We start from the raw sequence: 57,671 nt of genomic DNA on the forward strand, positions 1-57,671 counted from the left end.
GGGCGTGTTGTCGCCGCCCGGGCGGGGGGGGTGTGCTCTTTATGGTGTGGGGGGGGGGGGGCTCGCGGGGGGGGGGGGGGCGCGCCCGCCGGCGCCGCCCCCCCCCCCCCACGACCCACGGGGTCAGAGCCAGCCGGAGCGGACCAGCGCCTGCTGCTGCCCCTCGGCGGGGGCGGGCGGTTCACCCTCCGGCGGGTTGCCGAGCTCACCCGCCCGCACCCTTTCGAGCAGCCTGCGGGTCGCGTCCACGATCTCGGGCGCGGCCCTGCGCAGTTCCGCCGCGTCGAGCGGACCGGCGGTGTCGGTGGGGAACCCGCCCGTACGCAGCAGGCCGTCCAGATCGGCCAGCCGCTCCCCCAGCCACCCCAGCGGGTCGGCGGAGAGCTCGCGGACGAACACCCGGTCACCCGGGTCCCATCCGGTGAACACCGGGTGGTGGTGCGTGCGGTCGAAACTGCCCGGCTTCCCGTCGACCGACTCCAGGAAGTCGGCCCGCCAGACCGGCCGGCCGACCGCGATCGGGTAGGCCGCGTAGATCGAGTCCACGAGCTGACCCTGCTCGACCGTGCGCAGCTCCAGGCGGACCCCGTGCTCGGGGCTCTCCTGCCCCTTGATCGGTTCGGGATCGACGAAGTACAGATCCCCCACCACGACGCCCACCCTGTCGAAGGCGAACAAGTACAGCATCCACGTCTCCTCTCGCGTCACCATCGGACCGGCGCGGGGCGTATCGCCCGGCAAGGTCCCCGAGTACCCGTACCCGTACTGCCGCCTCCAGCCGAGCAGTCGCCGTCGCCGTACCGGCGCCCCTAACCCGGTGGCCGGTGCGGGCCGTCACGGGCCGCGGCCGTCGCGGGGGTTCCGCGCAGACCGAACCACAGCAGGACGGCCACCGCGGAGGTCAGCAACGCCGGGGAGAAGCGCAGCAGGTGCTCGGGCAGTGCCACCGACCAGCCCAGCAGCAGGGAGGACAGCGCCGCACCGCCCAGGATGAAGGCGCGCATCACCGCGTTGACACGCCCGGCGAGTTCCTCCGGGATGGCGCGGAAGCGGTACTCGTTGGTGGTGACGTTCATCCCGCCCTCGCCCGCCATCAGGGCGCAGAAGCCGAGCACCACCACCGCCGGCCACGGGGCCAGCAGCGCCGCGCAGGACACCGCGCAGACGGTGAACCATCGGCCGATGCGGCGCTCCCGGGGTGCGGCGGTCCAGATCCGGCCGCCGAGCCACGCACCGAGCGCGCTGCCCCCGGCTCCCGCGGCCAGCACCGCGCCCGCCCAGCCGCTGGACCAGCCCCAGGTGCGGCTCGCGAGCACCAGGAGGACGGTCGGGACCGCGCCCGCACCGAGGTTGTAGACCGAGAGCACCAGCGTGAGCCGCGGGACGCCCCGGATCCGCAGGAAACTGCGGAAGCCCTCCAACTGCAGGTGCAGGAAGCCGCGTTCGACGGACGGCTTCGCGCCGCGGGGCAGCGCGAGCGCGACCAGCGCCGTCACCAGGAAGGTCGCCGCGTCGATCCACAGCGCCCAGTACCCGCCGACCGCCGCCAGCACCCCGCCGGCGATCGCGGGTCCGGCGCAGCGGGCCAGTTGCGTGGTCGCCCCGTACCTGCTGTAGGCCTCGGTCATCCGGTCGGCCGGCGCGAGCGCCGGCAGCAGGCCGAAGTCACTGGTCAGGTTGGACGCCACGGTGGCGCACCCGGCCACGAGCAGGACGACCAGGACGAGCCCGACCTGGTGCGCCGTCAACAGCAGCGGCGTCAGGGCGATCAGGACGCCCTGGACGATCTCGGCGACCATGAAGACCCGGCGCCGCTCGTAGCCGTCGATCAGGGTGCCGACGAGCGGTGACGCGACGAACGGCAGGTACTGCACGCCGAGGCTCAGGGTTGCCAGGACGGGTGAGCCCGTACCAGCCAGGATCGTCCACGGCATCGCGAGTTGCAGGAAGGTGTCTCCCAGTTCGGACACCGACGCCGCGGAGGTCAACAGCCAGAACCTGCGCCAGGACGTCTCCTCCGAACGCGGTCGCTCCGGTGCCGGGGCCGTGGCCGGGGCCGTCTCGGCCCTCTCCGGGCCCGTGGTGCTCATCCGCTCTCTCCGTTCGTCACCGTCCGGCACGTCGCGCCCCGGGGTCCCGTCCGGGGCGCCGCCCCGCGCGGGTGGGTGCGCCCGCCGTCGGATGCACCCACCGGCAGGTCAGTCCACGTGCTGGGCGATGGTGCGGGCGCAATGGAGGGACTCGGTGTGGGTGGTGTCGACCTCGACGTCGTAGACGACGCCCTTGTGCACGACCTCGGCCTGCCCGGCCGCCATCCCCGGCACCCGGTCGCCCCGGGCCGTCTCACGGGCGGCGGCGATCTCCGGATCGCAGTGCACGCCGACCCAGAGCACCTCCAGACCGTCGAGGTGCGCGCGCAGGCGCTCCTGGTCGGTCCGACCACCGAGGAACACGTCGTCGATGATGATCCGGGCGCCGGCCCGGGCCATCGCGGCCACGCCCGTGGTCCAGGCGGTCTCGACCTCGCGCCAGCCGGCGCCGAGGACGACCTCGCCCTGTTGCCCGAACGCGACGCCGGAACCCGAGTCGGTCAACGACGGGGGCAGCCGGTCGATCAGGTCGTCCACGCCGAGGTTGATCCAGGGCCGGGGCAGGATCGCCTTGAGACAGCGGGAGATTCCGGACTTCCCGGAGCTGGATCCACCGTTCAACACAATCACTTGAGTACTCACGTGACGAACTCGCCTTTCAGGGTTGTGCGTTTCATCGTCGGACGGACCGGTCCGCCGGGTCGGCGGCCTCGGTCGACACGGGTCACAGTGTCAGGATCCGACCGGGGTCGGCCGTCAACTCACGGAGGATGTCCAGGTATTCGGCCAGGAACCGTTCCGCGGTCGGTTGTTTCAGGACATCGGTGCTGTACGGGAGCACCACCAGCAGTTCGTCCTCGACCTCGTTGACCTCGATGGTCAGGTCGGCCTTCGCGGTCCCGTTGTCCACGAGCCACGGCACGGCATGGGTTCCGGCGAGCCGGGCCTGCGGGCGCAGCGGTCCCTGGTAGGCCAGGACCACCTGGACCAGGGGTTGGCCCGAGGCGCCGGCTCTGGCGCCGAGGGCCCGCACCACGTCGTTGAACGGGACGTGCTGGTGCTCCAGCGCCTCCTGGACCTGGTCGTCGAGGTCTTCCAGCAGCCGCAGCGGGGTCCGGTCGTCGAGGGCCACCCGCACCGCCACGGTGTTGGTGAAGAAGCCGACGACCTCCTCGGACTCCTGGTTCGGGCGGCCGGCGATGGGCGACCCGATGAGCACGTCCCGCTGCCCGGTGTGCCTCGCCACCAGGACGGCAAGGGCGAGCAGGCAGACGGCGTACGGTGTGCTGCCCGAACGGCCGGCCAACTCCTCGACGGCGCGCCGTAGTTCGGCGCCGGTGCGCCGGATCGGCCGCGCGCCGAGGTAACCGAAGGCGGGCGGTCGCGGCACGTCGGCGGGCAGCCGGACCTCGGTCGGCGCTCCGGCGAGCAGGTCGCGCCAGTGTTGCAACCCCGCGGTGAGCGCGGGGTGCCCGGCGGTGGCCCGCTGCCACCTCGCGTGGTCGCGTGGCCGCAGCGCCGTGTCCGGCGGCGCGGGCGGGGCGCCGCCCTCCAGGCGCGCGGCGTAGCAGCGTGCCAGGTCCTGGTCCAGCACGTCCTGCGACAGGCCGTCGGCCACGGTGTGGTGGGTGACGAGGACCAGCACCCCTTCGTCGGGCGCGGTACGGAACAGGATCGCCCGGAGCAGCGGCGCCCGGCCCAGGTCGAAGGGCTCGGCACCCCGGGCGGCGGCGCGCCGGGCCGCCTCCGCCAGGGGATCGGCCGCCCCGGTCAGGTCCTCCTCGACGAGTTCGACGTGCACCCTCGGCGCGATGTCGACGCGCAGGTCGGCGCCGTCCAGGTGCAGGCTGCTGCGGAAGGCCTCGTGGCGGTCCGCCAGGTCCTGCACGGCCTGCCGCAGGGCGGGCAGGTCGAGTCGGCCCTTCAGGTGGAGGGCCGAGGTCTCGTTGTAGGCGACGGACGCCGCCGGCCTCAGCCGGGCCTGCGTCCAGACCCGCCGCTGGTGCAGCGAGGCCGGGTGGGAGGGTCCCGCGTCCGTTCGGGTGAGCGGCGGCAGCGCAGACCGCGGCGGGGCGTCGGCGGACAACAGCGCGGCCGTCCCGGCCAGCGTGCGGGTGCTCAGCACCTCGCGCACGGTCAGGGGGACGCCGAGCTGTTCGCGGATCCGGTTCTGCACGCGGATCGCCTGCAGGGAGGTGCCGCCCAGGGCGCGGAAGCCGTCGCTCCTGCCCACCTGGACCACGCCCAGCACGTCCTCCCAGATCCGGGCGAGGTCCGCCTCCGGTCCGGCGTGCGGCGATGTGAACGGGGCCCGGCCGCCGGCCACCGGCAGGGGGTGCGTGCGCAGTGCGGCCAGGTCGACCTTGCCGTGCTGGTTGAGCGGGAGGGTGTCCAGCCGAACGACGAACGACGGGACCATGGGCGGGGGAAGCTCCCGGTTCAGCCGCTCGGGGAGGTCCGCCTCGATCCCGGGAGGGCCGACGACGAAGGCGACGAGCCGGGCGTCCGGTCCGTCCCCCTGGACGACCACCGCGCACGACCGCAGGCCCGGATGGGTCGCCAGTACGGCCTCGACCTCGCCGCGCTCCACCCGGTGTCCGCGGACGTTCAACTGCCCGTCCACCCGGCCGAGGAAGTCCAGGTTGCCGTCGGGCAGGAGCCGCACGCGGTCACCGGTGCGGTAGAGCCGGGCACCGGGGCGGTCGCTGAAGGGGTCGGGCGGGAACTGTCGCTCCGTCAGGTCCGGCAGCCCCCAGTAGCCACGGGCCAGCCCCTGTCCGCCGACGTAGAGTTCACCGGGTTCACCCTCCGGTACCGGCCGCATCCGCTCGTCGAGGACGTGCAGCTCCCGGCCGGGCAGGGCCCTGCCGATCGGGGGTGCCTCGCCGGGGCGGCGCTCGTCCGAGGCGCTGGCCGCGACGGTCACCTCGGTGGGGCCGTAGAGGTTGATCAGCCGCCGGCCGCTGCCCCAGCGTTCGGCCGTCTGCGGCTGGCAGCGCTCGCCGATGTAGGCCAGGGTGTGCAGGTCGGGCAGGGGCGGTTCCTCGACCAGTTCGGCGAGCAGGGCCGGTGGCAGCATCGCCCCCGTGACCCGCGCCTCGTGCAGGAACTTCACCAGGTCGGGCCCGCCGGTCTCGACCGTGGTGGGCGGGACGACGACGGTGCCGCCGGCCGCGAGCACCGCGTAGATGTCGAGCGCCTGGGTCTCCCAGGTCAGCGGGTAGAACTGCAGGAACCGGGTGCCGGGCCCCAGCCGCAGGTAGGGGGTGATCATTCCCATGAACCAGGAGACGGAACCGTGCTCCGCCATGACGCCCTTGGGGCGGCCGGTGGTACCCGAGGTGTAGGTGAGGAAGGCGAGGCGATCCGGGTCTCCGGCAGGTAACTCCGGTTCCCTGCTGACCGGTTCGGGTTCACCCTGCTCGTGCGATGCCGGTGGGCGGGCCAGGTCCTCGGCGGTGAGCAGCGGGATGCCGCTCGACGGCACCGCGGTGCACGTCGCCCGGCTGGCCACCGCCAGCCGGGGGCGGACGTCGTCGAGGATCCAGCGCAGTCGGGCCTCGGGGTGGGCGGGATCCAGGGCCACGTAGCTGCCGCCGGCCTTCAGGATGCCCAGCAGCAGCACCACCATGGCGACCGAGCGCTCCAGGCACACCGCGACGAAGACGCCCGGCTCGACGCCCTGCGCACGCAGCCGTCGTGCCGCGGCGTCGGACCGGCTCTCCAGCTCGGCGAAGTCGAGGTGATCGGTGCCGTCCTCGACGGCCGGGAGCCCGGGGTTCGCCGCGGCTCGTTCGGTGATCAGGCCGTGAATGGTTCGGCGGCTCATGTGCGAGATTCCACGATGGGTTCTTTCCTCTGCAATGTGCACTGACTGCACCACGGATCGCGAGACGTCGGACGGTTGGGAAGAACTGCCGGAGCGATGCATGACCGACCCATTGCCGACGGAATGCGCTGCAATCGGACATTCGGGCCGGGAGCCCGCGTCGGTACGGATTCCACGACACCGCGACAGGTGCACGCACGACGCGGATATCAGCCCGCGCGACACGGCGCGGGCGGCCGAAGGCCGAATCCGCGCGCCTTCGTCGGACCGGCAGGGGTCACACCGAAACGGGACACGGAAGGTCGCGACAGGAACGGGAGACAGCGGACGGTCCGGGTGAATTCGTGCCGGCCTTCACGGAATACCCTCCATCGACGCCATTCATGGCCATGCCCACGGCCTACCGGACGGAGTGTAGATTGGGTCCGTGCGCATGGCAAGCATTGGCCGGCAGTGCTCTCAGGTCTCCCAAGTCCCTTGCGCCACGCAGTGATTGTCTGCTTTGATGCTGAGCAGGGAGCAGGCCCCCTGATGCATGGGAGTCATTGTGCACGGCAGTTGTCGAGCTTGACTCGGATTGCGCCGCCAACACTCACGTCGTTGCGCGCCCCGGCATCCCGGTAGTGCCCTTCCCGCAAGCCGCCGCCTCGTCCGGCCGCGGCCGATTCCAGCCGTCCTGAGCTGCGGAAACCCCTTCACGCCACCCCGCGACGAGTGCCGTCCGGATTCGGCGCGCGTCGTGGGATTCCCGTCGGGCCGGCGCATACCGCCCCAGCCGCGCTGAATTCGGACGGCCACACCTCGGGTGCAGTTGTGACGCCAAAGGAGGAGCCTGGTGTATCAGGTACGAGAACAGCTGTTACCTCAGGACACATTACCGTTACCGCACGACACATTAGGAGGAGAGAGCGCCGGCGACGGCCCCGGCTCGCTCCGTGACGTGACGGTCACCCTGACCGACACGGAAAGGGACGCGGCCCACGAGGAATTCGCCGCGAGCGCCCGCTCGATGAAGTCCCGGGAACTGGACGACGAGGAGCTGCTCACCGCGGCCGAACTCGCCGGAAACATCCTGCCGAACCGGATGCTCCAGGCACTGCGCCGGTTCCGCCGACACGGCAACGAAGCGGGCGTCGTCCTCCTGCGGAACATGCCGACCGACATCACCGTTCCCCCCACTCCGGTCGACGGGTTCATCCCGCACTGGGCCGGCATCCCGGTGACGACCTTCACCCAGCTCGCGGTGGCGTCGATCGTGGGCGATGTCATCGCCTATGCCGACGAGAAGGCCGGCAGGATAGTCCAGGACGTCGTCCCGGTGGCGGGCGCCGAGGCGCGCCAGGAGAATTCGGGAACCGTCTATCTCGAACTCCACACCGAGGACGGATTCCACCCGTACAAACCGGACTTCATCACCCTGGTGTGCCTGCGGCCGGACGTCGAGGGCAGGGCCCGTACCGTCGTCGGGGCCGCGGCCCGGGCCCTGCCGCTGCTCTCGGAGCAGACCACGGCGCTGCTGCGCGAACCGCTCTTCCGCCTCCGGGTGAGCAGCTCGTTCGGGGACGGCGGCGCGGACTTGCGGACCGACCCGCTGCCGGTCCTGTCGGGCTCACCCACCGCCCCCGAACTCCTCGCCGACTTCCACGCCATGGAGCCCCTGGGGGACGACGCCCGAGCGGCCCTGGACCAGCTGAAGTCCGCCTTCCTGGCCACCCTGCGGGGCGCCGTCCTGGACGTCGGCGACATCCTCGTCGTTGACAACCGCACGGCCATCCACGGGCGCTCGCCGTTCGCCGCCCGCTTCGACGGGACGGACCGCTGGCTCAGACGCTGTTTCGCCGTCCTCGACATCCGCCGCTCGCAGGCCGCCCGCGCCCCGGGTTCGCGGGTCTGCGCCCCGCTGGCGACCATCGGGCTCTCCGCCGCTCCGGCCGGCTTCACCCCCACCACTCGAATCGAGGACCCGTCGTGCACCGGTTCATCACCAGCCTGGAGGAGCTCGCCGAGCACCCGCCGCGCCATCTGATCCTGCTCTACTCCGGCGGGGTCGACGGTACGTACCTGCTCCAGCGGCTCCAGGAACTGGGCACCACCGTAACCGCGTTGAACGTACGGATCGGTGACCCGGAGCCCTCGGCCACGGCCGCCGCGCAGGCCCGTCTATTCGGTGCGCGGTTCGTCGACGTGGACGTGACGGACCGGTTCTTCGCCGAGTTCGCCCCCGCAGCGGTGCACGCGGACGCCCTGTACCAGGAGCAGTTCCCGGTCGGTTCCACGCTCACCCGACCGCTGATGGCGCAGACCGCGGTGCGCGTGGCCCGCGAGCACGGCGCCGACGTGATCGGCCACACCGCCACCTACATGCAGAACAGCGCGATCCGGCTCAGCGGCTCCATCGCCGCGCTCGACCCCGGGATCGGCATCGCCGCGCCGTTCCTGGGCTCCGACCTGCCGCGGGAGGCGAAGCTCGCCGCCCTGCGCGACGTCGGCGTCTCGTTCCCCGAGGGCATCCACAGCATCGACGCCAATCCCTGGGCGCGCGTCATCGAGTGCGGGTCGCTGGAGAGCCCGGAGAACCGCCTGGACGAGAGCGTCTTCCGGTGGACCCGGAGTGTGGACGAGGCACCCGACGACCCGGTGGAGATCGCCCTCACCTTCGAGGGCGGCCTGCCGGTCGCCCTCGACGACGAGCCCACCGCCTTCGGCGACCTCGTGAACCGGTTGAACGAGCTCGCCGGAGCGCACGGCGTCGGCCGGTCCTCGGGTCTGGAGGACACGCCGTTCGGCGTGAAGAACCACGAGGTCCGCGAGGCTCCCGCCGCCACCGTCGTCACCAAGGCGCACCAGGTCCTGGCGAACGCGGTGTACACGGCCCACGAGCACGCCGTGCGCGGCGGCATCGCCCGGGAGTGGACCGGCACCGTGGTCCAGGGCGGGTGGTTCAGCCTGCTCGGGGAGAGCCTGGCGAAAGCCCTGGCCGACCTGGACCAACCGCTCACGGGAACGGTGCGACTGCGGCTGCACAAGGGCACCCTCACCGTGCTGAGCGTGGCCTCGCCGAACGGGCTCTACTACACGCGGCTCGGCAAGGCCTTCCACGAGTCGATGCACGAGTACTCCTACACACCGTGGCTGACCCTGGCCACCCTCCCCAGTCGACTGCGGCGATTCGGAGACCCGGAATGAGCGACGGCAAGCGGGACCTGGTAGACCTCTCGCACGTGGTGCGCGAGGGCATGACCACCTACCCCGGACTGCCCGGGCCGGTGATCGAGGACCACCTGTCACGGGTGGACTCCCGGGGCAGGTACGCCCCGGGCACGGAGTTCCAGATCGGGCGCATCACCCTGGTGGCGAACACCGGGACGTACGTGGACGTCCCGTTCCACCGCTTCGACGGTGGAGCCGACCTCTCCGAGGTGCCGCTGGCCCGGTTCGTCGACCTGGAGGGACTGGCGATCTCCGTCCCCGCCGGCAGCCCGCGGAGCATCGGCCCGGAGGCCTTCGAGGGCCTCGAGGTGACCGACCGGGCCGTCCTCGTGCACACCGGCTGGGACCGGCACTGGGGCACCGATGCGTACGGCGACGCCGAGCACCCGTTCCTGTCCGCGGCAGCCGTCGACTGGCTGGTGGAGCGCCGTCCCGCGGTGGTGGGCATCGACTCGGTCAACATCGACGACCTCGCCGACCTGACGCGTCCCGCCCACACGGGCCTCCTCCGCGCCGGCATCCCCGTGGTCGAGCACCTGAGCGGCCTCGACCGGGTGGTGGGCCGCGAGTTCAGGTTCCACGCCGCTCCGCTCGCCGTCGCCGGGATGGGCACCTTCTCGGTGCGGGCGTACGCACTCGTCGACGGACAGGACTGACCGGCACACCGCGAGCGCAGCAATTCACCCCTTCTACGGAGGTCGTGGACATGGAGAAGTACCACCTGGACGCCCAGGCCAACGATGAGATCGACGCCCTCGTACGGGAGTTGACCCGCGAGGTGACGAGCGTGCACGACGCGGACTTCCACCGGAGGGCCGCGGTGAGCGCACACGAGCTTCCCAGAGAGCTCCGTGCGGCGCTCGTCGAGTTCCGGCTGACCGAGCCGTCCGGGGGGTTCCTGCTGTCCGGGATCCGGGTCAGCGACGATCTCGGCCCCACTCCCGCGCACTGGCACCAGCCCGAGGGGGAGGTGTCGGGGGCGCTCCGGGAGGAGATCGTCTTCGCCCTGGTCGCCCAGCTCCTCGGCGACCCGTTCGGCTACGCGACCCTGCACAACGGGCTGCTGATGCACAACATCGTGCCCATCAAGGGCCACGAGAAGGAGCAGATCTCCTCCGGGTCGGCCGAACTGCTGGAGTGGCACACCGAGGAGGCCTTCCACGCCCACCGCTCCGACTACACCGCGCTGATGTGCCTGCGCAATCCCCACGAGGGCCCCACCACGTACGCCGAGATCGCCGATCTCGACATCGACGACGCGGACCGGGAGATCCTCCGGCAGCCGTTGTTCGCCACCCGGCCGAGCGGATCGCACTCCGCCGAACGCAACGCCTACACCGACCTCCTGCCGGCCGACCGGCACGCCCGCGCCCGGAAGGCCTTCGACGGCATCGAGGAGCTCCACCGCGAGCCGGTGGTGCAGAGCGTGCTGTCCGGTGACCTCGCCGAGCCCTACCTGTGCCTGGACCCCGACTGCATGACGCCCCTCACCGAGGAGGCCGCCGGCGCGCTGGAGCGGCTGTGCGGCGAGGTCAACCGGACGATCCAGGACGTCGCCCTGACCCCCGGCGACATCCTGTTCCTCGACAACAGCAAGGCCATCCACGGACGGAAGGCCTTTCAGGCGCACTTCGACGGCGGGGACCGCTGGCTCAAGCGCATGAACATCACCCGGGACCTGCGCCGGTCACGCTCCCGTCGGCTCTCGGCCGACGGCCGGGTCGTCTACTAGGGCCCGTCCGGCGGATCTTGGCGGATCGGCGCGCGGGGTCGGGCGCCCGTCTGGGCGTGCGCCCGGATCGTCCTCGTACTGGACGTACTTGAATGATTCGGGCGTGCGTCCAGACGGGGGCACCTCCCGGCCGAAGGCTGGGGGAGGATGATCCGGCGTCGCGCGCCCGGCAAGATCCGCCGGACAGGCCCTAGGGCCCGCTCACGAACTGGTCCGGTCCACCGCGTTCAGCAAGTCGAAAGAGGGTTTCTTCGTGAAAGTGCCTGCCTTCGTCACCCAACTCCTCGGGCGGCGCGGCGACCTGGTGGCGCTGGAGTCGGGAACGCAGAGCTGGTCGTATGCGGAACTCGACGAGGCCACCCGGGAGCGCGCGGCGCACCTGCGCCGGCTCTGCCCGGACGGCGGCCGGGTGGTCCTGGTGGGGGAACACACCGCCGAGGCCGTGATCTGGGCGCTGGCGGTGCTGCGCTCGGGGCTCGTCCACACCCCGCTCAATCCCACGCTGCCGGTGGAACGCCTGCGGGAGGCGATCCGCGTCGCGGCTCCCGCGCTCGTCCTCTGCTGCACGCCGGAAGCGCGCGACGCGCTCCGGGCGGACGGTCGGGAGCACGCTCCGGCCGTCCGGGTGCTCGGCGCCGAGGAGATCGCGCCCGCGGCGGGGGCGGCGGGTGGCGCCACCGAGGCCACACCCTCCTCGGAGGTGGCGTACTCGATCTTCACCTCGGGCTCCACCGGCCTGCCCAAGCTCGTGAACGTGGGCCATGCCGGTGTCGAGAACCTCTGCCGGGCCCAGACCCGGCTGTTCGGGGTGAAGCCGGGCAGCCGGGTCCTGCAGTTCTCCTCGCTCTCCTTCGACGCCGCGATCGCCGAGATCCTGGTGGCCCTGTACGCCGGCGCGCGACTGGTGGTGCCGCCCCGCGAAGGGGGCTCGTGGCTCAGCGCGGTCGGGCGCCACCTGCAGGACCACGGCTGCGACGTCATCACGCTGCCCCCCTCGGTCTACGCTCGCCTGGACGACGAGGCCCGCAAGGCGATCGGCACCGTCGTCTTCGCCGGCGAGGCGCTGTACGAGGGGGAGTTCCGCGCCGCCGCCCGCTACAGCCGGGTGCTGAACGCCTACGGCCCCACCGAGGGCACGGTGTGCTTCAGCGTCGCGGAGCTCTCGCACTTCTCCACCTCGGTGGGCCGGCCGATCGACGGCTACACGGCCCGGGTGTACGACCCCGCGCGCGGCTACGCCGCCTCGGGGCGCGGTGAACTCGTCCTCGTCGGCCCCGGAGTGGCCCTCGGCTACGAGGGCTCGAACGCGCCGTCCCCCGACGGCGCGGGCCCGTTCACCACCGTCGACGGGTCGCCGGCCTACCACACCGGCGACGAGGTCGAGTTCCGCGGCGGCGAGGTGTTCTACCTGGGCAGGCTCGACGAGCAGATCAAACGGCTCGGCCACCGGATCGGCCTAGGCGAGCTGGCCGGCAGGATCGCCGGTCTCCTGGACGCCTCGGCCGTGCTCCTGGAGGACGGCACGTCGCTGGTCCTCGCGCACACCGCCGCCGCACGCCACGAGGGCGAGCTGAAGGCCCGGTTGCGCCGGCTGCTGCCGCCCTGGGAGGTGCCGGACGTGCTGTTCGCACTCCCCGAACTGCCGCTCACGGACAACGGCAAGACGGACCGGGCGGCCGCCCTGGCCCTCGTGCGCCGAGCGGCCGGCCGCGCGGAGACCGGTGCCCACGGGCACGCCGCGGGGGCGCTCGCCGAGGACGACGGCGCGATCGTCCACGCGGTCGTGGCCGGCGTCCTGGGCGCCGAGATCGAGCCCGCCACCTCGGTCTTCGACGCGGGAGGGGACTCGCTCGCACTCGTGCGCATCCAGGTCGAACTGAGCTCGATCTACGGCAAGGACACCGTCCAGTCCGTCTTCGACCTGCTCAACTACGACTTCACCGTCACCGACTTCATCGCGGGCCTGCGCGCCAGGTCCGGGGCCGAGGACGGCGCGGAGCCGGCCGCGACACCCGCGCACGACCCCGTCCCGGGCGTGTTCGCCGCCGTCGCAGCGGAGCTGGCCGAACTGCCGGCAGTACTCGACGCCCTTCGCCCGGCGCCCTCGGGCGGCCGGGAGGCGCGCCGCGGTGTCACCCTCACCGGTGCGGGCGGCTTCATCGGCGGGCACGTCCTGGACCGCCTGCTGGGCGGGGGGCGCCGCCTCACCGTCCTCACCACGAGCGACCCGAAGGAGCTGGTGTCCCGGCACGGTGCACGCTTCGGGCGCTCCGCCGCCGACTACGCGGACATCGAGTTCCTCGGCTACGGGGACGCCGACCGGCTCGGCCGGGGCGCCGGCGGCGGCGCGGGCGAACGCTGGGGCCCGGTCGTGCACTGCGGCTTCGAGGTCAACCACCTCCTGCCGCTGGAGCGTCAGTTGAACGGCAGCATCGCCTCCACCCGTACCCTGGTGCGCGCGGCGGCCGCGCTGGACTCACCGCGGTTCGTGTTCCTGTCCGCCGCCTCCGTCGGCGCCCGGTTCGTCCCGTTCACCGAGGCCGCCCTCGCCGCGGTCGCAGACCCGTACTCGCAGGCGAAGTTCGTCGCCGAGGGGTACCTCGGGGCGCTGGGAGGCGAGCGCTCCCGGGTCGACCTGGTACGCGCCGGGCTGGTCTACGGGCACACCGACGGGGACCGCGCCTTCCTCGAACGGGACGTGTTCGCCCAACTCCTGCGGCTGTCCCTGCGCCACGGGTCGCTCCCCCGACTGGAGGGCCTCGTGCCGGTCTGCCATGTCGCGGACGTCGTCACCACGCTGCTCACGGCGGCCGACTCGCAGGGCCCGGCGGAGGCCGCCGTGCTCGTGCAGCGCACCTACGGCATCGAGGAGTTGCGCACCGAACTGGGCTTCGCGCCGCACCAGGTGGTGGACCCGCAGGAGTGGCTGGCGGCCGTGACGGCGGCCGGCACCGCGGAGCTCCCCCTGCTGGCGGCGCTCCGCCAGTGGCTCGGCCCGGCGGGCTGGAGCGAGCAGGTCCGCAGCACGGACCGACCGATCGTCCGGGAACTTCGGCAGAACCACCTTGGGAGCTGACATGGCCTCACCACCGCTTCTCTCGCTGAGGCGCAACGTCATCGCGGAGCCCGCCGTGGCCGGCTGGTACGCCTGGTCCTACCTGCTGCCGCCCTTCACCCTGGCGAAGTACCTGAAGGGCCACTACCGGAACATCGTCGAGTCCTACCTGGCCCAGCCCGAGGCCCACCGCACGGCGCTCGAACAGGCCCGGTTCCAGGGAGGGCCGTTCGTGCACGGGCGCGAGGGCTCCTACGAGCGGATCCGCGGCTGGTACGAGTCGACCGCCGAGCAGTACGCCCCGCTCTACGAACTCGCCGACGCCATCGACGAGTTGGAGCAGAAGATCCTGCCGGGGCTGGACGGCGCCTCGATGGAGCCGGTGTACCGGGAGCTGCCCGAACCGCTCGCGGGCCGCGTGGAGCTGTTCTACAACCGCGACAACCGGACCCCGGACTACCGCTTCATCGAGCCACTGTTCTACGCCTCCCCGTACTTCGACCCGGGCCTGCAGCAGGTCCGCTTCTCCACGATCGACCGGGACGCCAGGGAGTTCGCCCTGACGACACCGGTGCTCGAGTACACGCCCGAACAGGTGCTGGTGACCGTTCCGCTGGCCTCGCCGCTGCTCGACCGGGTGTTCGCCGGCGGCCTCGGCCCGCAGGAGCTGGACCGGCTCACCGCGGACCTCGGCCTCACCGGGGAGCGCGCGGAGACCTTCAAGGACTTCTTCGAGCCGACCCCCGAACCGGCGGCGACCGCCCCGCAGCACGCACCGGACACCGTCGAGTACGTCGGCCACGCCTGCGTGTTCGTGCGCCACCGCGGCACCACGTTCCTGGTCGACCCGGTGGTCAGCTACAGCGGCTACTCGCACGAGAGCGACGGCCGGTTCACCCTCGACGACCTGCCCGAGCGGATCGACCACGTACTGATCACCCACAACCACCAGGACCACATGCTCCTGGAGACGCTGCTCAGGATCCGGCACCGGGTGGGCCGGGTCGTCGTCGCGAAGTCCACCGGCTCCAGCCTCGTCGACCCGGGCCTGACCCGGATCCTCGCCGCGCTGGGCTTCCGGGACGTCGTGGAGCTCGACGACCTCGACACCCTGGAGACGCCCGGCGGCACCATCACCGCCCTGCCCTTCCTCGGCGAGCACGGCGACATCCGGATCCGGACCAAGTGCGGCTGGCTGCTGGACCTGGACGGCACCCGCATCCTGTTCGCCGCCGACTCCACCAACATCTCCCCGCAGCTGTACGCGCAGGTCGCAGCCACGATCGGACAGGTGGACACGGTGTTCATCGGGATGGAGAGCGTGGGCGCCCCGGTCAGTTGGCTCTACGGACCGCTCTTCCCGGAGCGCCTGGAGCGCAGGCTCGACGCGGGCCGCCGCCTCAAGGGCAGCAACTTCGAGCAGGCCGCGGCGATCGTCGACACCCTCCGGGCCCGCACGGTGTACGTGTACGCGATGGGCCAGGAACCCTGGCTGGGCGCGGTGATGTGCGTCGAGTACGACGAGCGGCACCCGGCGATGATCGACAGCGACAAGCTGGTGGCCTACGTGCGGGAACGCGGGGGAACGTCCAAGCGGCTCTACCTCCAGGAGTCGATGGCGGTCCGCCCGTGAGCCCTGCTCCGCCCCGCCCGGCGCACCGCGGACAGCACGTCGTCCACGTCGGCTTCCACGCCTCCGACGCCCACGCCGTCGACTTCGACGCCGACCGCGTGACCGCCGTCATGCCGCGCGCGAGCGCCGGCCGACTCCCCGAGGCACTCGCCGCGCGCTTCGCGCGGATCGCGCTGCTCGACCTCCCGGACACGGACGACCTGGACACCTACGACCACGCCTTCGAGCGCATCCGCGACCTCGTCGACACGCTCGCCGGTGAGTTCGGCCCGCCCGCCGCGGTCGTCGGGATGTACGAACACACCACGCTGCCGGCGGCCCGGCTGCGCGAGCACTTCGGACTCCGGGGCACGACGGTACGTACGGCGCTGCTGTGCCGGGACAAGGTACCGATGAAGGAGGCGGTGGCCGCCGCCGGCGTCCCCGTACCGCGCTTCCTGCCCGTCGGCCCCGGGACGGGACGGACCGAACTGGAGGACTTCGCCGCCCTTGCCCGCGGCCGGATCGTGCTCAAACCGCGCAGCCAGGCCGCCAGCAGAGGCGTGCGCGTCCTGGACGACGCCGCCGCCCTCCTGGAGCTCGCCGCGGCGGACGGCCTGGAGGCCGGCTACGAGGCCGAGGAGTTCATCACGGGCTCCATCTACCACGTCGACGCCGTCGTCCGGGACGGCGCCATGCGCTGGTTCTGCGCCTCGCGCTACCTGGACAGCTGCTTCGACTTCCAGTACGGGAACGCCCCGTTGGCCGCCGTCACCGCGGACGACCCGGCCCTGGTGGCGCGCATCCGCGCCTTCACCGCGTCCGTGCTGAAGCCCCTGGGGCTGCGGGACAGCGTGATCCACCTCGAACTGTTCCACACGCCCGACGACGAGCTGGTCTTCCTGGAGATCGGCAACCGTTTCGGCGGCGCGGGCGTCCCCTGGCACCAGCGCACCGCGTTCGGCGTCGACCTCGTCCGGGAGGCGGTGCTCGCCTGCCTGGGAAGGCCCTCCGAGGTGCGCACTCCCACGTCCCTGCTGGACCACCGGGGCTCCTCCGGCTGGCTGTACGTACCGCTGACCGTGCAGGAGCCCCACGTGGTCAGCCGGATCACCGGGCTCGACGAACTCCCCGATTCGGTACTGGACAGCCGGACCCCCGCCGTCGGCGAGGTGCTGGAGCCGAGCGGGGACGTCTGGCCCAACGCCGGCCGGTTCCTGGTCGGCGGCCGGACCTCGGCCGAGGTCGAGCGGGACATGACGCGGATCGTCGCCACCTACGCGCTCGCCACGACACCCATCGCACCCGCCGCATCCGCCGCATCCGCCGCACCAACGAACTGACGAACTGACGGGCGCCCGCCGTTCGCCCCCCGCCCGTTCAAGCACCCGCCCGTTCAAGCCAACGAAGGGCAACTTCGCCATGCCGCTCCTTGACAGCATCCTCGACACCATCGGCCGCACACCCATCGTCCGGCTGAACCGGATCGCGCCCGACCACGTCACGATCTACGCGAAGGTCGAGTCCTTCAACCCCAGTGGCTCCGTGAAGGACCGCCTCGCGATCTCGGTCGTGCTGGACGCCGAGGCGCGGGGGGAGCTCAAACCCGGTGACACCATCGTGGAGTGCACCTCGGGCAACGTGGGCGTCGCGCTGGCGATGGTCGCGGCGGCACGCGGCTACCAGTTCGTGGCGGTGATGGGCGACGACTTCTCGGTGGAGCGCCGCAAGCTCATCCGGGCCTACGGCGGCAAGGTCATCCTCTTCCCCGCCGTCTACGAGGGCAGCGCCGGCGGACGGGCCCGGGCGGACGAACTGGCCGAGAAGTACGGCTGGTTCCGCTCCCACCAGTTCGACAACCCCGCCAACCCCGCCTACCACCGGGAGACCACCGCCTCCGAGATCCTCGGCGACTTCGCCGGCAAGCGGCTGGACTACTTCGTCTCGGGCTTCGGCACCAGCGGGACCCTCACCGGCGTCGGCCAGATGCTGAAGCGCGCCCGGCCCGAGGTCCGCGTGGTGGCCTTCGAGCCGGACCGGGCCGCCGTGCTGGCCGGCCAGGAGTGGAAGCACCACCAGATCCAGGGACTGGCGCCCAACTTCGTCCCCGGCGTGCTCGACCGGAGCGTGATCGACGACCTGTTGACCGTGGACGAGGTCGTGGCACGCGACACGGCCCGCCGGCTCGCCGCCGAGGAGGGGATCTTCACCGGGATCTCGGCCGGAGCCACCATGGCGACCACCCTGCGCGTCGCGGAGAGCGCCCCCGAGGGCTCGGTCCTGCTCGCCATGCTGCCGGACACCGGCGAGCGCTACCTGTCCACCTTCCTGTTCGACGGAATGAACGAGGGCTCGGACGACGAATGGCTCGCCTCGCTGGACGAGGGCCACGGCGCCGCCCGGACCTGAGGGGGATCAGCCGCATGAGGGAATTCATCCCCCCCGCCACTCGCTTCGTCGACCTGCCCGACGGATTCCCGCTGAGGCGGGGCGGCGCACTCCACGGCGCGCGCATCGGCTACGAGGCCTACGGACCGCTGGACTCCGCGCACGACGTGATCCTGATCCTGACCGGCCTCTCGGCCGACGCCCACCCCGCCTCGCACCCGGACGACCCGCGCCCGGGGTGGTGGGAGGCCATGCTGGGGCCGGGCAGGCCCATCGACACGGACCGCTGGTCCGTGATCTGCGTCAACTCGCTGGGGAGTTGCAAGGGTTCGACCGGCCCGGCCTCCGTCGACCCGAGCACGGGCGAGCCCTACCGGCTGGACTTCCCCGACCTGACCGTCGAGGACATCGCGGACGCCGCCGCGTACACGGTGCGCGCCCTGGGCGTCGAACGCCTCGCCTGCGTGCTGGGCGTCTCCATGGGAGGAATGAGCTCGCTCGCCCTGCTCGCTCGCCACCCCGGGATCGCGCGGAGCCACATCAACATCTCGGGCGCGGTGCACTCGCTTCCGTTCTCCATCGCCATCCGCTCGCTGCAGCGCGAGGCGATCCGGCACGACCCGCTCTGGAACCGGGGCGGGTACCAGGAGGACCGGTTCCCGCTGCACGGCATGCTCGCCGCACGAAAACTGGGCCTGGCCGCGTACCGGTCGGCCCGGGAATGGGAGGAACGCTTCGGCCGGGCCCGACTGAACGCGCAGCACCGCCCGGCGGCGGAGCCGTTCGGCATGGAATTCGAAGTGGAGAACTACCTCGAACTCCGGGCCCGCCGGTTCGTGCACGAATTCGATCCCAACAGCTATCTCTACCTCAGCCACTCCATCGACCAGTTCGACCTCGGCGAATGCTGCGGGAGCACCCCGGACGCCGCCCTGTCCGCGATGCGGCTCGACAGTGCGCTGGTGATGGGGGTGGAGACGGACATCCTGTTCCCGCTGAGGCAACAGCGGCAGATCGCCGAGGGGCTGAGCGCCGGCGGCACCGACGTGCACTTCACCGCCCTGGAGTCGGTGCAGGGGCACGACGCCTTCCTCGTCGACACCGACCGCTTCGGCCCACCGATCGCCAAGTTCCTTTCATCGGGATGCAACCAGCCGGCGTGGTCCAGCGCCTTGAATCCCGGCTGACCGGAACGGGCGGCGCAGGACTATGCGCTCGTCGACACCGGCCTCGACGTGGGAACGCACCGCCGCGGAAGATCGGGGGCCGGTGCCGCCCGGGCGCCGCGTCCTGGTCGGGGCGTCGGCGCCCGGGCGGGCGGGGGCGTCAGCCGTGGCGCATGTCGTCCGGGTCCTCGGGCAGGGGCGGCGCGCCCTCTCCGGTCATCCGGGCCTGGGGCCGTTCGCGCAGCGGCGCGTCACCGCCGCCGGCCGGGGTGGCGGCCGTCCCCCTGGCGGTCCCACCGGCCGCGGTGGCACTGGAGGAAGCGGACGGGTCGTCGCCCGGCGCCAGTCGGCCGCGCCAACTGCCGCTCTCACGGCCCTGCTCCTCGATGAAGCCCTTGAACCGCTTCAGATCGCCCTTGACCTGCCGGTCCACGAAACCGAGCATGTCACCGGCCTTCTCGGCCATTCCGTGGGGCTCGAAGTCCATCACCAGGCGCACCCTGGTGTGGGAGTCGTCGAGACGCTGGAACGTCACGATTCCCATCTGCTGCACGTCGCCGCCCACCGTGCGCCAGGAAATCCGCTCGTCCGGGAGCTGATCGACGATCTCGGTGTCGAACTCACGGCGGGCACCGGCGACCCTCGTCGTCCAGTGGCTGTGCCGTTCGTCCGTCTGGCGCACCTCCTCCACGCCGTCCATGAAACGCGGGAAGTCCTCGAACTGCGTCCACTGGTTGTAGGCGCTGTGCAGCGGGACGTCCACGTCGATGGACTCCGTCACCTTGCTCACGACAGTCTCCTTCGGGGTCGATAAGCCGGACATTTGGTACCAGGCACGCGTCTGCCCTCGAATCGGTCACCCAATCCGCCGGCGGCGCACTCGCCTCCAGGTCGCCGGTCGGCCGTCCGTCGGGGCGCACGCGGCCCGGCGGGGGACTCGCCGTCGGTCTCGTGATCGCGCGGCGGTGAGCGCCCCGCCGTGGATCGTGCAACCCACCCCGATGAGCCGGGACCGGACGACGAGGACAGCTCCGACCGTCCCGTAGGAGACGGCGTCGGACACCGGCAGCGGCGCGAGGACCAGCCGGGAGAAGTGCCGCAGCCCGGCGAGCGCGGCGACGGTGGCCACCGCTCCCGGGTCGGCCGCCGGGGACGGACCCCGGAGTTCACCGTCGGTGTCCAGGGCCACGGCGGGCGGCGGGCGCGAGCAGCAGAGGACGTCACCGAGCGCGTCGAGTCGGAACTGCCTGATGACCTGGTCGCCGGCGACATCGAAGCCGCCGGGTGGATCGCCGAGTTCCTGTCAGCGGGCTGCGACCGGGTTCCGCACCCACCCGGGCGACACCCCAGTGCGGGCCGCGGAGCGGGTGAGCGCCGGAACTGGGGTCTCTCCCCGGTGCGAACCCACAAGCGCGGGTGATGTCCTGCAGTCGCCGCAGCCCGCAGCGCCCGCAATCCACCCGGAAGGCCAGACCCATGACACCGGAACTCCTCCCCACCGGTACCGCGAACCGCCGCGCGTTCCTCAGGACCGCGACCGCCGCGCTGGCGGTCCCCACCGCGGCCGCCCTCGTCGGCGGCGCACTGTCCGGCACGGCGCACGCCGCCGAGTCCACGGACCTCCCCGACTTCGCCCCCGTCCCGACCGCCGCGACCGGCCCCGCACTCAACGAGCAGGGCTACTTCGTCGGCCGCATCAAGGGCAACCTGTACTGGGTGACCGACTCCTACTACCAGGCCATGTTCCTGAGCACCCGGGAGGGCGTCGTGCTCGTCGACGCGCCGCCGACCATCGGGCACAACCTGCTGCGGGCCATCGCCGACGTCACCCGGGCCAACGGCCGGCCGTCGAAGGTCACCCACCTCGTCCACACCCACAGCCACGCCGACCACATCGGCTCCGCCAACCTCTTCGGCCGGAACGTCGTCCGCATCGCGCACAGCGAGACCCGACGGCTGCTCCTGCTGGACGCCGACCCCAACCGGCCGGTCCCGACCGTCACCTTCGAGGACCGCTTCGACCTGCACGTCGGCGGCGAACGCCTGGAACTGGCCCACCACGGCCCCAACCACTCCCCCGACAACATCTTCGTCTACGCGCCCGACCACGCGACGCTGATGGTCGTCGACGTCCTCTACCCCGGCTGGGTGCCGTTCAGGAACCTCGCCGTCTCGCAGGACATCCCGGCCTGGGTGAAGGCCCAGGACATCGCGATGAGCTACCCGTGGACGACCCTGGTCGGCGGGCACCTGGGCCGGCTCGGGGTGCGCGCCGACGGCGACGTGCAGCGGCAGTACATCGCCGACCTCACCGCCGGCGTCAAGGCCGCGATGAACCTCGACCCGACGCCGTTCTTCCAGAAGTACGGCCCGGCCGGCAACTCCTGGGCGATCTTCAAGACCTACCTGGACGCCGTCGCCCGGCAGGCGGCCGATCCGGTGATCGCCAAGTACACCGGCGTGCTGGCCGCGGCGGACGTCTTCACCCTCGACAACGCGGCCACGATGCTCGAGTCACTGCGGATCGACGCCGGCCTGCTGGGCCCCTTCGGCACCCGCCCGTAGCCGGGCCGCGGGGACGGGGGCGGGCCGCGGGGACGGGGCGGGCCCGCTCGCGGTGCGTCACCCCGTCCTCCCCTCGTCGTGCAGCAGCGCCGCGAGCTGCCGCCGGGAGGTGATGCCGAGCCTCCGGAAGACCTTGTTCAGGTGGTACTCGACGGTGGACGTGGTCACGAAGAGCCGCGCGGCTATCTCGGTGTTGGTCGCGCCGGCGGCGGCCAGCCCCGCCACCTGCCGCTCCTGCGGCGTGAGGTCGTGGTCGGCCCGGTCGGTCCGCCCGCGGGCACGCTCGCCGGTGGCCGCCAGTTCGACCCGGGCGCGTTCGGCGAATCCGGCCGCTCCCATACCGGTGAACATCTCGTGGGCCCTCCGGAGCTGTACCCGCGCGTCGACGCGACGCCTGCGGCGCCGGAGCCACTCCCCGTAGAGCAGGTGCGTCCGCGCCAGCTCGGTACCGACGTCGGTGTCCTCCAGGTACTTCACGGCCTGCTCGTAGAGGTCCTCGGCCCGCTCGTCCGGGGCCGTCAGCGCGCTGCTGCGGGCCGCCACGCCCCGGGCCCACGGGGTGCCGCTCAGCTCGGCGCGTTCGGTCAGGCGGGCGAGGGCCTCCGCAGCCGTGGCGAGGTCGCCGACCCGGACCGCTGCCTCGATCACGTTGGGGAGCAGTCGACTGCCCTGCCCCGGGACGTCGCTCCGGTAGCCCGGGAGAGCCCGGTCGAGGGCCTCCCGGTAGCGGCCGGCCCCGAGCTCCAGGACGGTCAGCGCGTAGTGCGCGTGGCCGGCCACGACCGCGAAGCCGAGCTGCTCCCCCCACACCCTGACCGAGAGGTCCACCCCGATCCGCAGCTCCTCCTCGCGTCCCTGCCAGGCCAGCAGCTCCACGCGGTGCGAAGGCCCCTGGGGGACGTGCCCGAGTGCCCGGCCGATCTCCTCCGACTCGTCGTAGCAGGCCTCGGCGGCGGCGAACCGGCCGGCCCAGACCTCGGCGGCGGCAAGGCCGTTGACCACCACGCTGAGTGCGTGCAGCGCACCCTGCGCGCGGCTGGCGGCCGCCATCCGCTCCAGCACGGCCCGGTACCCCCGGTCGTCCCAGAGGTCCTCGGTGGCGGCGTAGGACATCAGCGCGATCGGCAAGCCGGTCTCGACGAGCTCGCCGGTCCGCAGGGCGTCGACCGCGGCCCGCAGCTTCGGCACCGCCGCCCGGTACCCCTCGGCGACGCGGGTGCAGTAGGCGTCGGCCACCACGTCCGGGAGCGTCGGCGGCACTGCGGTGTCCCAGGGCATGTCGAGCGCCGTACGCGCGAGGCCGTCCAGGGTCAGGCCGGCGATGTGCTCCCGGGCCAGCATCCCGGCGGCCAACGCTTCGAACACCATGTCCCGGGCCAGTCGCTCGTCGAACGCCACGACGTCCGCCGCGGCGGCCATCAGCATCGCCGGCACCGTCCGGGCCCGGCCCTGGAGCCATTCGATCGCCGCGCGCAGCCGTTGGACGGTGGCTCGGGTCGTCGGCGTGCCGGGACCGGACTCCGCCTGGTCGAGCGCGGTCCGGGCCATGGCCGCATCACCGATGACGACGTGGGCCTGGGCGGCGACGCAATAGCGCCGGGCGCGGTCCGACGGATCGGGGGACAGCTCGGCGGCGCGGGCCAGGAAGCCTGCCTGGGCCGCGTAGCCGCCCCGTCCGCGCGCGCGTTCCGAGGCCTGCTCCAGCTCCAGCGCGACCTCCTCGTCGAGGCCGACCGTCGCCTCCGCCAGGTGCCAGGCGCGCCGGTCGGGAGACCTGTCCGGGTCGGTCGACCCGGCGAGCGCCCGGTGCACCCGGCGCCGCTGGACGGGGTCGGCGCCGGCGTGGACGGCCGAGCGGATCAGCGGATGGCGGAACGCCGGATGACGGTCCCCCAGCAGCACCCCGCCCGCCACCGCGGGATCCAGTGCGTGGGTCGACAGACCGAGACCTGCCGCCGCCCGCCAGAGCACGGCCGGGTCGTCGGTGGGAGCGAGCGAGGCCACCAGCAGCAGCGTCTGCGTCTCCGGCGGCATGGCCCGGACCTGGCGCAGGAAGTGGGACTCCAGCCGCGGGCCGACCGGCAGCGGCGCGAGCGAGAGGGCACCGACCGGCAGCTCCCCGGCGAGTTCGATCAGGGCGAGCGGGTTCCCGGCGGTCTCGGCGACGATCCGGGCGAAGGCCTGACGTCCGAGTCGCCCGACCGGGGTGTCCGCCAGCAGCCGGAAGGCGTCCGGGTCCGACAGACCGGTCAGGTGCAGGGTGGGCAGTCCGTCGAGGGGCGAGGCGCCGGTGCGTCCGTCCCGGGCGCAGATCACCAGGCCGACGCCGTCCGCGTGCACGCGACGGCCGACGAAGGCCAGCACCTCCAGGGACTCGCGGTCCAGCCACTGGGCGTCGTCGACCAGGCAGATCAGCGGCCTGCTGCGGGCGGCCTCCGACAACAGGGTGAGGGTGGCCAGACCGGTGAGGAAGCGGTCCGCGGGCGGACCGGTGCGCAGGCCGAAGGCCGAGCCCAGTACGTCGCGCTGCGGCCCGGGCAGCTGCTCCAGCCGGTCGAGGAAGGGCAGCAGCAGCCGGTGCAGCGCGGCGAACCCGAGCTGTGCCTCGGCCTCCACACCGGTGACCTCCGTCGTCTGCAGGTCACGGGAGGCGTCGGCCGCGTGGGCGAGGAGCCGGGACTTGCCGATCCCGGCCTCGCCGACCAGCACCACCGCTCCGCTGAGCCCCTCGCGGACCGCCTCGACCAGCTCGTCCAGGGCCCGGCGTTCGTCGGTCCTGCCCAACAACGGCTGCGGTGTGGCGGGTCGCTGCGGTCGGTCGGAGCCGTGGTGGGGGGAGAATCGCATGGCGCTCATGGAGCCGACGGTACGGAGTACGGGATCGGCGTCGCGAGCGTCAGATGACGGTGCTGCGGAACCTTGAACGGCCCTGCCCGCCAAGGGCGGGAAGCCGGCCGCGTACGGGGTCGGCCGGGTCCGGAAGCCGGCCGGGTCACGGGGTCGGCCGGGTCAGTAGGGTCGCGAGGTCATGGGGGCGGCCGCAGTGCCGCGCCGAGCTCGGACCGCGAGGTGATCACCAACTTGGGGAAGATCCGGTGCAGATGGGAGCTCACCGTGCGGTGCGACAGGTAGAGCTTCTGGCCGATCTCCCGGTTCGTCAGACCTTCGGCGGCCATCTGGGCGATCTGCAGTTCCTGCGGGGTGAGGCGGTCCCGGGCGTCGGGACCGCGGCGCCCGCTCGACTCGCCGGAGGCGCGCAGCTCCTGGCGCGCCCGGTCGCTCCAGGGCCGGGTGCCGAGGGCGTCGAAGGTCTCCCGGGCGGCGCGCAGGTGCCCTCGCGAGTCGGCGGCCCGCCGCTGCCGTCGCAGCCACTCCCCGTAGGCCAGCTGGGTCCGCGCCCTGATGAACGGCCAGCTCGCGAGATCCGCGCCCAGGGCCGTCAGGAAGAGCTCCTCGGCCTCGGTGTCCTCGGCGAGCAGCGCGCGGGCGAAGCGCAGACCGGCGTGCAGCGCGGGCGACGGGGTCCGCAGTGCCGCGGCCTCCATCTCGCGCATGACGTCCCGGATCTCCTCACCCCGGCCGCAGTGCACGGCGGCGTCCACGAGGTCTCCCACCGCGTAGCAGCGCAGGGCGAGTTCGTAGCAGGGGTCGACGGGATCGTGCAGCCGCCGCAGGTGGGTGTAGGCCTCCCCGAACTGCCCGCCGCCCAGCGCCGCCATCCCCCGTGCGAGCTGCGACCTGGCCAGCACCGGGCGGGCGGCGATGGCCAGGCCGACCCGCTCCGCCTCCTCGGTCAGGTCCCGGACCCGGTCCAGGTCGCCCCGCAGGGCGCCGATCACGGCCTCGATCGACCGGATCAAGGCGTACAGGTACGGCTGCGTCGTCTCGTGGCCCAGCCGGCAGGACTCCTCCGCCGCGGGGATCGCCGCACTCAGGTCGCCCAGTTGGGCCGCGCTCCACGCGGTGGCGCCGAGGCAGCGGGCCAGGAGCCCGAGGCGGCCCTGGACCCGCAGCCCGGTGACCGCGGCCGTGGAGAACCTCCGGGCCAGGTCGAACGAGCCCACCATCAGCGCGCCGGTGCCCAACAGGCGGTCCGTGCGGGCGTCGTGGCCCTGGGACGGGAGCAGCCGGCTCAGGCGTTCGATCACCACCGCGCCCCGGTCGACGGGGGCCGCGTAGGCGAGGATCGCCAGCAGCCACGGGTCGTGGTCGTCGAGCGCCAGGCCTTCGGCGACGGTGACGACGTACAGCCGGGTCTGCGCCCCCGGCTCGCTCCAGAAGCAGCGTTGGGCCGCGCTCCACAGGATGCGTACCGCGAGCTCCCGGTCGCCGGCCGCGGCGACCCGCTCGGCGAGCCCGGCCAGATCCCGGGTGTCGGTGCTCTGGCTGTGCAGGCCCTCGTCGAAGCTGCTCCGCAGCCACACCACCCGGGCCCGTTGCTGCGCGGAGAGGTCCAACCGCGCCGCCTCGTCCAGGAGCTGGGTCACCACCTGGCGGGATCCGAGCTCGACCGCGAGGTGGGCGGCCCGCAGCAGTCGGTCGGCCCGCAGCGCCGGGTCCTCGCTGAGCCGGGCGGCGTGGTCCAGCGCGGCCACGGCGGACCCGATGGCGCCCCGGCGCTCGGCCCGCACCGCGGCGGCCTGGAGTTCGGAGGCGACGGTCTCGTCCGGCAGTGACGTGGCGGCGGCCCGGTGCCAGACGCGGCGGTCCTCCTGGCCGGTCATCGTGTCGGCCAACGCCCGGTGCGCGGCGACGCGTTCGGGCAGGGACATGCTCTGATGGATCGCCGAGCGCATCAGGGGGTGCCGGAACCGCAGTTCGCCCCGGTCGACGTGGATCAGCCCCGCGGCGACCGCCGGCCCCAGATCCGCGGTGCCGGCCCGCTCGCCGGTGACGGACTCCGCCGCACCGGCCGTCTCGGCGAGCGAGACGCTGTCGTTGAGCGCGGCGACCTGGAGCAGGGCCCGGGTCGGCGCCGGGAGGTCGGACAGTCGGGCGGTGAACGCCCGCTCCAGGCGCACGGTGAGCGGCAGCCAGGACGGCAGCGCCGGCCCGCTCTCGGCCGACTCCTCCGACGCACGCGGCAGTTCGGTCAGCGCGAGCGGGTTGCCCGCGGCCTCCGCGAGCAGGCGTGCGCGCAACGCGGGCTCCAGGTCGGGCGCGTGGACGCGCAGGAGGGCGTCGGCCGCGGCGTCGGTCAGCGGTGACAGCGTCAGCTCCGGCAGCTCCGCTTCGTCCAGCCAGGAGGACGCCCCGTCGCGGGCCGCGGCCAGGAGCACGATCGGCTCGGACTCCAACCGCCGGGCCACGAAGCCGAGGACGTGGGACGTGGACGGGTCCAACCAGTGCGAGTCCTCGGCGACCAGCAGGACCGGTGCGCGTTCGGCGGCCTCGGCGACCAGGTTCAGCACGGCCAGGGCGACGAGGAACGTGTCCGGTGCGGCCGAATCCGCGCCGCTGAGCGCCGTTTCCAGGGCTTCCTGCTGCTGAGGCGGAATCAGCTCGACGGCGGTGCGGATCGGGTACAGCAGTTGCTGGAGCCCGGCATAGGGCAGGTGCGTCTCGCACTCCACGCCCGTGGTGGTCAGCACCCGCATGCCCGCCGCCGACGCGCGTGCGACGGCGTGCGCCACCAGTGCGGACTTCCCGATCCCGGCCGCACCCCGCACCGCCAGGGCGCCGCCGCGCTGCTGGACCCGGGCGATGAGTGCGTTCAGGCGCCTGGTCTCCGCCGCTCGCCCGAGCAGTACCACGGCACTCCCTCGGGGCGGCTTCGGCGCGAACGGCGACATGTCGAGTTGATCATAGTCGGAGAGCCCGCGGCACGGCTGCGCCCCGCCTGACGATCCCGGCCGCACCCCAGCCCGTCGCACCCCGTCACGGGCAGGGACTGGGGTCTCTCCCCGGTTCGAACGCCCCCGGCACCGTGGTGTGCTGGCCCGACACCGGACATCCGGCCGGACCGACCGCACCGAGAGGTCGCCATGACGACACCGATCCCCGTCCCCGTCATCTTCATCCACGGCCTGTGGCTGCACGCCACGTCGTGGACCCCCTGGCTCGACCTGTTCCGGCAGGAGGGCTACGCCCCGTCCGCACCGGGCTGGCCCGGCGACCCCGACACCGTCGAGGAGGCCCGCGCCAACCCGGAGAGCATCGCCGACCACGGCATCGACGACGTGGTGGACCACTACGCGGCGATCATCCGGGAGTTGCCGGTCCCCCCGATCCTGATCGGGCACTCCTTCGGCGGCATGATCGCGCAGAAGCTCCTCGGCCGGAACCTGGCCGCCGCCGCCGTCGCGATCGACGCCGCCCAGATCAAGGGCGTGCTCCCGCTGCCGCTCTCCGCACTGCGCGCGACCCTGCCGGTGTTCAAGAACCCCGGCAACAAGCACCGGGCGGTGTCCCTCACGGCCGCCCAGTTCCGCTTCGCGTTCGGCAACGCCGTCTCCGAGGCGGAGTCGGCGGAGCTGTTCGAGCGGTGGGCGATCCCCGCACCCGGCAAGCCGCTGTTCGAGGCCGCCGCCGCCAACTTCAACCCGCACTCGCCGGCCAAGGTCGACACCGCCAACGGGTCGCGCGGGCCGCTGCTGCTGATGACCGGCGGCAAGGACCACACGGTGCCGGAGGCCGTCGTGCGGGCCACTCTCAAGCAGTACCGGCACTCCGACGCCCGCACCGACATCACCGACTTCCCCGACCGCGGGCACTCGCTGACGATCGACGGCGGCTGGCGCGAGGTCGCCGGCACCGCACTGGACTGGTTGCGGCGGAACTCCCTCTGAACCGCACCCGACCCACAGCACCGACGCGTCGAAGGGCCCTGACATGGATCTGCACCTGAACGGCAGGACGGCGGTCGTCACCGGCGCGAGCCGCGGGATCGGACTGGCCGTCACCCGCGCACTCGTGCGCGAGGGGGCCCGGGTCGTGGCCGGTGCGCGGGAGATCACCCCCGAACTGCTGGCCCTGGCCGCCGAGGGCGAGGTCCTCCCGGTCGCGGTCGACCTGACCGCACCGGGCGGCCCGGCCGAGCTGGTCGCCGCGGCGGCCTTCGCTTACGGCGGCCTGGACATCCTGGTGAACAACGTGGGAGCCGTCCGGCCCAGGGTCGAGGGCTTCGTCGCGGTGACCGACGAGGACTGGGCCGCGACCCTGGCCGTCAACCTGCTGGCCCCCGTGCGCGTCACCCGGGCGGCGCTGCCGTACCTGCTGGAGCGGGGCGCGGGGAGCATCGTCACCGTCAGCTCCGTCAACGCCTTCCTGCCCGACCCGCTCGTCATCGACTACGGCGCGGCCAAGGCCGCGCTGTCGAACTTCTCCAAGTCCCTGTCCAAGCAGGTGGGCCCGCAGGGCGTCCGGGTGAACACCATCAGCCCGGGCCCGGTCGCCACGGGCCTCTGGCTGGCCGACGGCGGGGTCGCCGCGACGGTCGCCGCCGCCACCGGCGGCTCGGCCCGCGACGTGGCCGAACAGGCCGCCGGGGCGGCCGTCACCGGGCGGTTCACCCGCCCCGAGGAGGTCGCCGACCTCGTCCTCGTCCTGGCCGGTGACCGGGCCGCGAACATCACCGGGGCCGACTTCGTCATCGACGGCGGCCTCGTCAGCACCCTGTAGCCGTACCACCCTCCCGCCATCTGGAGCACCTGTGAAGCACGTGAAGCACCGTCATGCCATCTTCCGCCCGGGGTTCCTGGTGCCGGTGGCGATCGCCGCCGCGTTCGGCCTCGGCACCACCGCCGTCTCCGCCGCGGCCGAGCCCGGGGCGGCCGACGCCCGGTCGGCCGCCCGGCTGGTGCCGGCCGGTTTCAGCGAGCACAAGGTCGCCGGCATCGACTACGTGATCGGCGGCCACGGCCCGACCCTCGTCCTGCTGCACGGGTACCCGCAGACCTGGTACGAGTGGCACGGCATCCTCCCGGCGCTCGCCGAGCACTACACCGTCATCGCGCCCAGCCTGCCCGGGGCGGGCCGGAGCGACGCCCCGGCCGGCGGCTACGACAAGAAGACCATGGCCGCCGCCATCCACACCCTGCTCGGGCGGATCGGGTACGACCGGGACGTCCGGCTGGTCGGCCACGACATCGGCTCGATGGTCGCCTACGCCTACGCCGCCGCCCACCCAGGCGACGTGACGAGGCTCGTCCTCAGCGAGGCCCCGATCCCGGACCAGAGCCTCTACACGTTCCCGTCCCTGACCGCCAGCGGCCCGGCCGCCTGGAACTTCGGCTTCTTCTCCCTGGCCAACGGCCTTCCCGAAGGGGTCGTGGCCGGCCGCGAACAGGCGTGGGTGGGGGGATTCATCGACAGCCTCGAAGTGCGGAAGGGCGCCGTCACCCCCGAGGACGTCGCCGTCTTCGCCGGCGCCCTGAAGGACCCGGCCCACCTCGCGGCGAGCTTCAAGTGGTTCCGCGCCTTCCCCCAGGACGTCGAGGACAACGCCGTCAACCAGCGGACGAAGCTCACCATGCCGGTCCTGGCGATCGGCGCCTCGGGCAGTCTCGGCCACGTGGTGCCCGACCAGACCCGCCGGTACGCGACGAACGTCACGTGCGTCGTCGTCCCCGACTCCGGTCACTGGATCTACGAGGAGCGCCCGACGGAGCTGACCGGGATCCTGCTCGACTTCCTCGGATCGAAGCCGATCGAGCCCTGCCCGGACGACACCCTCCCCGCGGCACCGCCGACCCCCTGACCGGGGCGGGTCGTCCGCCACCTGCGCTCCGGGCCTCACCGCGGGCCCCGTCGCACGGCCTCGGCACGACCCGCTCCCGGGGCGTTCGGTCCTGTTCGCCCCGGATTCCCGCAGACCTACCTACCAAGAGAAGGGCTCCGACATGCTCGACATCCCGTCAGCCCCGGTACGCAGCACCCGCTGGTTCCGCAAGCGCGTGGTGATCCCGGCAGCACTGGCCGTCGCCGCCGTAGCCGTCCCGGTGGTCTCGTCGGCCTCGGCCCAGGCCTCGCCGGCGGCCGTCGCGGCGGCGGACCGGCACTCGGCCAAGCCCACCGTGGTCCTGGTCCACGGCGCCTTCGCCGACTCCTCCGGCTGGAGCCCGGTCATCGCCCGGCTGCGGCACGACGGCTACCCGGTCATCGCCGCGGCGAACCCGCTGCGGGGGCTGGACTCCGACTCGGCCTACGTCTCCAGCCTGCTGGCCGCCGTCCCCGGGCCGGTGGTCCTGGTGGGCCACTCATACGGCGGTGAGGTCATCACCAACGCAGCCGTCGGGCACGAGAACGTCAAGGCCCTGGTCTACGTCGCGGCCTTCGCCCCCGCCGAGGGCGAGAGCGGTCTGGCACTGACCGGCCTGAACCCCGGCAGCCGGCTCGGCGCGGCGCTCGTCGTCCGGCCCTACGCGGTCGCCGGAGGCGGGGGTGCGGACGGCTACGTCGACCCGGCGCAGTTCCGCGCCGTCATGGCGGCCGACCTGCGGGCCGCCGACACGGAGTTGCTGGCGGCCGAACAGCGCCCGGTGGATCTGGCCGCCCTCCAGGCACCGAGCGGCGTCCCGGCCTGGAGGACGATCCCGTCCTGGTACCTGGTCGCCGGAGCCGACCAGGCGATCCCCGCCGCGACCGAGAAGTTCATGGCGGAGCGGGCCGGCGCCCGCACCGTCGTGGTCGAGGACGCGTCCCACCTGGTCATGCTCTCCCACCCCGGCCAGGTCGAGAACCTGATCGTCCAGGCCGCCAGGGCGACCGGGTGACCGGATGACCGGGTGACCGGCTGCGGCGACCGGTGACCCGGGGGCCTTCGGGATCCACTCACCGGAAGGCGTCCCGAGGGGTCCGGTCACCCGTCAGGTGACCGGACCCCTCGGCCTGGACCGGAGCGATCGGCGGGCGGCCAGCCTGGCCGCCCGCCGCAGCACCGCTTCATCAGGGGCGTACTCCCGGGCCAGGCTCGGCCGTTCGGGCCGTGCTCGGCAGTAGGTGCAGTCCGGGTCGGGGCAGACGCCTTCGAGCCACTGGTCGCACACCGCGCACAGTGCCGCGTCGAACCGTTCGCAGTAGTCCCGCCCGGTGCCGCAGCGCAGGCAGGATCCGGACGCCGGCCGGACGGCGGAGGGGCGCCTACGGGGCATCTCCCGGTACGGGGTTCAGCATCTCCGCAGCCACCACGGCCAGGACGGATCCGCGTAGGAGTCCACGACCGTGCGGGAGAGGTAGCGCTCGTCGAGCGGATCCACCCGCCGCCGGAGCTCCCGCGCCGCGCCGGAAGGGAGCCCGCCCAGGGCCCGCTCCAGCAGCTCCCGTGGATGCGCCTCCGTGGGACAGCACGCCTCGACCCCGCAGCCACGGGCCTGCGGAGCCGCCGGCCCACGGGCCGGCCCGCGCGCGGTGCCGACCCATCGCGCCATCGCGTCGGCGACGGCTCCGGGCCACAACTGCGAGTCCTCGAACGCGGCGATCCCGCGCTGCGTGCGCGCCGAGACCCCGGGAACGATCGTCCTGCCCTGCTCCGGGCGGACCCTGCGCGACAGCCTGGCGCGCACCTGCCCCGGCGCTCTACGCGCCATGGGCCTTTCGTCGGTTCGTCATGGACGACATCCTCCCAGAGGGAGGCCGTTGCGATCAACGCCCCGCCGCGTCCGCGGACGGTGCCGGCCCGACGCCGGTCCACGCGGTGGTCAGTCGGGGCCGCTCCAGTCGAACGGGAAATGCTTGCTGGACTTGCCGCTGCGGTTCCAGCTGAAGCCGAAGGCGTCGGCGTGGTCGGTGGTGGCGCGGCCCCAGGTGGCGATCCGGCCCGGTCCGACCTCGGCGCCGGGGGCGTTGTGGAGCTGCACGCGTCCGCCCTCGGGGGCGGTGGGACCGGTGAGGGCTTCGGCGCGGGCGGTGACCCGGCCGGGGATCTCGACGCTCCACGCCCGGAGGTCGTCACCGATCTCGACGGTGATGGGGGCGACGTCCATGCCGAGCACCTCGGTCGTTGCGAGCTCACCGAACTTCTTCGGCCACCCGCCCGCCTGGCCGCTGAAGATCGTGCCGAGGGCGCCGCGCTGCTGGTCGTCGGCGCGCTCGTCGATGAAGAAGGCGGCACGCGAGTCCGTGGCGGCACCCGCCCAGATGTTGCCAGTGAAGGACCCGAGCATCACGAAGTTCAACCCGTCGAGCGGGACGTCCCCGAATCGGCCCTCGCGGATGTGCCAGACGAGCACGCCCTCGCAGTCACCCTCGGTCGGGGGTTGGGCGAAGGTACAGGGGCAGGGAATGGCGCACTTGCAGGTGTCGAACCAGTCGCCGACCAGATGCCAGGCCGGGCTGGTGGTTGTGTCGGTCATCTCGCCGACCTCCTCACCCCCCGCTGTCGCACGGTTCCACAGGAGTGACGGGGCTGCCCGCACGAAGGCACGCGGGCCACGTCGGCGGAGCGGCCTCTCCTCCAGCATGCGCCGATTCGGCCGGACCCGGCACCCCTGCGCGGCCCGCCGCCCGTGGCCGGGGCCGTGGCCGGGGCAACGACAGGGCCAGGATCACGCCGAGCTCGGCGTTCACCGCCGTGCTCGGCCCCGGTGACCTGTGCGGGTTGGAACCGCCCGGCCCGGTGACTCCTCCGTCCCGGAGGACTCGCCGCCCACGAGCGGCGCTGGCCCCTGTGCCGCCCCGCGCGATCGTGACCGGGTTTTGCCGATGGCGCACGTGTGCTGTCCTGGAAGGACCAGGCAGGAGAGCACCATGCGTACCGTCACCGTGGAGAAGCAGCCGCTGCGCACCGGGGTGCTGATGCCCGCGAGGGATCTGGCCCTCGCCTGGGGCCTGATCATGGTGATCGCGGCCCTGGCCTGGCTGTTCACGGTCGGGCAGGCCAGGGGCATGGGGATCGAGCCCGGCACGATGGGGATGGCGCTGCCGCTGTTCCTGGTGCTGTGGCTGGCGATGATGGCCGCGATGATGCTGCCCTCGGTGGCTCCGGTGGCGGTGACCTGGGCCCGCAGCATCGGCCGGCAGTCGAGCGGCGGCGAGCGGGCGGTCCGCACGACCGAGTTCCTCGGCGGCTATCTGCTGGTGTGGACGGCCTTCGGGCTGCTCGCGTACGGCGGCCTCGCGCTCACCGGCCACCTGGTCGAGCGCGATCCGGACGCCGGGAGGTGGATCGGCGCGGCGGCGTTCGCCCTGGCCGGGCTGTACCAGCTGGGCCCGCTGAAGTACGTCTGCCTGCGACACTGCCGCAGCCCGATGGCGCAGCTGATGCACTACGCGGGCTACCGGCCGCCGCTGCGGGACCTGCGGGTCGGGCTGCACCACGGCGGGTACTGCCTGGGCTGCTGCTGGGCGCTGATGGTGGTGCTGGTGCCGCTCGGCGTGATGAACGTGGCGGCGATGGCGGGGATCGCAGTGGTGGTCTTCCTGGAGAAGCTGTGGCGGCGCGGTCCGCTGCTGGCCCGGGTCGCCGGGGTGGCGTTCCTCGTGCTCGCCGTGCTGGCACCGTTCCAGAGCTGGCTGCTGCCCGGGCTCACCCCGGGCGACATGATGTAGCGCGCACGGCGGGGAGAGGCGGGCGGCGAGGGCGGAGGCTGCGGACGCCGCGCAGAGGCGGTCACGGGTCCGCCGCCGCCGGGCACGGGCGCGATCGGGCGCCGCTCCCCGGCCCGACCGGACGCGGCTCGACCCCGGTCCCGGATCCGTTCCCGCTGCCGGCTCCGGTCCCGCTCCCGCTCCCTGCTCCGGTCCCGGTCCCAGGCTGCCCCTGGGGCCTAGAGCCAACCCCGCTGGGCCGCCTTCAGGCCCGCCTCGAACCGGCTCGCCGCATCCAGCCGCTCCATCAGGGCGGCCATCTGACGCCGCACCGTACGCACCGAGACCCCCAGTCGCCGACCCGCCATCTCGTCGGTGAGCCCGGTGGAGAGCAGCCGCAGCAGCTCGCGCTCCCCGGCGCTCAGGCCCGTCCGGGTGTCTTCGAGGCGGTCGGCGCCGAGGGGGACAGCGCTCTCCCAGGTCTGCTCGAAGAGCGCGACCAGCGAGGCGACGATCCCGGGCTCGTCGGTACAGAGCGCGCCGAGCCTGGTGTTCTGCGGGTCGATCGGCACCACCGCGGTGCGCCGGTCGAAGACCAGCATCCGCGGCGGCAGCACGGGCGCGGTCCGCACCCGGCCGCCGAGGCCGGTCATCCACTGCGCGTAGGAGAGCGTCTCCGGGTCGTTGCGCACGCTGTCCTGGTAGATCGTCAGAAGGCTTACCCCGCGCCGCAGCGCGTCCTCGTCCAGCGGCCGGGAGGCCGCCAGGCTGTCCGCGGACTGGGCACCGCCCGGCATGACGGCCAGGCACTCGCCGGCGAGTTCGCCGGTGAGGACCTCCAGCTTCGCCTGGATCGCGTCGAGGCCCACCAGCCGCTCGCCGCCGTCCACCACCGTGTTCGGCCGCAGCACGGCGTACTCGGCGACGGCGCGCGCCACGGCGGCTCGGCTGACCTCCAACTCCTGCTGGCGGCGGACGAGTTCCTCCTCCTGCCGGCGGAGCAGCAGCTCCAGGCCGCGCTCGGGGCTGACCGGCCGCAGGGCGCCGGGGCGTTCGCGCGAGTCACGCAGCAGGGCGAGGTCGGCGAGGCGGTCCAGGGCCGCACGGATCTCGGGCTCGGGGAGCCCGAGCCGCTCGCAGAGTTCGGCGACCCCGCCCTCGGGGTCGGCCAGCATCTCGCGGTAGACGGCCTCGGCGGTCGTGTCCAGACCCAGCAGCTCCAGCACTTCTAGACCCCTGATCGCGACGGGTTGATGTCCGGTCGGCCCAGCCCGGACGATCTTGTCAGCCGGTGCCACCACCGAACAAGGCATGATCCGGTCAAGGAACCGGGGGGCGGCTCCGGCGCACCCGGCGGGGTTGCAGCATGCTGCCTGTCCGCTTACTGCCGGGCGCCGACCCTCCCCCCGCGGGGCGGGCGCCGGGAGGATTCCGGGTGCGCCCCGACGGCGCGCACACCCCGGGGTCCGCCCCCGCGGCACCCGCTCCGACGCCCGCCGAAGCCTCCGCCCGACACCTGTGCCCGACGCCCCGACAGAAACGGGAACCACCATGCCCACGCCCGCCCGGCTGCTCGCCGCCACCGCCCTGGCGCTCACGCTCGCGACCGCCGCCACCCCGGCACTCGCCCTCTCCCCCGCCTCACCCGGCACGGCTGCCACCGCCACCCCGACCGACCCGGCGGACCCGACCGGCCCGCGCATCGGCTGGGACAACCTGCGCGCAGCCGCGACGGATCGGGGTTCCGCACCAGCTGGGACCGCCCTCCTCGGTACGGGCACCTTGGGGATCGGCTGGGACGACTGGACCTGAACTCGCCGTGTTCGCCGTACACCTGACACTCCGTCCGGCTCCTCCTGGGGCCTCGCCGGCCGACCCGGCCGGGCCACCCGACGAGGACGTGGCCGGCGCCGTCCAGGACGCCGTGTGGGGGTGCGCCGGGCCGGCGGACGGCCTGGAGCACATCCGCGCCAGGAGCGGGCCGCGCGGGCTGGGACTGATCCTCTTCGTCCGGGCCCCCGACCGCTCCGAGGCGGAACGGCGGGCGAGGGCCCTGCTCGACCGGGCACTCGCCGAAGGGGCCGTCGGGCCCTTCGCCCCCGCTTCGCCGTAGGCCCGCCCGACCACGGCCGTCCCTCCCGCCCCGCAGGCGTTTTCCTGCCGCACGTCCCGCTTTCCACCGATCCTCGCCGGCGCTGAATTTGGCCGGTTCGTAACGGACCTTTACCGACCCAACCCTGTCATAGACACAACAAGGAGCCCCATGGCACGCCAGCACGGTCCCGGACACCGCTCCGGGGACGTACCACCACCCACCCCCCGACGCCGGCACGGAGCACTGCTGCGTCGCACCGCCATCGCCTTGTCCATCGTGATCGCCGCCGAGTCGGCGGCCGTCATCATGGCGACCGGCCAGGCCGTCGCCGTCACCCCGCAGTCCCCCGCCGCACCGGCGGCCAAGGCGCTCGGCCCGGCCGAGGCCGAGGACATCGCCACCGCTCACCTCAAGGCCCGGTTGCAGAACCGCCGGATCGAGGTGGTGGGCGAGCGGACCGAGTCCAGCATCACCTGGATCAACCCGGACGGCACCACCACCCTCGACATGGCCTCCGGCCCGATCCGCTACAAGGACGGGGCCGGCCGGTTCCAGCCGATCGACGTCGACCTCGCCCGGCAGCCGGACGGCGGCGTCAAGGCCAAGGGCCACCCGCTGGGCCTCACCCTCGCCGGGGCCACCCCGGCCGCCGCCGTCTCCCGCTTCAAGGCCTCCGGCGCCCCGGCCGGGGACCAGCAGGCCCCGGCGGTGCCGCTGGTCTCGCTGGACAACGGCGCGGGCACCGCGATGTCCCTGTCCTGGCGCGGCGCGCTGCCCGCCCCGAGCATCGACGGCCACCGGGCCCGCTACGCGGACGCGTTGACCGCCACGGACCTGGTCATCGAGTCCACCCGGACGGGCTTCGAGCAGTTCCTGGAGCTCAAGGACCGGTCGGCGGTCGCCGCCAACGGCACCGTCACGCTCACCCTCAACGCGGCCGGCCTGCAGGCCCGGCAGAACGCCGACGGCTCGGTGTCGTTCGTCGACCCGAAGAACGGCCAGGAGGCCGGCCGGCTGCCCGCCCCCGTGATGTGGGACGCCCAGGTCGACGAGCGCTCCGGCGACCACACCCGCACCGCGCCCGTCGGCCTGAAGGTGGCGCAGCGCGGCGACGACATCGACCTCACCCTCACCCCCGACGCGGCCTTCCTGAACGACCCGCGGACCAAGTACCCGGTGACCGTCGACCCGGCGGTCAACATCGGCGTCGGCTTCGACACCTTCGTCCAGCAGGGCTACGCCACCGACGTCTCGGCGCAGACCGAGCTGAAGCTCGGCAACAACGGCTCCGGCCAGGTGGCCCGCTCGTTCCTGCAGTTCCCGATGGCGCAGATCAGCGGCAAGCAGATCACCAGCGGCAAGCTCAACCTGTGGAACTTCCACTCCTGGTCCTGCACCGCGAAGAGCTGGGAGGTCTGGGACACCAACTCGGCCTCCACCGCCACCCGCTGGACGGCGCAGCCCACCTGGAACCGCAAGTGGGCGACCACCACCGCGACCAAGGGCTACTCCAGCTCCTGCAACGACGGCTGGGTGAACACCGACATCACCTCCCTCGTGCAGGCCTGGGCCGGCAACGGCAAGGGCGCCAACACGCTGGGCATCCGTGCCACCGACGAGAGCGACCCGTACGGCTGGAAGAAGTTCAACTCCGGCAACGCGTCCTCCAACACGCCCTACCTGTCGGTGACGTACAACACCCCGCCGGCCGTCTCCACCCTGCTGACCCCGGCCAACGGCGCCCTCACCGGGGACGCCACCCCGGCGCTGTCCGCCAAGGCGACCGACCCCGACGGCGGCAACGTGCTGCTGGACTTCGAGGTCTGGGCGGCCAACGGCACCGCGGCCCTGCAGTCCGGCCACTCCGCCTACGCCGCCTCCGGGTCGACCGCCACCTGGTCCCCCGCGACCGCGCTGGCCCCCGGCGCCTACAAGTGGCGCTCGCGCTCCTGGGACGGCACCGCCAACAGCGCGTGGTCGGCGTTCCGCACCCTCACCGTGGACACCACCGCGCCGGGCGCCACCACCGTGTCCTCCGGCGACTTCCCGGCCGGCCAGTGGTCGGGCACCCCGGACGCGGGCGGCTCGTACACCGGCACCTTCACCTTCACCCCGCCGTCCTCCGACGTGAAGGACGTGCAGTACCGGCTGGACGGCGGCGCCTGGGTGACCGCGGCGACCACCGGCGCGGCGGTGACGGCGGCCCTCACCTTCAAGGCGGGCGCGCACACGGTGACCGCGCACACCCGCGACGCGGCGGGCAACACCTCCGCCGACAAGACGTACACCTTCTACGCGGGCAGGGGTTCCGCGCTGGTGGCGCCCGGCGCGGGTGAGCGCCCGGCCCGCCGCACCTCGCTGCAGGCCGAGGGCAACAGCACGTACACCGGCGTGCGCTACCAGTACCGCCGCGGCGAGACGGACGCCTGGAAGGACGTCCCGGTCGCCAACGTCACCACCACCGACGGCAAGTCGGTGGCCGGCTGGCCGTTCGCCGCCACCGCCGGCAAGCCGGCACCGCTGAACTGGAACATCACCGACACCCTGGCCGAGAACGGCCCGGTCGACGTCCGCGCGGTCTTCACCGACGGCGCCGCCACCGACGCCACCGAGCCGAACACCGTCACGGTGGACCGCAACGCGGGCGACGCCCCCCAGACGCCGGTCGGCCCCGGCGAGGTGAACACCCTCACCGGTGACCTCACCCTGTCGGCCACCGACGCCGAGGGCTTCGGCCTCAGCGCCGAGCGTTCCTTCTCCTCCCGCCGGCCCGTCAACGGCTCGGCCCAGGAGGGCCAGGCGGCGATCTTCGGCCCGCAGTGGAGCTCCGGCACCAGCGCCGAGATCACCGACGCCGACTACACCTACGTCCGCCAGACCTCGGCGACCTCCCTCTCGCTGGTCTCCGCGGACGGCTCCGAGGTCGGCTTCACCGCCACCGGCGCCGGCGGCTGGAAGCCCGAGCCCGGCGCCGAGGACCTCACCCTGACCGGGGCGCTCACCGGGGCCTTCACCCTGAAGGACACCGCCGGCACCACGGTCACCTTCACCAAGGTCGACCCGGCCGCCACCACCTGGCAGGCAGCCGGCTCCTCGCTGCCCAGCGACAACTCCACCACCTCGGTGGTCTCGGAGAAGGTCGTGGCCGGCGGCAAGACCCTGGCCCGCCCGAAGTACGTGGTCGCGGCGACCTCGGCGACCGCCTCCGCCAACTGCGCCGCCGTACCGTCCACGGTCGGCTGCCGGGTGCTGGAGTACGTCTACGCCGGCGCCACCACCGCCACCTCCTCCGCCACCGGGGACTTCACCGGCCAGGTGAAGCAGATCCGGCTCTGGTCCACCGACCCGGGCGCCTCCGCGGCCACCCCCGTCGTCGTCTCGCAGTACGCCTACGACGACCAGGGACGGCTGCGCGAGGTCTGGGACCCGCGGATCAGCCCCGCACTGAAGACCACCTACGGCTACGACTCGGCCGGGCGGGTCACCACCGCGGCCGAGCCCGGCGAGCTGCCGTGGACCCTGGAGTACGGCAAGGCCGGCAACGCCGCCACCGCGGGCGACGGCATGCTGCTCGCCGCCTCCCGCCCCACCCTCAAGCAGGGCAGCTCGGACGTCACCGACGGCACCGCCACCACCTCGGTGGTCTACGACGTCCCGCTGAGCGGCAACAACGCGCCCTACCCGCTGGGCCCGACCGACGTCGCCGCCTGGGGTCAGAGCGACGCCCCGACCGACGCCACCGCCGTCCTGCCACCCGACGCCGTCCCCGCGGGCCACGACGGCAAGGCGCTCGGCACCGCCGCCTACAACCGCGCCTCGCTGACCTACACCAACGCCTCCGGGCGCGAGGTCAACACGGCCACCCCCGGCGGCGGCATCACCACCACCGAGTACAACGCCTTCGGCAGCCAGGTCCGCACGCTCTCCGCGGAGAACCGCGTCCTCGCCCTGGCCACCACCGGCACCGACCTCGCCAAGCTGCGCGCCCTCGGCATCGCCGGCCGCTCCACGGCCGACCGCGCCCAGGTGCTCTCCTCGGCCTCGGTGTACTCGGCCGACGGCAAGCGCCTGGTCGAGAGCTACGACCCGCTGCAGCTGGTCACCCTGGAGCACGACCTGGCCGCCTCCGGCAGCAGCCCGGCGCTCGCCGCCGGCGCCGAGGTCCCGGCCCGCGCCGCCACCGTGACCGCCTACGACGAGGGCCGCCCGGCGGGCGCCTCGGTCAGCGACCGCGCCACCTCGGTGACCACCGGCGCCCGGATCGACGGCTACGCCACCGACGCCGACACCCGCACCACCGCCACCGCGTACGACTGGGCCCAGGGCCTGCCCACCCAGTCCGTGCAGGACCCGGCCGGCCTGAGGATCACCACCGGCACCGGGTACGACACCAGCGGCCGGGTGACCAGCCAGAGCCGACCCAACTCCACCGGCTCCGACGCGGCCACCACGGTGACCGCGTACTACGGCGCCGCCGGCACCGGCGCCTGCGCCGGCCACCCCGAGTGGGCCGACCTGGTCTGCTCCACCGGCCCGGCCGCCGCGGTCACCGGCGGCGGGAGCAACCCGTCGCAGACCCCGACCAGGACCTTCCAGTACGACCGCTGGGGCAACGTCTCGGTGGTCACCGAGGTCGCCAACGGCGTCACCCGCACCACCACCCGCGGCTACGACGCCGCCGGGCGTCCGCTGAAGGTCGCGATCACCGGCGGCACCGGCACCGCGGTCCCCGACACCACGTTCGGCTACGACCCGGCGACGGGCGAGCTCGCCACCCTCGCCAACGGCAAGGCCACCATCAAGCAGGGCTACGACAGGCTCGGCCGCCTGGTCTCCTACGACGACGGCGCCGGCAACATCGCCACCACCGAGTACGACAAGCTCGACCGGGTGGTGAAGAAGTCGGACTCGGTGCCCTCCAGCACCAGCTACGGCTACGACACCGCCAAGGACCCGCGCGGACTGCCCACCTCGCTCACCGACTCGGTCGCGGGCACCTTCACCGCCGGCTACGACGTCGAGGGCCGGCTGGTCACCCAGACCATGCCGGGCGGCAACACCCTGACCAACACCTACGACAGCCGGGGCAACCAGACCGGCAAGACCTACACCACCCAGTCGGGCACCGTGCTGCTCGCCGACACCGCGGACTTCACCGTCCACGGCCAACAGGCCGGCCGCACCCAGGCCGACGGCAACACCACCGGCACCGCCTACACCTACGACGCCACCGGCCGCCTCACCAAGGCCGCCGCCGACACCGGCCTCGGCTGCGCCGCCCGGTCCTACGCCTTCGACAAGAGCAGCAACCGGACCAACCGCACCACCGTGACCGACGACTGCGACCCGGCCACCGCCGACGCCGTCACCAGGTCCGAGAACCACGGCTACGACACCGCCGACCGCCTCACCGACGCCGGCTACGCGTACGACGCCTACGGCCGCACCACCACCCTGCCCAAGGGCACCCAGCTGAGCTACTACGTCAACGACCTGGTCCGCGGCGAGAGCCTCGGCGACACCCGCAAGACCTGGGACCTGGACGCCTCCGGCCGACTCGCGGTCACCACCACGGAGACCAAGGGGACGGACGGGACCTGGGCGATCACCGGCCTGTCGACCAACCACTTCGACGCCGGCGAGGACAGCCCCGCCTGGTCGAAGGACGCGGCCGGCATGCTCACCCGCGACGTCCAGGACCTGACCGGCCAGCTCGCGGCCGCCACCGGCACCGACGGCGGCGCGATCCTGCTGCTGACCAACCTGCACGGCGACGTGTCCGTCCAGATGTCCCCGGACGGCAGCGAGGACCTCGCCGTCTACCACTACGACGAGTACGGCAACGTCGTCGACGCCACCGGCTCGACCGACTACGGCTGGCTCGGCGGGGCGCAGCGCGAGGCCGACGGCCTCTCCGACCTCACCCTGATGGGCGTGCGCCTGTACGACGCGACCACCGGCCGCTTCCTCCAGCCGGACCCGGTCCTGGAGGGCTCGCCGAACGCCTACGGCTACCCGGTCGACCCGATCACCATGGACGACCTGACCGGGATGTCCTGGCGGAAGAAGTGGACCGCCTACTTCAGCCGCTCCGAGGGCAACACCATCGGTGTCCTCCTGTACGTGTCCGGCAAGATCAGCCAGGGCATCTCGAAGATCCTGCGGCGCCTGCCGCACATCGCCGCCCGGGCCGCCGGATACGTCCTGTGGGCACTGTCCTACCTGATGAAGAAGATCGGCAAGCAGTTCATCAAGGCCGCCAACAAGCGGGGCAGCCACGGGGTGAAGTTCGTCTTCGGCATCTGGAGGTCCAGCCACTTCTGGGTGCCGGACCGCCCGATCTACCGGGTGAACCCGCGGTACTGACCGAGCGTGACGTTCCGCCGAGGCGGAGCGGGCCGGGGTGGCACCGGCCGATGAAGGACAGGTAGGCCGGCCCGGGGGTTCGCCCCCGGGCCGGCCGTCGTGCCGGGCCCGTCCTCGCCGGTACCGGGAACGGGCCGCCGCGGTGCCGTCGCACCGACCGGTGGGGCGCGTCAGCCCCGCGGAGCACCCGGTCGCGCCGAGCCCGGCGTCAGCGCGACGACGGGGATGCGGCGCCCGGCCCGCTCCTGGAACCCGGCGAAGTAGGGCGTGTGCTCCAACTGCCGGGCCCAGAGCAGCTCGCGCTCGGCGCCCTCCACCTCGGCGGCCGTCACCTCGTACGCCTCGGTGCCCACCTCGACGCCGGCGGCCGGGTCGGCCAGCAGGTTGTGGTACCAGCCGGGGTGGTTCTCCCGGCCGCCGTTGGCGGCGAAGACCACGAGTCGCCCGCCGTCCCGCAGGTAGGTCACGGGCATCGTTCGCGGCTGCCCGCTGCGGGCACCGACGGTGGTCAGCAGCAGTAGCGGCACCCCCTCGAAGTCGCCGCCGACCAGTCCGCCGGCGGACCGGAACTCGTCGATCACCAGCTGATTGCGCTGCAGGCGCTCGGACACGGCTGTCAGTCCCTTCTGCGGAAGTACGGTCCCGTCGCCCCGATCCGGGCCCGGTGCGGATCCTGCCTCAACCGGTCCGCCAGGGGCGGAGCTTCTCGGGGTTGCGCACCGCCCAGATCCGTCGGATCCGGTCGCCGGCGACCTCGAACGCGAACACGGTCGCGACGTCGCCGCCCTGCTGCGCCACCAGGCCGGGCAGGCCGTTGACCGTGCATTCCAGGAACGTCGTGCGGTCACCCGCCACCCGGGCGATCTCGGCGTAGGCACCGGCGATCCGCTCACCGCCCACGATCGGGTGCAGGTGGGTGACGGCCAGCCCGCCGCCGTCGGCGGTCGCGACGGCGTCGGGGTCGAGCAGGCCGACCAGGGCTTCGATGTCCCTGGCCTCCCACGCGGCCTTGAACCGCCGGACGATGCCGGCCTGCCCGGTGCTCGGGCCCGCCGGGGTCTGCGCGGTGCGGATCCGACGGCGGGCGGAGGAGGCCAGTTGGCGGCAGGCCGCCGGGGTGCGGCCGACGATCGCGGCGACCTCGCCGAAGGGGTAGCGGAAGACGTCGTGCAGGACGAACGCGACGCGCTCGGCCGGGGTCATCGAGTCGAGGACGACCAGGAAGGCCATCGTCACCGACTCGTCGAGGGTGACCCGGTCGGCCGGGTCGGCCGGGTCGGCGCCGGAGCGTCCGGTGATCCACTCCGTGGGTTCGGGCAGCGGCTCCGGGATCCAGTCGCCCACGTACGTCTCCCGCCTGGCCCGCGCCGAGCCGAGCAGGTTCAGGCAGATGCGGCCGGCGACCGTCACCAGCCAGGCGCCGGGCGACTCGATGGCCTGCTGCTCCCGCGCGGACATGGCGTACCAGCGGGCGTACGTCTCCTGCACGACGTCCTCGGCGTCGGCGAGCGACCCGAGGAGTCGGTAGCCGAGGTTGATCAGCCTGCGCCGCTCGCTCATGATCGCGCCGAGGCCCGGATCGATCGGTTCGTCGCCCGGATCGATCCGATCGTCGCCCGACTCGGCTCTGGTGGTCATGGTCCGGCCATCTCCCTCGCTCGCTGCCTGTTCCTCTCCCCGTTACGACCGGACAGCGGGTCGGAATGTGAGGCCGCGGCGCCGCCTCACATTCCGCCGGGCTGCGTTGTCCTAGTCGTCACGAGGACAACGAGACCCACCGAGGTGACTGTGATGAACGACTTCCGGGCCGTCGCGGACCGCGTCGAGATCGAGGCGCTGCGCGGCGAGTTCACCGATGCGGCGATGATGCGCGACCGGCCCCGCCTCGCGTCGCTGTTCACCCCGGACGGCGCCCTGCGGATGCCCGACGTCCCCGCCGAGCTGGTGGGGCGCGAGGAGATCCTCGCCGGGAGCGAGCGGCTGCAGAACCGGTGGGACTTCTTCGTGCAAACGACCCACCCCGGCACGATCCTGCTCGACGGCGACACCGCGACCGGCCGCGCCTACGTCCAGGAACTCGCGCGCACCCTGGACGGGTACCAGGGCCTGAACTACGCCGTCTACCACGACCGCTACCGGCGCACCGCGGAGGGCTGGCGGTTCGCCGAGCGGGTGTACGAGATCAGGTACCTCGACACCTCGCCGCTGGCGGGCTCGGCCCCGCACCCCGCGCAGGGGTCCGGGACCACCCCGGCGGACGTCACGGCCGCCCCGGCAGCGGCCTTCACCGACCCGGCACCGGCCGAACGCCTGGAGCGGGTCGCCGCCGCGCTGCGGGCGGGCGGCTTCGCCGCCGAGATCCTCGACGACGCCGCGGCCGCGCGCGCCCGCGTCCGGGAGCTGATCCCCGAGGGCGCCGGCGTGCTCACCGGGGCCAGCGAGACCCTCCGGCTCTCCGGCATCGACGAGGACATCAACGCCGGCGGCCGGTACGACGCGATCAGGCCGCGCGTCCTGGCCGTCGACCGGGCCACCGGCGCCGACGAGATCCGCAGGCTGGTCGCCGCCCCCGAATTCGTCGTCAACAGCGTCGCCGCGGTCACCGAGACCGGCTCGCTCGTCCTCGCCTCGGGCAGCGGCAGCCAACTGCCCGCCAACGCGGGCGGCGCGGCCCACGCGATCTGGATCGTCGGCGCGCAGAAGGTGGTGCCCGACCTGGCCACGGCGCTGCGCCGCGTCGAGGAGCACGCCCTCCCGCTGGAGAGCGCCCGCGCGCAGGCGGTGTACGGGGTGCCCGGCGCCGTCAACCGCCTGCTCGTCCTCAACGCGGAGCCCCGCCCGGGACGCGGCACCGTGCTGTTGCTCCGCGAGGCCATCGGGTACTGACCTGCGTCGACGGCGAGGGACCCGCTGAACCCGGGCGGCCGGGTTCAGCGGGTGACGGACCTCGCCCGTTCGGTCTCAGACCCGGTCGGCCGCGATCAGGAGGTACTGGAAGGAGCCGTCCCGGTAGGAGTTGATGAACGCCTCCTCGATACCGGTGACCAGCGGAGACGTGGCCCGCAGCTCCCAGTAGGGCAGCGTCGCGGAGGTCAGGTCGATGACGGCCTGCGGTACGAGACGGTTGTCGGCCATCGCGCGCAGGTACTCCCGGCGGGAGTGGATGTTGCACTCGAAGTGCGCGTTGATCTGGGAGACCCACTTCGAGGGCTGGCCGTAACGCGGGTTCCAGCAACCCGTGATGGTCACGTAACGGCCGCCGACCGCGAGGACGCGGGAGTGCTCGGCGAAGAGGTCGTGCAGGTCGACGTACATGCTCGACTCGTTGTTCCACGAGGCCGCGGCCCGCCCGGTCTCGAAGGGCGTGCTGAGCATGTTGCAGACGCGGGCGCGGACGTGGTCGTCGATGCCGAGCTCGCGGGCGCGCCGGTTGGCGAAGTCGGCCTGCTTGGCCGACAGCGTGACGCCCTCGACCTTGCATCCGAAGCGCTGGTGGGCCATGACCATCGAGCCGCCGCGGCCGCAGCCGGCGTCCACGAGGGTGTCGTCGCGCCCGACGGCGCCGAGGTGGTCCAGGAGCAGTTCGGCCTGCGCCGACTCCAGGCGGTGGAGCTCGGCGATCAGCTTCTTCTCGTACGCGCTGTCCTCGGTGTCGCCGAGGGCGGCGTGGTCGACGTCGCCGATGCCGTAGTGGTGGTGGTAAAGGCCGTCCACGTCGCCGAGACGCAGGTTCACGGGCCTGGCCTCGTGGTCCCAGTACCGGGCGATGTCCCCCTGGTAGGGCGTCGCCGGCGTCGGGATGAACAGGGAAGTGCCGGCGGAGGTGCCGTCGGCGGTGGTGAGATCGGTGCTAGTCACGGATAAGTCCGTCCTTACCAGAAGTCGGGCAGGCTGTAGCGGTAGGTATTGGTCCGGTGCCAGTGGTGGTTGCCGTCGACCCACACGGCCACTCCCCGCAGGAAGCGGAGCACGCTCGGGGCGGGGCAGGCGGCGGCCAGGGCGGCGGCTTCGGCCTCGAAGTCGCGCATGAGGTCGTTGTGGACCTCGACCGCCTTGAGGTAGGCCTCCTGGTCGGAGACGCCCTCACGTTCGGCGATCACCACGGGCAGGTTCAGGTGCCGGCCTGGGCCGGCGAGTTCCTTGGTGTACGAGTAGAGGTCGTTGACGATCGTCGTGGCGTTCCCGGCGAGCGCGAGGACCCGCTGCATGGCGGGCTGGGCATGCAGGTCCGCCGGCAGTTCGTAGCCGCCGACGGTGTCGGTGATGGTGGGACAGGGGCGGAAGTTGTTGAACTGGCGCATCGCCAGGTACTCCCACACCTCGGGTACGTGATCCGTCTGGGCCCAGGCCGCCTCGGCCAGGTACCCCAGGTGCAGACGGGCCATGTCGTGCCGGAACCGGTCGGCCTGGGAGGGGGTGGACCGTTGGACGAAGTACTCCATCGCGGAGCGGTAGGCGCGCCGGGGAGCGTCCGCGTGGAGCGACTGCGCCCACTGCGGCTGGTACTCCTTCGTCGTCTGGAGCGGGTCGAGCGCGGTGTGCGCCAGCAGAAGGCGTCCGCCGAGACCGATGGGTGACCCGCCGTGGTCCTCGCAGTAGCAGTCGTCGACCGCGTTCTCGGCGACCATCAAGCGGGTGGCGACCATCAGGTGGTCGACGGTCGGAGCGTCCGGGTGGCAGCCGACCATGTAGCGTCCGACGGAGAAGCCGTCGAACTGGTCCTCCCATTCGTCGGGGTACAGCTGGACCTCGTCCATGGCCCAGGCCTTGATCCTCCGGCTGACCTCCTCCACCCGCGCCGGGTCGGGCTCCGGCACCGGGTGGTGGTAGAGGCCCGGGATCGGACGGCCCGCCACCGGCGCCTCGGACGCCCCGGGCTCCTCCCGCCGGGTCGGGTGCAGGCTCGCCGTGCCCAGACCGCTGGGGCCGCGCAGGATCCGGTCCAGGACGGGGCCCGGTCGCCCCACCGCGGCGACGCCTGCCCGTACCTGCTGAGCGGCTCGGCCACCACCCGGGTCGTCAGGTACGGGGCCGGGTGCGGGCGCCTCCACGGGCACCGCCCCGGCGGCGGGGGCCGGGACGAAGGCCCGGGCGGGCGGGGACGGCAGGGCGGACCGGGCACCGGCGGCAGGTTCCAGGCCGGAGCCCCGGGCGTTGGCGAGGATGTGGGTTCCGAAGCGGGTCGCAGCGGCAGGCAGGCTCGACTGCAGAGGGGAAGGCCCGGGATCGGGCATCCGTGGCTCCTTGGTGAGTGAGTGGGCTGTTCCGGATCCCGGGCATGCTCGACCGGCCCGGGGAGTCCGGGCCGTCGTGACCCTGGGGCAGATCCGCCGGGCAGGCCCATGCCGTGTCTGACACGTCGCGTCGGATCAGCGCGCGGCGTCGGGCGCCCGGCGGGAATTGTCGGACAGGCCTAGTCGCGCCCGCGGGCGATCTGCACGTTCTCCAGCACGCCGAGCGCGTCGGGCACCAGGATGGCGGCGGAATAGTAGGTGGAGACGAGGTAGGAGATGATCGACCGCTCGTCGATCCCCATGAAGCGCACCGACAGGCCCGGCTCGTACTCCTCCGGCAGACCGGTCTGGCGCAGACCGATGACGCCCTGGTTGTCCTCGCCGGTTCGCATGGCCACGATCGAGCTGGTGTTCTCCCTGCTGATGGGGATCTTGTTGCAGGGGAGGATCGGGACCCCGCGCCAGGCCGGGACCTGCTGCCCGCCGACGTCGACGTGGTCCGGGTAGAGCCCGCGGGCGTTGAACCCGCGCCCGATCGCCGCGATCGCCTTGGGGTGGGCCAGGAAGAACTTGGTGCCCCGCCGGCGGCAGAGCAGCTCGTCGAGGTCGTCCGGGGTGGGCGGGCCCGAGTGGGTCTGGATCCGCTGCTTGAAGTCGGCGTTGTGGAGCAGACCGAACTCCCGGTTGTTGACGAGCTCGTGCTCCTGACGCTCGCGCAGCGCCTCGATGGTGAGCCTGAGCTGCTCCTCGGTCTGGTTGTGCGGACCGTTGTAGAGGTCGGCGACCCTCGTGTGGATCCGCAGAACGGTCTGGGCGAGGGAGAGTTCGTACTCGCGGGGCTTGAGTTCGTAGTCGACGAAGGCGCCGGGCAGTTCGGCCTCGCCGGTGTGGCCGGCCGACAGCGCGATCTCGGCCTCGCCGTGCTTGTTCTGCCGCTGATGGGGAAGCGAGCTGAACTGCTGGATGTGGGCCTGGAGGTCCGGCGCCGCGGACAGCACGGCGGCGAAGTCGGCGCGGGACAGGGTGAGCAGGGTGCCGGGGGTCTCGGCGGTGGCGGTGTAGTCCCACTCGGCGTCGGCGTCCAGCAGGGCGTTCTCACCGAAGCGGTCGCCGTCGGCGAGGACGGCGACCGAGACCTCGTCGCCGTACTTGCCGACCGAGGTCTGGCCGATCCGGCCGTGGGCGATCAGGTGGATCTGCTCCGCGGGGTTGCCGCGCTCGACCAGGACCTCACCGGCCCGGAAGTCGCGCTGGACGCACCGGGCGGCGATCGCGGTCAGCACCTCTTCGTTCTCGAAGCCGCGCAGCAGGGCCAGTTCGCCGAGCTCGCGCGGGATCACCCGGACGTCGCCGCCGTTCTGGATGAACTCGATGTGTCCGTCGCCGACGGTGTAGCTGAGCCGGCGGTTCACCCGGTAGGTGCCGCCCTTGGTCTCCACCCAGGGGAGCATCCGCAGCAGCCACCGCGAGGTGATCTCCTGCATCTGCGGGGCGGACTTCGTCGTGCTGGCAAGATTGCGGGCGGCTGCCGTGCTCAGGCTGGACTGCTGGGGCGGCGCCGGCGGGGCTTCCGGGCTGGTGTCGGTGGTCATCGGGGAAACTCTCATTCGTCAGGGAGGCGATCTGCATACATACTCATCACCGGAAACGAGGATTAGCAGAGGGCGAATATCCGGGAATCCGTCCAGATCCGGTGGAACACTATCCGCCGCCACACCCGATTGCCCCGGACGTACCACGGCATTACCTCGATACGGCGATCTTTCCCCGCACGGGGTTTGATCGGAGAACCAACGGAATTCGGCCATGGCCGCAAGCCCCGACCTGCCCGGAAGGTGTTCGGGAGGGTGCACGTCGGCCAGTCGGGCGCACTGATCCCACGCAACCGCCAAGCACGTCCGTTCCCACGTCAAGAACGCCTGTTCCCATCTGGAGTCGTCGATGACCGTTCGCCGTGTGGTACCCAATGTCCGGTCGGAGGCCGCGCAGGAGAGCCGGGAGTTCTACGGCCTGCTCGGATTCGAGGAGGTCATGAATCTCGGCTGGATCATGACGCTTGCCTCCCCGTCCAGCCCCGCTGCGCAGATCAGCTTCATGGCCGAGGACAGGACCGCGCCGGAAACGCCCGACCTGAGCATCGAGGTGGACGACGTGGACGCGGCCTACGCGGTCCTCCGGGACAGCGGCGCGGAGATCGTCCACCCCTTGCAGGACGAGGAATGGGGGGTGCGCCGGTTCTTCGTCCGCGATCCCGACGGCCGGGTGGTCAACGTGCTGGGCCACCGCTGACGGCTCCGGTCGGCGTCCGGCCTTCGCTCACGGGCACGCGGACAGGTCCCCGAGAGGCCCGGCCGAGGGCGACCTCCGGGGCAGGCCCGCCACCGAGGCGTGGATGCGGCCCGCTCCCGGGCGCGCACGTCCGGCGCGCACGTCCGGTCGGGCGGGGGGCGGCGCAGCGCGAGGCGGCCAGGGGGGCGGCGCAGCGCGAGGCCGGCGTGGGTGAGGTCGGCGCCGAGGAGGGCGATCCCGACGGTCGGCAGGCAGCGGAGTCCGTGGGCGACGGCGCCGAGGATGCCGGGCACCGCCGCCACGAGGAACAGGGACAGAAGCGGGGCCTGCGGCGCGACTACCGTTCTGACGGGGGGTCGGCGGGCCGGGGCAGGGCGAGCGCTTCGGTGAGCTCGGCCAGCTCCTCGGGCGTGGGGCGGACGGGCCCGTCGGTGCCGTCCTCCGCGAAGGCGCGGATGCGGGGGGTGCGGATTCCTGTGAGGTCCGCTACCGCCTGCGCCGTCAGGTGCCTTCGCCGCATGGCTCGGCGCAGAATCTGGGAAAGGTCGGCGTCCGCCACGGCGGCCCCCTCGGGATCGGGATCCTCGTCCGCGGTCGTCTGCCCAGCACCCGGAGAACTATGCCGGTGCCTGCACCGAGGGCCCGAAGGGCCGAGGAAGGCGGCGGGCGCCGGGGGCCCGGGACGGCGGGAACGGTGAACGCCACCGTGTCGCCCGCCCCCGGAGGCGCGAGCCGTCGCTCCGGGCGGCCGGGCCCGGAGGTCACTCCCGGCCCGGCCCGCCGGCACGACGGCTCGCACGGCACCGAGCCGAACCGGTCACGGCTGCCTGCCCGCACCGCCCTCGGCGACGGCTTCGGCCGTCCAGGCGTAGTCCATCTGACGAGCGGTCCGACGAGCGAGATGCTCGCCGAAGATCCGGCCCACGATGTGCAGACTGGCGTCGATGCCGGCGCTGATCCCGGCGGAGGTGACGAGGTCGCCGTCGTCGACCCACCGGACGTCGGTGCGCAGCCGGATGTCCGGCCATCGCCGGGCCAGCTCGTCCTGGTCCTCCCAGTGGGTCGTCGCCGGGCGGCCGTTCAGTGCACCGACGGCGGCCAGCAGGAAGGCCCCGGTGCAGATGCTGAACGTCAGCGCGGAGGTCTTCCGGCGCCGGGCCAGCCAGTCGAGGACGTCCGGGTCGGCCTCGACCGCTGTGGTGACGCCGCCGGGGACGACCAGCACGTCGAAGGGTGGGTCTTCGTCGAGGGTGTGGTCCGCGACGACCTTCAGTCCTCCACGGGCGCGGACCGGGCGGTCGGTCGCCGCGATCGTCAGGACGCGCAGCAGGGGTTGGCCGTCGTCGGTGCGTGCCAGGCGGCCGGCGGTGCTGAAGACCTCGAAGGGGCCTCCCATGTCGAGGACCTCGACATCGTCGAAGAGGAGCATTCCGAAGGTCAGCGGAGCAGTGGTGGCGGGCTTCATGCCACCAGGGTGGGGGTCGGCGGACGCCGCCCGACAGTGTCGTGAACGGTGTGCACCGCTAGGATTCCGTCATGCGCCGCCACCGGATCGCCTGCCTCGCCTTCGACGGGATGGCTCCGTTCGAGCTCGCCACGGTCGCGGAGGTGTTCGCGGTGGCCCGGCCGGAGCTGGACGTGGACTGGTGGTACCGGTTCGAACTGTGCGCCGAGCGGCCCGGCCCGCACCGGGTCGTGGGCGGCTTCGACATCGTCGTGCACCACGGCCTGGACCGGCTCGCGCAGGCCGACACCGTCATCGTCCCGGGAGTCGCCGACGTGCGCGGCGACGTCTCCCCGGCGGTCCTGGACGCGCTGCGGGACGCGTACGCGCGCGGGGCGCGGGTGGTGTCCATCTGCAGCGGCGCGTTCGCCCTGGCCGCGGCGGGCCTGCTGGACGGCAGGGAGGCGACCACGCACTGGCGGCACGCCCGTCTGCTGCAGGAGCGGCATCCGGAGGTGACGGTCAACGCGTCGGTGCTCTACGTCGACAGTGGAGCGGTCGTCACCGCCGCCGGCACCGCCGCGGGGATCGACGTCTGCCTGCATCTCGTCCGCAAGGACCACGGCGCCGAGGTTGCCGCCAGGGTAGCCCGCCGCATGGTCGTGGCCTCGCACCGCGAGGGCGGCCAGGCCCAGTTCGCGGAGCATCCGGTGGGCAGGGCGCCGTCCGACGACCCGATCGGCACCGCCATGACGTACGCGTTGGAGGGCCTGCGACGACGTCTCACCGTCGACGAGCTGGCCGGTGTCGCGCACCTGTCGGTGCGGCAGTTCGAACGCCGCTTCGTCGAGGCGGCCGGCCTGCCACCGGGACGTTGGATCACCCGGCAGCGGATCCGGGCCGGGGCCGCACTGCTGGAGTCCGCGGACATTCCGGTCGACACGGTGGCCGACCGGGTCGGCCTGACGGTCGCGGGGTTCCGCCACCACTTCAGGGAGACGATGGGCGTCAGCCCCTCGACCTATCGACGCCAGTACCAGCGCTGACCACCGGCGCTGACCACCAGCGCCGCCGGGCAGCGTCTGCCGACCTCGGCGTCGGCTGGACCGGCGGCCGGAGTGCTGCCGGTCGACGCGTGTCAGCACGGCACCCGCAGGTCAGGCGGCCGGCGGCGCGAAGAGCGCCTGGACGGTTCCGGTGGCCAGGTCGCGCAGCCAGGTGTGGGCCCGGTCGTCGTCGTAGCGCCGGTGCCACAGCAGGTACAGGGGGATGTCGGGCAGCGGGAGCGGGAGGGGCAGCGCGACCAGGCCCAGTCGTTCCCGGGCCGTTCGGGTGACCGCGTCGGGGAGGGTGACGACCAGGTCGGTGCCGAGGGCGAGTTGCAGGGCGAAGGCGGCGGTGGGCCCGGCGGCGACGACGCGTCGTCGGAGGCCGTGTGCGGTCAGCGCGTCGTCGATCGGGTCGTGCAGGCTCGCCCGCCTCGACACGGTGAGGTGTTCGGCGGCTGCGTAGCGCTCGGGGCTCGGCATGCCTTCGGTGAGGGGGTGGCCCGGCCGCACGGCGACGACCAGCCGGTCCCTGCCGACGAGGCGGTGGCGGATGTCGGGGAGGCTCGGAGTGCTGGAACTCGATTCGAGGTCGACCTCACCCCGGCGCAGTTCGGCGTCGTCCGCCCCGGGTTCGGCCGACAGGCGCAGCCGGACGCCGGGTGCCTGCCGGTGGACGGCGGTGATCAGGGCGGTGCCGCAGGCGGCGGTGAGGGCGTCGTGCCAGCGCACGGTGAACACCCGGTCCAGGTTCGCCAGGTCGAGTTCCCGGTGTGCGGACAGCAGGTGGTGGGCCTGCTGTACGAGGGCGTGGACCTCGGCGCGCATGGCCAGCGCCCGGGTGGTGGGGACCATGCTGCGGCCGGTGCGGACCAGGATCTGATCCCCGGTGGCCTTGCGGATGCGGCCCAGGGAGCGGCTCATCGCCGGTGCGGTGACGTGAAGGCGGGCTGCGGCGCCGGTGACGCTGCCCTCTTCGAGCAGCGCGTCCAGGGCGGTGAGCAGGTTCAGGTCCAGTTGCATGGCGGTAACTCTACAAGTGACAAGCATGCACTTGTTGTTAATTGTCAGCCGACCTACCTTCGAAGTGCGGGGGCGAGACGAACACCCCGCACCCATCGAATCCAGGGAGCCCGCCATGAGCACCGCCATGCCTTTCGCCGCCGACACCACGCTCCTGTCCGAGGTGACCGCCGCGGTGAGGACCGCCGGCCGCACGCTGCGCGACCGCCACACCCCGCACGCCCGGGGCGTGAGCCTGGACGAGGTCGTCGCCGAGATCCACGCCAACGACGACGCGGTGCTGGAGGTGCTGCGGGAGCCGCTGCTGCGGGCCAGGCCCGGATCGCTGTGGGCCGAGGACGAGCTGGCCGGCGGCGCGCTCCCGCCCGGGGAGTGGTGGGTCGTCGACCCCGCCGAGGGCAACATCAACCACGTCCACGGCATGGAGGACTGGGCCGTGACCGCCACCCTGGTCGCCGACGACCGGCCGGTGCTCACCGTGGTCCACCTGCCGCTGACCGGCGACACCTACACCGCCGTCGCCGGCGGCGGTGCCCGCCTCAACGACCGCCCCCTGAAGGTGTCGGCGAAGACCGACCTGGGCGCCGCGCTCGTCGGCACCGGCCAGGCCCGGCCCGGTGAGGACGAGCGCACCTTCCGGCGGATCGGTGACTCCGTCACCGCCATGCTGATCAACGGCCTGGTCGTCCGGGTGTCCGTTCCCGCCACGATGCAGCTGATCCACGTCGCCGCCGGGCGCACGGACGCGTTCTGGCAGTTCTCCGACGTCCGCTCCGGCCTGGTCGCCGGCGCCCTGCTGGTCGCCGAGGCCGGAGGCACCGTCACCGACCTGGCGGGAGAACCCTGGAGCCTGGGCAGCCGCGACTTCCTGGCCGCCGCCCCCGGCATCCACACCGCCGCCCTCAAGGTGCTGTCGCCGATCGCCTGACCCGACACCCCCCGCCCTTCCCCACCCGCCACCGCAAGGAGCATCACCCCATGACCAGCATCGGCATCCTGGGCGCCGGCCGCGTCGGCACCAACCTCGCCGGGCGGCTCGCCGCCGCCGGACACCACGTCACCCTCGGGGCCCGGAGCCCCGAGCGCATCGCGACCCCCGCCGCCGGCACCGCCCCGCGGATCACCGTCGCCGACCAGCGCACCACCGCCCGCTCCGCCGACATCGTGATCAACGCGACGCCCGGCGACTCCTCCCTGGAGCGCCTCGCCGACCTGCGCACCGAGCTCTCCGGCAAGATCCTCGTCGATGTCTCCAACGCCACCCGCGACGCCGGTGACGGACTGCCGGGCGACCTCTGCTACCCCGGCAGCAGTCTCGCCGAGAAGCTCCAGGCCGCCCTCCCCGACACCCATGTGGTCAAGACCCTCAACACCATGCTGTTCACGGTCATGACCGCTCCCGAGTCCCTGGCCACCCCACCGACCGCCTTCGTCTCGGGAGACGACCGGAACGCGAAGGAGGCCGTCACCGGCCTGCTCCGCGACCTGGGCTGGCAGTCCGGATGGGTCGAGGACCTCGGCGACATCACCACGGCCCGCGCCACCGAGGCCATGATCCTCGTGGTCCCCCACTTCCTGCGCCGGCACGGCCTCCGGCCGTTCGCCGTCTCCCTCGCCCGCTGACCCACCGGCCCCCACCCGCCCGCCGCCTGCATGCCTGCATGACATGCTGCAGCGCGAGCGGGCGGGTCGGTGAGGCGGCGCGACCACGGCCCCTGCTCCGCGGCACGCTCCCGATCGGGTCGGACGCGATTGGAGGAAGCCACAGATCCGGGGGCGCCGTGGCGTGATCGAACGAGAGCTCTTGACGGTCCGGGCAGCGCTTTCTATTCTCCTCGTACGCCGAACTTCGGAATTCCAGTTCCGTATCGCGAAATTCCTCTTATGGGTTGGAACCTGTCGCCGCAGGTTCCGGCAGGTGGACGACGGCACCGCCGCCGTCCACCGGGGTCGTCCCAGCGTCACCGTGCCAGTCCCGCACCTCGGTCGTCGTTCCCGGGCCCGAAGCCACCTCGGATGTGGAGGGACGACCCATGGGACGTCAGGCCGTACTCACGAAGCCCCGGACGCCGCAGCACCCCGTCGACGAGATGCTGCCGCCGGGCCGGATGGCCACCGTCGCGCTTCAGCACGTCGCCAGCATGTACGCGGGAGTGGCCGCCCCGCCGCTCATCATCGGCGCCGCGGCCGGCCTGGCCCCGGCCCAGCTCACCACGCTCCTGGCGGCCAGCCTGTTCATCGCCGGCATCGCCACCCTGCTGCAGACGCTGGGGATCTGGGGGATCGGCTCGCGACTGCCCTTCGTCAACGGCGTCTCCTTCGCGACGGTCTCCCCGATCCTCGCCGTGATCGAGGCGAAGAAGGACGCGGCGCTGCCGTTGATCTTCGGCTCCACCCTGGTGGCCGGCCTCTTCTGCTTCCTGCTGGCACCGGCCTTCTGTCGTCTCGTCAGATTCTTCCCCCCGGTGGTCAGCGGCACGGTGATCACGCTGATCGGCGTCTCCCTGCTCCCGGTCGCCGGGAACTGGGCGCAGGGCGGCAACTCCCAGGCTCCCGAATACGGTTCGCTGGGCAACCTGGGCCTCGCGGGGCTGACCCTGCTCGCCGTCATCCTCTTCAACCGCTTCCTGCGCGGCTTCCTGCAGCGGATCTCGATCCTGCTCGGCCTGCTGGTGGGCACCCTGGCGGCGATCCCCCTCGGCAAGGTGGACGCACACGCGCTCGGCAGCCTGCCGGTCTTCGAGCTGCCGCACCCGTTCGCCTTCGGCGCGCCGCAGTTCCAGGTCGCCTCGATCATCTCGATGCTGGTGGTGATGGTGGTCTCGATGACCGAGTCCACCGCCGACATGATCGCGCTCGGTGAGGTCGTGGAGCGTCCCGCCGACGACCGCACGATCGCCGGCGGCCTGCGGGCGGACGGACTCGCGACGGCCTTCGGCGGGGTGTTCAACGGCTTCATCTGCTCGGCCTTCGCCCAGAACATCGGACTGGTCGCGCTGACCAGGATCCGCAGCCGCTTCGTGGTGGCGCTCGCGGGGGTCTTCCTCGTGGTGATGGGTCTGGTGCCGGTGGTCGGCGGACTGGTCTCGCTGGTGCCGCAGCCGGTGCTCGGCGGGGCGGGCGTCGTGCTCTTCGGCTCGGTGGCGGTGGCGGGCATCCGCACGCTGGGCAAGGCGGACCTGAGCGCGGGCTCGAACGCGATCATCGTGGCGGTCAGCCTCGCCTTCGGCATCTTCCCGATCGCCTTCCCGGCCTTCTACCAGGCCTTCCCGGACCAGATCGCGACGGTGCTGCACTCGGGCATCTCGGCCGGCTGCCTGCTGGCCGTCACGCTGAACCTGCTCTTCAACCACCTGGGCCGGGGGCGCGAGGTACCGCCAGCACACGTCCCGGAGGCACAGATCGAGGCGCTGGGACGGGTCGGGGACCCGGTCTGACCTCGCACGCGGGCCGGGGCACCGCCCCCGGCCCGCGTGCGAGCACCCCGGCCGACCTCGCCGGGCCGCCGCCCACCGCGGTCGTCACCGCGGAGCCCGTGCGGGGCGCGGCGCGGGACCGTGCCGTTGCCGCGCGAGGCCGGCGGAGACCGATCCGGCCCCGGGCCGGTGACCGCTCGAACGTGTGCGGCAGGCCGGTGGCGGGTGCGCGGTCCGCTCCGGCCACCGCCTGCCGATCCGTCGTCAGGACGCCTGCCGGCACGGTGGCATCGCCACGGCCGTACCGGGCGGCGAGGCGCGCCGCGGCGGGCGCCGCCGTGCGCTCCGGCGATCGGCTGACCTCGCCGTCCCGTCGGCCTGTCGCACCCGGCGCCCGGACGGCCCGCGGCCATGATGCGGCCATGATCCGTACAAGCCGAGCCGCCGCCGCGGCCCTCGCGGCCGGCACCGCCCTGCTCCTCTCCCTCGTCCCCGCCCCCGCGAACGCCCGGTCGGGCGGCGGGGCGCCGGAGGACCGCGTCACCCGGTACCTGCACAGCATCCGGGACCGGCCCGCCGAGCTCCGCGCCTTCTTCGAGGCCCTGCCCAAGGGCGGCGACCTGCACAACCACCTGGCCGGCGCCGC

42 protein-coding genes and 1 pseudogene (1 of these 43 running past the window's edge) are annotated in these 57,671 nt (G+C 72.9%); 25 read left to right on the forward strand and 18 right to left on the reverse strand.

Features of this window, described 5'->3' with window-relative positions:
- Positions 1-123: 123 nt before the first annotated feature.
- The 4 genes from ACFTWP_RS07995 to ACFTWP_RS08010 form a co-directional block, all read right to left on the reverse strand.
- Complete coding sequence (locus tag ACFTWP_RS07995; RefSeq protein WP_380263388.1) at positions 124-687, reverse strand: hypothetical protein; 564 nt, start codon at positions 685-687, stop codon at positions 124-126.
- A gap of 122 nt (positions 688-809) precedes the next feature.
- The gene (locus ACFTWP_RS08000) at positions 810-2,090 is read right to left on the reverse strand and encodes an MFS transporter (RefSeq protein ID WP_380263389.1); all 1,281 of its coding nucleotides are present in this window, start codon (positions 2,088-2,090) and stop codon (positions 810-812) included.
- A gap of 108 nt (positions 2,091-2,198) precedes the next feature.
- A complete protein-coding gene (gene cpt, locus ACFTWP_RS08005; RefSeq protein WP_380263390.1) occupies positions 2,199-2,720 on the reverse strand; it encodes a chloramphenicol phosphotransferase CPT in 522 nt (173 codons plus the stop codon).
- Between the two features lie 94 nt (positions 2,721-2,814).
- Positions 2,815-5,919, reverse strand: a complete 3,105-nt coding sequence (locus ACFTWP_RS08010; protein ID WP_380263391.1) for an amino acid adenylation domain-containing protein — start codon at positions 5,917-5,919, stop codon at positions 2,815-2,817.
- Between the two features lie 940 nt (positions 5,920-6,859).
- On the opposite strand from ACFTWP_RS08010, the gene ACFTWP_RS08015 reads away from it, so the two are divergent.
- The 9 genes from ACFTWP_RS08015 to ACFTWP_RS08055 all read left to right on the forward strand — a co-directional run bounded on the left by ACFTWP_RS08015 (position 6,860) and on the right by ACFTWP_RS08055 (position 19,103).
- Positions 6,860-7,945, forward strand: coding sequence for a TauD/TfdA family dioxygenase (locus ACFTWP_RS08015; protein WP_380263392.1), 1,086 nt, complete (start codon positions 6,860-6,862; stop codon positions 7,943-7,945).
- Positions 7,888-9,105, forward strand: coding sequence for an argininosuccinate synthase domain-containing protein (locus ACFTWP_RS08020; protein ID WP_380263393.1), 1,218 nt, complete (start codon positions 7,888-7,890; stop codon positions 9,103-9,105). Before ACFTWP_RS08015 ends, ACFTWP_RS08020 begins: the two co-directional genes overlap by 58 nt.
- Positions 9,102-9,785, forward strand: coding sequence for a cyclase family protein (locus ACFTWP_RS08025; protein WP_380263394.1), 684 nt, complete (start codon positions 9,102-9,104; stop codon positions 9,783-9,785). Before ACFTWP_RS08020 ends, ACFTWP_RS08025 begins: the two co-directional genes overlap by 4 nt.
- A 50-nt stretch (positions 9,786-9,835) precedes the next feature.
- Entirely contained in the window at positions 9,836-10,861 is a 1,026-nt protein-coding gene (gene gntD / locus ACFTWP_RS08030; RefSeq protein WP_380263395.1) for a guanitoxin biosynthesis L-enduracididine beta-hydroxylase GntD, read from the forward strand.
- 253 nt (positions 10,862-11,114) lie between these two features.
- A complete protein-coding gene (locus ACFTWP_RS08035; protein ID WP_380263396.1) occupies positions 11,115-13,937 on the forward strand; it encodes an AMP-binding protein in 2,823 nt (940 codons plus the stop codon).
- 1 nt (position 13,938) lies between these two features.
- Positions 13,939-15,549 carry an MBL fold metallo-hydrolase gene (locus ACFTWP_RS08040; RefSeq protein WP_380263397.1) on the forward strand — a complete coding sequence of 537 codons (1,611 nt, stop codon included), beginning with the start codon at positions 13,939-13,941 and terminating at the stop codon, positions 15,547-15,549.
- Positions 15,546-16,871 (forward strand): acetyl-CoA carboxylase biotin carboxylase subunit family protein, encoded by a 1,326-nt coding sequence (locus tag ACFTWP_RS08045; RefSeq protein ID WP_380263398.1) that lies wholly within the window; start codon positions 15,546-15,548, stop codon positions 16,869-16,871. Before ACFTWP_RS08040 ends, ACFTWP_RS08045 begins: the two co-directional genes overlap by 4 nt.
- Before the next feature lie 79 nt (positions 16,872-16,950).
- Positions 16,951-17,937: a cysteine synthase A gene (gene cysK, locus ACFTWP_RS08050; protein WP_380263399.1), complete on the forward strand. Its 987-nt coding sequence runs from the start codon at positions 16,951-16,953 to the stop codon at positions 17,935-17,937.
- Between the two features lie 14 nt (positions 17,938-17,951).
- A complete protein-coding gene (locus ACFTWP_RS08055; RefSeq protein ID WP_380263400.1) occupies positions 17,952-19,103 on the forward strand; it encodes a homoserine O-acetyltransferase in 1,152 nt (383 codons plus the stop codon).
- A gap of 310 nt (positions 19,104-19,413) precedes the next feature.
- Here ACFTWP_RS08055 and ACFTWP_RS08060 read toward each other — a convergent pair.
- Positions 19,414-19,872 (reverse strand): annotated as a pseudogene (locus ACFTWP_RS08060) (SRPBCC family protein); the annotation flags it as partial.
- Between the two features lie 686 nt (positions 19,873-20,558).
- Between ACFTWP_RS08060 and ACFTWP_RS08065 the strand changes: the two are divergent.
- Complete coding sequence (locus tag ACFTWP_RS08065) at positions 20,559-21,647, forward strand: MBL fold metallo-hydrolase (protein WP_380263401.1); 1,089 nt, start codon at positions 20,559-20,561, stop codon at positions 21,645-21,647.
- Positions 21,648-21,704: 57 nt separating this feature from the next.
- Here the strand turns inward: ACFTWP_RS08065 and ACFTWP_RS08070 are convergent, their stop codons facing one another.
- Complete coding sequence (locus tag ACFTWP_RS08070) at positions 21,705-24,503, reverse strand: AAA family ATPase (RefSeq protein WP_380263402.1); 2,799 nt, start codon at positions 24,501-24,503, stop codon at positions 21,705-21,707.
- Positions 24,504-24,673: 170 nt separating this feature from the next.
- Positions 24,674-27,439: an ATP-binding protein gene (locus tag ACFTWP_RS08075; protein WP_380263403.1), complete on the reverse strand. Its 2,766-nt coding sequence runs from the start codon at positions 27,437-27,439 to the stop codon at positions 24,674-24,676.
- Between the two features lie 192 nt (positions 27,440-27,631).
- Between ACFTWP_RS08075 and ACFTWP_RS08080 the strand changes: the two genes are divergently transcribed.
- From ACFTWP_RS08080 to ACFTWP_RS08095, 4 genes are all read left to right on the forward strand, one after another.
- Complete coding sequence (locus ACFTWP_RS08080) at positions 27,632-28,435, forward strand: alpha/beta hydrolase (RefSeq protein ID WP_380263404.1); 804 nt, start codon at positions 27,632-27,634, stop codon at positions 28,433-28,435.
- Positions 28,436-28,478: 43 nt separating this feature from the next.
- Positions 28,479-29,267 carry an SDR family NAD(P)-dependent oxidoreductase gene (locus ACFTWP_RS08085; protein ID WP_380263405.1) on the forward strand — a complete coding sequence of 263 codons (789 nt, stop codon included), beginning with the start codon at positions 28,479-28,481 and terminating at the stop codon, positions 29,265-29,267.
- 31 nt (positions 29,268-29,298) lie between these two features.
- Entirely contained in the window at positions 29,299-30,345 is a 1,047-nt protein-coding gene (locus tag ACFTWP_RS08090; RefSeq protein ID WP_380263406.1) for an alpha/beta fold hydrolase, read from the forward strand.
- A gap of 142 nt (positions 30,346-30,487) precedes the next feature.
- On the forward strand, positions 30,488-31,360 hold the full coding sequence (locus ACFTWP_RS08095; RefSeq protein ID WP_380263407.1) for an alpha/beta fold hydrolase: 873 nt from the start codon (positions 30,488-30,490) through the stop codon (positions 31,358-31,360).
- A gap of 393 nt (positions 31,361-31,753) precedes the next feature.
- On the opposite strand, the gene ACFTWP_RS08100 is transcribed toward ACFTWP_RS08095, so the two are convergent.
- Together ACFTWP_RS08100 and ACFTWP_RS08105 are read right to left on the reverse strand one after the other, a co-directional pair.
- Entirely contained in the window at positions 31,754-32,173 is a 420-nt protein-coding gene (locus ACFTWP_RS08100) for a hypothetical protein (RefSeq protein ID WP_380263408.1), read from the reverse strand.
- Between the two features lie 111 nt (positions 32,174-32,284).
- Positions 32,285-32,938: a DUF1326 domain-containing protein gene (locus ACFTWP_RS08105; protein WP_380263409.1), complete on the reverse strand. Its 654-nt coding sequence runs from the start codon at positions 32,936-32,938 to the stop codon at positions 32,285-32,287.
- Positions 32,939-33,332: 394 nt separating this feature from the next.
- Here ACFTWP_RS08105 and ACFTWP_RS08110 point away from each other — a divergent pair, with 394 nt between their 5' ends.
- Entirely contained in the window at positions 33,333-34,133 is an 801-nt protein-coding gene (locus tag ACFTWP_RS08110) for a DUF2182 domain-containing protein (RefSeq protein WP_380263410.1), read from the forward strand.
- A 218-nt stretch (positions 34,134-34,351) separates the two neighbouring features.
- Here the strand turns inward: ACFTWP_RS08110 and ACFTWP_RS08115 are convergent, their stop codons facing one another.
- On the reverse strand, positions 34,352-35,338 hold the full coding sequence (locus ACFTWP_RS08115) for a LuxR C-terminal-related transcriptional regulator (protein WP_380263411.1): 987 nt from the start codon (positions 35,336-35,338) through the stop codon (positions 34,352-34,354).
- 325 nt (positions 35,339-35,663) lie between these two features.
- Here ACFTWP_RS08115 and ACFTWP_RS08120 point away from each other — a divergent pair, with 325 nt between their 5' ends.
- The 3 genes from ACFTWP_RS08120 to ACFTWP_RS08130 all read left to right on the forward strand — a co-directional run bounded on the left by ACFTWP_RS08120 (position 35,664) and on the right by ACFTWP_RS08130 (position 42,573).
- Positions 35,664-35,924, forward strand: a complete 261-nt coding sequence (locus tag ACFTWP_RS08120) for a hypothetical protein (protein WP_380263412.1) — start codon at positions 35,664-35,666, stop codon at positions 35,922-35,924.
- A 7-nt stretch (positions 35,925-35,931) separates the two neighbouring features.
- The gene (locus tag ACFTWP_RS08125) at positions 35,932-36,225 is read left to right on the forward strand and encodes a hypothetical protein (RefSeq protein ID WP_380263413.1); all 294 of its coding nucleotides are present in this window, start codon (positions 35,932-35,934) and stop codon (positions 36,223-36,225) included.
- Positions 36,226-36,375: 150 nt separating this feature from the next.
- Entirely contained in the window at positions 36,376-42,573 is a 6,198-nt protein-coding gene (locus ACFTWP_RS08130; RefSeq protein WP_380263414.1) for a DNRLRE domain-containing protein, read from the forward strand.
- 170 nt (positions 42,574-42,743) lie between these two features.
- Here ACFTWP_RS08130 and ACFTWP_RS08135 read toward each other — a convergent pair whose 3' ends face one another.
- Together ACFTWP_RS08135 and sigJ are read right to left on the reverse strand one after the other, a co-directional pair.
- The gene (locus tag ACFTWP_RS08135) at positions 42,744-43,184 is read right to left on the reverse strand and encodes a nitroreductase family deazaflavin-dependent oxidoreductase (protein ID WP_380263415.1); all 441 of its coding nucleotides are present in this window, start codon (positions 43,182-43,184) and stop codon (positions 42,744-42,746) included.
- A 67-nt stretch (positions 43,185-43,251) separates the two neighbouring features.
- On the reverse strand, positions 43,252-44,211 hold the full coding sequence (gene sigJ, locus ACFTWP_RS08140; protein ID WP_380263416.1) for an RNA polymerase sigma factor SigJ: 960 nt from the start codon (positions 44,209-44,211) through the stop codon (positions 43,252-43,254).
- A gap of 153 nt (positions 44,212-44,364) precedes the next feature.
- Here sigJ and ACFTWP_RS08145 point away from each other — a divergent pair, with 153 nt between their 5' ends.
- Positions 44,365-45,459, forward strand: coding sequence for a nuclear transport factor 2 family protein (locus ACFTWP_RS08145; protein ID WP_380263417.1), 1,095 nt, complete (start codon positions 44,365-44,367; stop codon positions 45,457-45,459).
- Between the two features lie 75 nt (positions 45,460-45,534).
- Here the strand turns inward: ACFTWP_RS08145 and ACFTWP_RS08150 are convergent, their stop codons facing one another.
- From ACFTWP_RS08150 to ACFTWP_RS08160, 3 genes are all read right to left on the reverse strand, one after another.
- Positions 45,535-46,431, reverse strand: coding sequence for a geranyl diphosphate 2-C-methyltransferase (locus ACFTWP_RS08150; RefSeq protein WP_380263418.1), 897 nt, complete (start codon positions 46,429-46,431; stop codon positions 45,535-45,537).
- Between the two features lie 14 nt (positions 46,432-46,445).
- On the reverse strand, positions 46,446-47,807 hold the full coding sequence (locus tag ACFTWP_RS08155; protein WP_380263419.1) for a family 2 encapsulin nanocompartment cargo protein terpene cyclase: 1,362 nt from the start codon (positions 47,805-47,807) through the stop codon (positions 46,446-46,448).
- 179 nt (positions 47,808-47,986) lie between these two features.
- A complete protein-coding gene (locus ACFTWP_RS08160; protein ID WP_380263420.1) occupies positions 47,987-49,399 on the reverse strand; it encodes a family 2B encapsulin nanocompartment shell protein in 1,413 nt (470 codons plus the stop codon).
- Between the two features lie 349 nt (positions 49,400-49,748).
- Between ACFTWP_RS08160 and ACFTWP_RS08165 the strand changes: the two genes are divergently transcribed.
- Positions 49,749-50,096 carry a VOC family protein gene (locus ACFTWP_RS08165; RefSeq protein ID WP_380263421.1) on the forward strand — a complete coding sequence of 116 codons (348 nt, stop codon included), beginning with the start codon at positions 49,749-49,751 and terminating at the stop codon, positions 50,094-50,096.
- Positions 50,097-50,433: 337 nt separating this feature from the next.
- Here the strand turns inward: ACFTWP_RS08165 and ACFTWP_RS08170 are convergent, their stop codons facing one another.
- Together ACFTWP_RS08170 and ACFTWP_RS08175 are read right to left on the reverse strand one after the other, a co-directional pair.
- Positions 50,434-50,616, reverse strand: coding sequence for a hypothetical protein (locus ACFTWP_RS08170; RefSeq protein ID WP_380263422.1), 183 nt, complete (start codon positions 50,614-50,616; stop codon positions 50,434-50,436).
- A gap of 297 nt (positions 50,617-50,913) precedes the next feature.
- Positions 50,914-51,561 carry a DJ-1/PfpI family protein gene (locus ACFTWP_RS08175; protein WP_380263423.1) on the reverse strand — a complete coding sequence of 216 codons (648 nt, stop codon included), beginning with the start codon at positions 51,559-51,561 and terminating at the stop codon, positions 50,914-50,916.
- A gap of 71 nt (positions 51,562-51,632) precedes the next feature.
- On the opposite strand from ACFTWP_RS08175, the gene ACFTWP_RS08180 reads away from it, so the two are divergent.
- The gene (locus ACFTWP_RS08180; protein WP_380263424.1) at positions 51,633-52,586 is read left to right on the forward strand and encodes a DJ-1/PfpI family protein; all 954 of its coding nucleotides are present in this window, start codon (positions 51,633-51,635) and stop codon (positions 52,584-52,586) included.
- 111 nt (positions 52,587-52,697) lie between these two features.
- Here ACFTWP_RS08180 and ACFTWP_RS08185 read toward each other — a convergent pair whose 3' ends face one another.
- Positions 52,698-53,609 carry a LysR substrate-binding domain-containing protein gene (locus tag ACFTWP_RS08185; RefSeq protein ID WP_380263425.1) on the reverse strand — a complete coding sequence of 304 codons (912 nt, stop codon included), beginning with the start codon at positions 53,607-53,609 and terminating at the stop codon, positions 52,698-52,700.
- 115 nt (positions 53,610-53,724) lie between these two features.
- On the opposite strand from ACFTWP_RS08185, the gene ACFTWP_RS08190 reads away from it, so the two are divergent.
- The 4 genes from ACFTWP_RS08190 to ACFTWP_RS08205 form a co-directional block, all read left to right on the forward strand.
- Positions 53,725-54,537 (forward strand): inositol monophosphatase family protein, encoded by an 813-nt coding sequence (locus tag ACFTWP_RS08190; RefSeq protein WP_380263426.1) that lies wholly within the window; start codon positions 53,725-53,727, stop codon positions 54,535-54,537.
- A gap of 50 nt (positions 54,538-54,587) precedes the next feature.
- The gene (locus tag ACFTWP_RS08195; RefSeq protein WP_380263427.1) at positions 54,588-55,232 is read left to right on the forward strand and encodes an NADPH-dependent F420 reductase; all 645 of its coding nucleotides are present in this window, start codon (positions 54,588-54,590) and stop codon (positions 55,230-55,232) included.
- Positions 55,233-55,642: 410 nt separating this feature from the next.
- Positions 55,643-57,046 carry a nucleobase:cation symporter-2 family protein gene (locus ACFTWP_RS08200; protein ID WP_380263428.1) on the forward strand — a complete coding sequence of 468 codons (1,404 nt, stop codon included), beginning with the start codon at positions 55,643-55,645 and terminating at the stop codon, positions 57,044-57,046.
- A 401-nt stretch (positions 57,047-57,447) separates the two neighbouring features.
- Positions 57,448-57,671: the 5' portion of an adenosine deaminase gene (locus ACFTWP_RS08205; RefSeq protein ID WP_380263429.1), read on the forward strand. It continues 1,333 nt past the right edge of the window; 224 of the gene's 1,557 nt are visible here — the first part of the coding sequence; its start codon is at positions 57,448-57,450; its stop codon lies off the right edge, out of view.

This window comes from Kitasatospora sp. NPDC057015, from assembly GCF_042673745.1.
GTDB lineage: Bacteria > Actinomycetota > Actinomycetes > Streptomycetales > Streptomycetaceae > Kitasatospora.

Excerpts from the sequence above, each read along its gene's own strand:
- ACFTWP_RS07995 (WP_380263388.1), bottom strand. The coding sequence starts at position 687 with ATGCTGTACTTGTTCGCCTTCGACAGGGTGGGCGTCGTGGTGGGGGAT.
- ACFTWP_RS08000 (WP_380263389.1), bottom strand. The coding sequence starts at position 2,090 with ATGAGCACCACGGGCCCGGAGAGGGCCGAGACGGCCCCGGCCACGGCC.
- ACFTWP_RS08010 (WP_380263391.1), bottom strand. The coding sequence starts at position 5,919 with ATGAGCCGCCGAACCATTCACGGCCTGATCACCGAACGAGCCGCGGCG.
- ACFTWP_RS08025 (WP_380263394.1), top strand. The coding sequence starts at position 9,102 with ATGAGCGACGGCAAGCGGGACCTGGTAGACCTCTCGCACGTGGTGCGC.
- gntD (WP_380263395.1), top strand. The coding sequence starts at position 9,836 with ATGGAGAAGTACCACCTGGACGCCCAGGCCAACGATGAGATCGACGCC.
- ACFTWP_RS08040 (WP_380263397.1), top strand. The coding sequence starts at position 13,939 with ATGGCCTCACCACCGCTTCTCTCGCTGAGGCGCAACGTCATCGCGGAG.
- cysK (WP_380263399.1), top strand. The coding sequence starts at position 16,951 with ATGCCGCTCCTTGACAGCATCCTCGACACCATCGGCCGCACACCCATC.
- ACFTWP_RS08055 (WP_380263400.1), top strand. The coding sequence starts at position 17,952 with ATGAGGGAATTCATCCCCCCCGCCACTCGCTTCGTCGACCTGCCCGAC.
- ACFTWP_RS08065 (WP_380263401.1), top strand. The coding sequence starts at position 20,559 with ATGACACCGGAACTCCTCCCCACCGGTACCGCGAACCGCCGCGCGTTC.
- ACFTWP_RS08070 (WP_380263402.1), bottom strand. The coding sequence starts at position 24,503 with ATGAGCGCCATGCGATTCTCCCCCCACCACGGCTCCGACCGACCGCAG.
- ACFTWP_RS08075 (WP_380263403.1), bottom strand. The coding sequence starts at position 27,439 with ATGTCGCCGTTCGCGCCGAAGCCGCCCCGAGGGAGTGCCGTGGTACTG.
- ACFTWP_RS08080 (WP_380263404.1), top strand. The coding sequence starts at position 27,632 with ATGACGACACCGATCCCCGTCCCCGTCATCTTCATCCACGGCCTGTGG.
- ACFTWP_RS08085 (WP_380263405.1), top strand. The coding sequence starts at position 28,479 with ATGGATCTGCACCTGAACGGCAGGACGGCGGTCGTCACCGGCGCGAGC.
- ACFTWP_RS08095 (WP_380263407.1), top strand. The coding sequence starts at position 30,488 with ATGCTCGACATCCCGTCAGCCCCGGTACGCAGCACCCGCTGGTTCCGC.
- ACFTWP_RS08100 (WP_380263408.1), bottom strand. The coding sequence starts at position 32,173 with ATGGCGCGTAGAGCGCCGGGGCAGGTGCGCGCCAGGCTGTCGCGCAGG.
- ACFTWP_RS08105 (WP_380263409.1), bottom strand. The coding sequence starts at position 32,938 with ATGACCGACACAACCACCAGCCCGGCCTGGCATCTGGTCGGCGACTGG.
- ACFTWP_RS08110 (WP_380263410.1), top strand. The coding sequence starts at position 33,333 with ATGCGTACCGTCACCGTGGAGAAGCAGCCGCTGCGCACCGGGGTGCTG.
- ACFTWP_RS08120 (WP_380263412.1), top strand. The coding sequence starts at position 35,664 with ATGCCCACGCCCGCCCGGCTGCTCGCCGCCACCGCCCTGGCGCTCACG.
- ACFTWP_RS08130 (WP_380263414.1), top strand. The coding sequence starts at position 36,376 with ATGGCACGCCAGCACGGTCCCGGACACCGCTCCGGGGACGTACCACCA.
- sigJ (WP_380263416.1), bottom strand. The coding sequence starts at position 44,211 with ATGACCACCAGAGCCGAGTCGGGCGACGATCGGATCGATCCGGGCGAC.
- ACFTWP_RS08145 (WP_380263417.1), top strand. The coding sequence starts at position 44,365 with ATGAACGACTTCCGGGCCGTCGCGGACCGCGTCGAGATCGAGGCGCTG.
- ACFTWP_RS08155 (WP_380263419.1), bottom strand. The coding sequence starts at position 47,807 with ATGCCCGATCCCGGGCCTTCCCCTCTGCAGTCGAGCCTGCCTGCCGCT.
- ACFTWP_RS08160 (WP_380263420.1), bottom strand. The coding sequence starts at position 49,399 with ATGACCACCGACACCAGCCCGGAAGCCCCGCCGGCGCCGCCCCAGCAG.
- ACFTWP_RS08165 (WP_380263421.1), top strand. The coding sequence starts at position 49,749 with ATGACCGTTCGCCGTGTGGTACCCAATGTCCGGTCGGAGGCCGCGCAG.
- ACFTWP_RS08170 (WP_380263422.1), bottom strand. The coding sequence starts at position 50,616 with ATGCGGCGAAGGCACCTGACGGCGCAGGCGGTAGCGGACCTCACAGGA.
- ACFTWP_RS08175 (WP_380263423.1), bottom strand. The coding sequence starts at position 51,561 with ATGAAGCCCGCCACCACTGCTCCGCTGACCTTCGGAATGCTCCTCTTC.
- ACFTWP_RS08180 (WP_380263424.1), top strand. The coding sequence starts at position 51,633 with ATGCGCCGCCACCGGATCGCCTGCCTCGCCTTCGACGGGATGGCTCCG.
- ACFTWP_RS08185 (WP_380263425.1), bottom strand. The coding sequence starts at position 53,609 with ATGCAACTGGACCTGAACCTGCTCACCGCCCTGGACGCGCTGCTCGAA.
- ACFTWP_RS08190 (WP_380263426.1), top strand. The coding sequence starts at position 53,725 with ATGAGCACCGCCATGCCTTTCGCCGCCGACACCACGCTCCTGTCCGAG.
- ACFTWP_RS08195 (WP_380263427.1), top strand. The coding sequence starts at position 54,588 with ATGACCAGCATCGGCATCCTGGGCGCCGGCCGCGTCGGCACCAACCTC.
- ACFTWP_RS08200 (WP_380263428.1), top strand. The coding sequence starts at position 55,643 with ATGGGACGTCAGGCCGTACTCACGAAGCCCCGGACGCCGCAGCACCCC.